The following is a 57,671-nucleotide window of genomic DNA, read 5'->3' on the forward strand; positions in this document are numbered from 1 at the left end:
ATGCGGCGCCCGCGGTGGCGGTGGCTGCCAGCGCGCCGATCCAGGCCAACGCGCCGGTGGTGAGCCGGCGGCCGCGTGATCGTCGGCCCGCCGAGGGTTCCGGGGCGGCGGCCCGGGCGACCCGGAACGCGGCCAGCGCGGCCTCCTCGCCCGCCAGCTCCCCCGGCCGGGCCGGGCCGGCGGCGGCGGCGAGCAGCCGCGCCAGCGGGTCGGCCGCCGACTGCGGGGCGAAGGACGCGCGGGACCGCTCGGCCGCAGCGAGGTCGAAAGCGACGGCGGTGTCGACGTGCGGGGCCATGTCGGAGGCGGACGACGTGTCCGGGCCGAAAGGCGCGTCGGGGTCGAGGGCAGCGTCGATGCGGGTGGCGTCGAGCAGCCGCTCGGTCTCGGCACGGCCGGCGTGCCGGTCCGGCCGGTACGGGTTCATCCGGAATCCCCTCACGTCAGCCGTCCGCCTGCTCGGCGTGTGACGTCCGCCGGGATCGGCCGGTCCGTCCGCGAGGTGGCGGGACCACCTCGGCGCCGACCGACGGTGCGACGCCGTCGGCGCCGTGCGGCGGCACGGCGGGCGCGGGCCGCGTCATCGGAGCGTCAGGCGCGGACACCGCGCCCTGTGCGTCGGCCGTCCGGGTCGGGACCGCACCGTTGGGCGGCGCTACGGTCACCGTCTCTCGATCCAGCAGGGTGGCCAGCCGCCGCAGCCCACGGTGGGCCGCGGTCCGGACGGCCCCGGCCCGACGCCCCAGGACCCGGCCGGCCGACTCGGCGTCCAACCCGATCACGGCCCGCAACAGCACCGCCTCGGCCTCGCGCGGCGGCAGCGTGGCGATCAGCGCCAGGGCCGCCTCGGTGCTGATCGTCTCGCCGGCCCGCTCAGCGGTGTCGACGTCGCCGGCCAACTCGGTGAGCGCCTGCACCGGGACCGGCAGCGACGGTCGTCGACGCAGCCGGCGCAGATGGTCCATGGCCCGGTTACGGGCGATGGTGACCGTCCAGGCGCGGAACTCACCGCCGGTGAAGTTGGGCAGGTCACGGGAGATTTGCAACCACGTCTCCGACGCCACGTCCTCGGCGTCCGCGCCGACGAGGGCGGTCAGGTAGCGCAGCAGACCCGGCTGCAGGCTGCGGTACAGGAAGCGGAAGGCGTCCTCGTCGCCGGCCTGCGCGGCGGTGACCGCCTCGGACAGCTCGCCGGTCATCCGCGGCTCACGGGTCGATCGGGACGGCGGCTCGGCCCGACGCGCCATGCCGGCGCTGTCCGCGCGCGCACCGTCGACCGCACCCGCACCGCCTCCCCCGAATCCGCTTCGCGCCCGCGTCCGGGCCGGCCGGGGGCGTCCGCCCCGGCGCGCTGGCTCTCGACTCTCGAGGCGCGACCGGCCGGGCGGCCCCGAGCCGGGCTAACGGTAGGAGGGGACCATCCGAGCGACAAGTCGGGATCGCGTCACGGAAGAGTGACAATTATCAAGCCGTCCGGACGGCGTGCCGCCGTAACAGCTGGGCACCAACGGACGCTCCCGGGGCCGGGAGACGGCCCCCGGCGGTGATCCGGCAATCGTACGCCGGGATGTGTCGCCTTTTGTCACGTGCCGTCATCATGCCGTCACAGATCTGGCCGTGTCCACTGAGGTCGGACCGGTCGGACCGGTGGGTACGACCGCCTGGCCGATCAGCCGCAGCGCGCCGTTGCCCGCCACTCTGGGTACGGTAATGCTGTGTTGTCATCGGAGGTCGTGCTCAGCGGGCGGTACCGCCTGGACGAACGTGTCGCCACCGGCGGCATGGGCGACGTCTGGCGTGCCTCGGACCTGGTCCTCGGCCGGCAGGTCGCGGTCAAGGTCCTGCTGCCGGCGCTGGTCTCCGACCCGGACTTCATCGCCCGTTTCCGGGCCGAGGCACGGATCATGGCCGCTCTGCGGCACCCCGGGATCGTGCAGGTGTACGACTGCGGCGAGGACGACCTGCCCGACGGCGGTCGGGCGGACTACCTGGTCATGGAGTTCGTCGAGGGCGAGCCGCTGTCCAAGCGGATCGAGGCGGCGGGTCGGCTCGACGTGGCCGAGACGATGTCGATCGTGGCTCAGGCGGCGCACGCGCTGAGCGCGGCACACCGCGGCGGCATCGTGCACCGCGACGTCAAGCCCAGCAACCTGCTGGTCCAGGAGGACGGCACTGTCGTCCTCGTCGACTTCGGCGTCGCCCGTTCCACAAATGTGACCAGCATCACCAGCACGAACGCGGTGCCCGGCACGGCTCTCTACATGGCGCCCGAGCAGGCCGCCGGTCGTCCGGTCAGCGGCGCCACCGACATCTACGCGCTCGGCGCGGTCGCCTACTGTTGCCTGACCGGCGGGCCACCGTTCACCGGGGACAACCCCCTCCAGGTCGCCGTCCGGCATCTCGACGACGAGCCGCCGGAGCTGCCGCACGAGATCCCCGAGGCGGTCCGCGCCCTGGTGTCGCGGGCCCTCGCCAAGGATCCGCTCGACCGTTTCACCAGCGGCTCGGCCATGGCCGAGGCCGCCCGCACGGCGGTCACCGGCGGCGAGCCGCCGACGGCGATGGCGGCGTCGGTCCCGCTGCGCGAGGCCGGACCGGGCACCCGCACCGACGTGCCGGTCGGCGCGGCGGTGGCGAGCGCGGCGGATGTCGCGCGTCAGCGACGTCGCGGGCCACTTGTCGGCGCGGCGGCCGCCATGCTGGTAGCCCTGATCGGTCTCGGGGCGGCGCTGGGTGCGGCACGCAACACCGGCGACGAGGAGCCGGCGGTCAACCTGCCGACGACCTCCGCGACGCAGGCGCCCAGCCAGCAGGCGGAGCTGCCGGCGGCGAACGAGCAGAGCACCGACGACCCGGAGCGCCCGAACCGGCCGAACGTCCCGGACGCCACCACGTCGGCGTCGGTCACCGCCACGCCGAGCACGCAGCCCTCGCAGTCGTCCAGCCCGCCGTCGGCGACGCCGAACGCGACCACCGCGCCGCCGCCCAGCGACCCGCCGAAGAGCGACCCGCCGAAGAGCGACCCGCCCCCCAGCAGCCCGCCCCCCAGCTCGGAGCCGTCGACCGGTCCGGACGACCCGGTGGGCAACTGACCAACCGCCTCACCAGCACCGATATCACCAAAACGGACTTACGCCGCCGATAACCACTCTAGGCTCTCCGCAGGTCATTTCCACCATCTGCCGCGGGAGCCCGGGTGAGCGCTGAGAAGCTGGTCGTGATCGGTCAGGGGTACGTCGGACTGCCGCTGGCCATGCGCGCCGTCGAGGCGGGCCTGGACGTCGTCGGCCTCGACGTCGACGCCGACCGGGTGAAGCGGCTCGCGTCCGGTGAGTCCTTCGTCGAGGACATCCCCACCGACCGGCTGGGCCGGGCGCTGGGCAGCGGTCGGTACCGCCCCAGCACGGAGTACACCGACGCCGAGGGTTTCGACATCTGCGTCATCACCGTGCCCACCCCGCTGCGCGACGGCACCCCGGACCTGAGCTTCGTCGAGCAGGCCGGCGTCGGCATCGGCCCGTACGTGCGGCCGGGCTGCACGGTGATCCTGGAGTCGACCACCTATCCCGGCACGACGGAGGAGCTGCTCCGACCGCTGCTGGAGTCGGCCAGCGGGCTGACCAGCCCCGGCGACTTCCACCTCGGCTACAGCCCCGAGCGGATCGACCCGGGCAACCCGACCTGGCGACTGGAGAACACCCCGAAGGTGGTTTCGGGTGTCGACCCGGCGTCGCTGGCCCAGGTGCAGGGGTTCTACCAGCGCCTGGTGGAGCGCACCGTAGCGGTGGACTCCACCAGGGTCGCCGAGCTGACCAAGCTGATCGAGAACACGTTCCGCCAGGTCAACATCGCGTTGATCAACGAGCTGACGATGCTCTCGCACCACCTGGACATCGACGTCTGGCAGGCGATCGACGCCGCCGAGACCAAGCCGTTCGGGTTCCTGCCGTTCCGGCCCGGCCCCGGCGTCGGCGGGCACTGCCTGCCGATCGACCCGTGCTACCTGTCCTGGCAGGTCAAACGGCGCCTCGGCCGGCAGTTCCGGTTCATCGAGCTGGCCAACGACGTCAACCACGAGATGCCCGAGCACGTCGCCCAGCGGATCATGGCGGGGCTGAACCGCTCCGGTCGGGCGGTGAGCGGCGCCCGGCTGCTGCTGCTGGGGCTCGCGTACAAGAAGAACACCGGCGACATGCGGGACTCCCCCGCCGTCGACGTGGCCCGCCGTCTCCAGGCCCTCGGCGCCGAGGTCCACGCGGTCGAGCCGTACGCGGAGGCCCACCAGATTCCCGCCGGGGTCACCATCGTCGGGCTCACCGAGCGGGAGGTGCGGGCCGCGGACGCGGTGGTGGTGGTCACCGACCACGACAGCTTCGACTACGACCTGGTGGTCCGGCACGCCCGCTACGTCTTCGACACCCGCAACCGGTGCGCCGGCGAGATGGTCGAGCGCCTCTAGACCCGGCACCGCTGGCCGGTCCCGCCGCCGGGGAAGACGGCGGGGCCGGCCGGCGGATGTCCGCTCGACGCCCGCGAGACGGGGCAGACCGGATCACGTGTCGGCGAGCGCCTCGACGACGGGCCGGGACAACGCCCGGCGGGCCGGGAGCACCGACGCGAGCAGGGCGGCCAGCACGGCCACGCCGAGGATCAACCCGAGCTGGCCGAGCGGCAGCACCACGTGGAAGTCCCCACCGAGGCGGTCCAGCAGCGCCATCGCGGAGGCGCTGACGCCGGTGCCGAGACCGACGCCGAGCACCGCGCCGACAAGTGCCATCAGGACCGCCTCCGCCGCCAGCATGGCCCGCATCCGGGCCCGGGTCAGCCCGACCGCCCGCAGCACGGCGTTCTCCCGGGTGCGTTCGACAACCGACAGGCTCAGCGTGTTCGCCACGCCGACCAGCGCGATCACCACGGCCAGGCCGAGCAGCGCGGTGACGAAGGCCAACAGCATGTCCACAGTGCCGGTGAGCATCTTCTTGTACGCGCCCTGGTCCATCAGGTTCACCGTCGGATAGCGGGCCAGGACGGCCTCGATCGCGTCGCGGGCCTCGTCGGCGCTCACGCCGGCGGCGGGGTCGATCTCGGCCAGGAAGCCCCGCTCGCGGGGGAAGAGCACGGCGAAGTCCGCGTCGTCCAGGTCGATGACGTGCCCCTTGGGCGCCGCGCCGGCGACCATGTCCGGCGCGTCGTCGGCGACCACCGCCGCCACCCGGAACGACCGGCCCGCGATGGTGACCGGGGACCCGACCTGCCAGCCGCGCGCCTGCGCCAGCTCCCGGTGCACCAGGACCTGCCCCGGCCCGAGTCGCCCGACGTCGCCGGCCAGCACGGCGGTCAGCGTCCGGCCGACCAGCGCCGGGTGGGCGGCGCGGACCTCGATGTCGCCGGTGACGGTGCTGCGCTGCTCGTGCACCACGCCCAACTCGGGGCGCGCGGCCAGCTCACCGGCGAGCGCGGCGGGCAGGTTCTGGCCGATGCCGCTCACCACGAAGTCCGTCCCGATCTCGGCGTCGACGCTGCGTTCGATGCCGTCCTTGGTGCTGCGCGCACCGACCACGAACGCCGACACGAGTCCGATTCCGATCACCAGCGCGGTCGCCGTGGCGGCGATCCGGCGCGGATTGCGCACGGCGTTGGCCACCGCGAGACCCACTGTCATCCCGAACAGCCGCCGGGCCGGCCAGCCGATCGCCCGGATCAGCGCCGGGACGAGCACCGGCCCGAACAGGACGATCCCGAAGAACGCCAACACGCCGCCGACGGCCACGAGCAGCACCTGACCGGCGCTGGCGGCGCCAGCGAGGGCCGCGACGCCGGCGCCGAGCACCACCGCACCGACGATCAGGCGCGGCCGACCGGCGCCCCGACCAGGCTGCACCGCGGCGTCGGTGAGCGCGGCCACCGGGGCGACACTGGTCCCCCGCCAGGCGGGCAGCAGGGCGGACGCCACGGTGAGCGCGGTGCCGAGCAGCAGGCTGGTCAGCACTGTCGAGCCGGCGACGGTCAGCCCACCGGAGAACGGCACGTCCAGCCGGGTCATCAGCAGCCGCATACCGGCCGCGAGAGCGATCCCGAGCAGCACCCCGAGCACGGACGCCACGAAGCCGACCAGCGCCGACTCCAGCAGGGCGGCCCGGAAGACCTGCCCCCGCGTCGCGCCCACCAGGCGCAGCAGCGCGGTGCGCCTGGTGCGTTGCGCCAGCACGATCGCGAAGGTGTTGGCGATCACGAAGCCGGCCACCACCACCGCGACCCCGACGAAGATGAGCAGCAGCATCATGAACTGGTTCAGGTCCCGGACCGCGTCGTCGACGGCCTCGTCGAGGATCTGCTGCCGGCCCTTCACGCTGGCGTCGGCGCCCCCGACGACGGCGCGCAGCCGGTCGGTCAGCACCGTCTCGGACGTTCCCGGTCGCGCCGCCACCATGATCCGGTCATAGCCGCGCGCGCCGCTGACCGCGAGCGCGTCCGGGCCGACCAGGCCGATGAACGGCCCGCCGACGTCGCGGACGCTGCCCGCCACGTCGACGGTACCGACCAGGGTGTACGGACGGGCCGCGCCGCCGGTGCCGCCGACCTGGACCGGGGCGCCGAGGGTGAAGCCCTCCTCGGCCGCGGTGGGCGCGTCGAGCACCACCTCGCCCGCGCGGTCGGGGAGGCGGCCGGACACCACGTCGTACGAGCGCAGAGCGGCCTCGGTGGGGATGCCGGCGAGCACGGCGTAGCCGAGCACCGGCCGGCCGTCGGTGCCGAGAAGCCCCGCGGTGCCGATCAGCTCCCCGGCCGCGGCGGCCACGCCGTCGACGGCGCGGACCCGGTCGATGACGCTCGCCGGCAGCGCCCTGTCGCCGCTCGGGTAGACGCCGAGGTCGGTGTGCCGGTCGAAGGTCCCGGCCCGCTCGTACGCGCCGGCGCGCATCCCGTCGACGAAGATCAGCGTGCCGGCGATGAACGCGACGCCGAGCACGACTGCCAGCGCGGAGAGCAGCATGCGCAGCGCCTCGGCGCGCAGCGAGCGCAGGGTCGATCGGATCATGTGCGGGCTCCCGGTGCAGGCGCGGATCGGACGCCTTCGACGCTATGGCCGGGCCGACCCGATCGATCTCCACCTGGACGCTCGAGGTGCGTACGACCGAGGTAGCGCTCGGCCCGCCGGCCGTACGACCCGGGTCGTACGACGGGTCACCGGCCGGGCGTGACCAGACCGCTCTCGTACGCCAGCACGACCGCCTGGACCCGGTCGCGCAGGTGCAGCTTCGCCAGGATGCGCCCGACGTGGGTCTTCACCGTGGCCTCGGCCACGTGCACCTTTGCGGCGATCTCGGCGTTGGACAGGCCCTGCGCGACCAGCAGCAGCACCTCCCGCTCCCGCTCGGTGAGCTGGGCCAGCCGTGGGTCGGCGGTCGGGCCCGCGCCGAGCTGGCCGGCGAAGCGGTCCAGCAGCCGCCGCGTGATCGACGGGGCGACCACCGAGTCGCCCCGCGCCACCACCCGGATCGCGTCCAGCAGTTCCTCCGGCGGGACGTTCTTGAGCAGGAAGCCGCTGGCGCCGGCCTGGAGCGCGGCGAACGCGTCCGCCTCGGTGTCGAAGGTGGTCAGCACGAGCACCCGGGGCGGGCCCGACGGCCGGTCGGCGCAGAGCCGGCGGGTCGCCTCCACCCCGTCCATGGTGGGCATCCGGATGTCCATCACCACCACGTCGGCCTCGGTGCGGGCCAGCACCCGCAGGGCGTCCGCGCCGTCGATGGCCTCCCCGACCACCTCCAGGTCGGGCTGGGAGCTGAGCACCATCCGGAATCCGGCGCGCACCAGCGCCTGGTCGTCCACGATCACCACCCGGACCGTCATGCCGCGATCACCTCCGCTGAGGGTTCCGACGGTAGCGGTAGCCGGACCTGGACCTGCCAACCCCCGGTCGGCTGGGCGCCGGCGGTGAGGCTGCCGTCGTACACCGCCACCCGCTCGCGCATGCCGAGCAGGCCGTGACCGCCCGACGGCGCCGGGCTGACCACCGGGCGGCCCCGGCCGTCGTCGACGACCCGGACCACGACGGCGTCGGCGGTGTACGCCAGGGTGACGTCGACGGCGGCCCCGACACCTGCGTGTTTGAGCGCGTTGGTCAGCGCCTCCTGCACCACGCGGTAGACGGTCAGTTCCAGGCCCGGAGGCAGGGCCGGCGGCTGACCGCTGGCGGTGTCGTGGATGCGCAGCCCGGCGTCGCGGAAGCGGGCCAGCAGGTCGGGCAGCTCGACCAGGGCCAGCCGGCGGTGCTCCGGGTCGGCGGCCACCACCGACCCGCCGGCGCCGGACGGGCCCGCGTCGCGCAGCACCCCGACCAGCCGGCGCATCTCCTCCAGCGCCGCACGGCCGGTGTCGGCGACCACCTTCACTGCCGTGCGGGCCTGCTCGGGATCACGGTCGAGCATGAACCGGGCCCCGTCCGCCTGGACGATCATCACCGCCATGCTGTGCGCCACCACGTCGTGCAACTCGCGGGCGATGCGGGTGCGCTCCTCAGCGACCGCCACCCGGGACTCGGCTTCCCGCTCGCGTTCCAGGGTGGCGGCCCGTTCCTCGAGGCTGAGCACGTACAGGCGGCGGGTCCGTACGTTCAGCGCGACGAGCCAGACCGCGCCGGTGACCAGCGCGTACCACAGCGCGGTCACCCACCAGTGGATGACGCCGGGGGTCTGCGCGGCGGCGAGCAGCACGCCCACGGCGGCGACCGCGCCGGCCAGCACGCCGTCGCGCAGGCGTTCGCCGTACTTCACGACGCTGTAGAGCGCGATGAGAACGGCGACGTCGAAGGCGAGCGGACCCCACTGGGCGATCACCTGGACCAGGGCGAGCGCCGCCACGACGACCGTCACCGCGCCCGGGTGGGTGCGGCGGAACAGCAGCGCCACCGCCATGGCCACGCCGACGCCGGTGGCGGCCCAACCGCCGGGCTGGGCCACCGCCGAGGCGAGGCCGACGAACGCCACCACGGCGGAGACGGCCACGTCGAAGGCGACGCCGCGCAGGGGGCGGCCGAACAGCGTGCGTCTCACGGTCACCCAGCGTACGTGTCGTGGCCGGTGGCGGGCGGCCGGTGGCTGGTCAGTGCGGGGTCAGCTCGCGCAGGCGGGTGATCTCGATGGCCTGCTCGGTGGCGAGCGAGGTGGCCAGCTCGTTGAGGGTCGCATCGACGCCTACCGACAGCAGGTCGGTGGCCATGGTGACGGCGCCCTGGTGGTGGTCGGTCATCATCGCGATGAAGAGGCGGTCGAACTCGACGCCCCGGGCGGCGGTCAGCCGGTTCATCGCCTCGGGTGACTGCATTCCCCGCATGCCGGCGTGGTCGTGGCCGGGCGCCGTCTCGGGCAGCCCGCGGGTGGCGAGCCAGCCGCGCAGGACCTTGATCTCCGGGCCCTGGCCGGCGCGGATCCGGTCGGCGTAGGCGCGGATCCGGGGGTCGGCCGCCCGCTCCTGGGCCAGCGCGCTCATCTCCAGCGCCTGCTGGTGGTGCGGGATCATCATCTGGACGTAGATGGTGTCCAGACCGTTGTAGCGGGGTGGGCTGTCGTCGCGCAGCTCGTGCGCGGACCGGGCGACCGCCGGCTCACCCGGACGGCCGGGCACGAGCACGGGCGGGGGTGGCGGACCGGTCGGGCTGGTCGTCGGAGACGGTGAGGCAGGACCGCGTTCGGCGGCCGGCCGGCCGGGGTCGCCGCCGGCACGGACCGCCAGCACCCCCAGCACCACAACGATGGCCGCCGCTATGACGACGGCCAGTAACCGGCCACGTCGGACAGTCATGTCGCACCCCCCTCAGGTCGAGGTCGCAGCGATCCTATCCATTGACGAGTCGGCGTAGATGTGACCCAGCTCACATCGATGATCTCCGTGGCTCGGTAAGGTACCGACAACGTCATCCCCCCTTTCGAAGGGCGCCGCCGATGATCAAGTTGGCTACCGCACGGCTCCGACAACTCCGCATCGTCAGCCTGGCCGCGACAGGCCTGCTGCTGACCAGCGTCGCCGTGGCGACGCCGAGCAGCGCGCAGGAGGCAGCGCCGGCCGCGGCACCACCGGCCGCCGCCGCCAGCGACATCCCGGGTGTCGACGAGATCCGCAGCAGCCCCAACCTGCGGCAGATCGCCAACCTGCCGAAGCAGGCGCCGTTCGACACGACGGCCGCGCTCAACAGCGACATGGCGTTCCAGGGCAAGTACGCCTTCGCCGGCAACTACAACGGGTTCGTCGTCTACGACATCTCCCGGCCCAGCGCGCCCAAGATCACCGCGCAGGTCAACTGCCCGGGCTCGCAGAACGACATCTCCGTCTACGGCAACCTGCTCTTCGTCTCCACCGACTCGTCACGCAGCGACGACTCGTGCGCGAGCGTGGCGCAGCCGGCGTCGGTGAAGGAGTCGTGGGAGGGCATCAAGGTCTTCGACATCAGCGACAAGGCCAACCCGCGCTACATCAAGTCCGTCGAGACCGCCTGCGGCTCGCACACCCACACGCTGGTGCCGGGCAAGGACCGCAAGAACGTCTACCTGTACGTCTCGTCGTACAGCCCGCGGGCCGAGTTCCCCGACTGCCAGCCGCCGCACGACTCCATCTCCATCATCAAGGTGCCGGTGAAGAAGCCGACCCAGGCGGCAGTCATCTCGACGCCGAACCTCTTCCCGGACGGCGGTTTCCCGGGCAGCGAGACCGGCTCGGCGACCACCGGCTGCCACGACATCACCGCGTACCCGTCGAAGGACATCGCCGCCGGCGCCTGCATGGGTGACGGCGTCCTGCTCGACATCAAGAACCGCGAAGCGCCCCGGGTGATCACCCAGGTCCGCGACACGGTCAACTTCGCCTTCTGGCACTCGGCCACCTTCAACAACGCCGGCACCAAGGTCGTCTTCACCGACGAGCTGGGCGGCGGCGGGGCGGCCACCTGCAACGAGACTGTCGGCCCCAACCGCGGTGCGGACGCCGTCTACGACATCACCGGCCGCGGTGACGCCCGGAAGCTGGAGTTCCGCAGCTACTACAAGATCCCCCGGACGAACGCCGAGACCGAGAACTGCGTGGCGCACAACGGCTCGCTGATCCCGGTGCTCGGGCGGGACATCATGGTGCAGGCGTGGTACCAGGGCGGCATCTCCGTCTGGGACTTCACCGACTCGCGCCACCCCAAGGAGATCGCGTACTGGGAGCGGGGCCCGCTGTCCGACACCCAGGCCATCACGGGCGGCGCCTGGTCGACGTACTACTACAACGGCAACATCTACTCCAACGACATCCAGAAGGGCCTGGACGTCCTGGAGCTGAACGACTGGCGGACCTGGACGGCCAACCTGACCCGGTTCCCGGAGCTGAACGTGCAGACCCAGCCCGGTTACCTGAGCTGGTAGCACCAACCGCGCGAACCCGGGCCCGGCCTCCTTGTCAAGGGGCCGGGCCCGGCCACGTCACGACGTGGATCAGGCCCGGTCCGGCGGGCCGGCGCCCCGGTCGAGGGCAGCCCGGTGGGGCCCGTCACCTGGGCAGGGGTGGCCGGGCCGCTCCGGCGGGTGATGTGCCAACGTGCTCAGCTGTGAAGTCCGCCGCCGGCACGCCGCCGGCCCCGCCCGAGCCGACCGTGCGCTGGCGTCCCCACCCGCTCGACGTGGTGGCGGTCGTCCTCGCGGTGGCCGGCGCGGCCTGCGCGCTGAGCGGGCTGCTGCCCCGCGCCGAGACGACGGCGACCCTGCACCGCATCCTGCCGCTGCTGCTCTTCCTCGGCACCGTGATCGTGCTGGCCGAGCTGACCGCCGTGGCGGGGGTCTTCGACGTGCTGGCCAGCCGGCTGGCCATCGCCTCGCGGGGCCGCTGGGCGGCGCTGTTCCTGCTCTGCGGCGGCCTCGCCACGGTGACCACGCTCGTGCTCAACCTCGACACCACAGCCGTGCTGCTCACGCCGGTGCTGCTCGCGTTGGCCCGTGGCCTGCGCGTCCCGGCCGGGCCGCTCGCGGTCACCACGGTCTGGCTGGCGAACACCGCGAGCCTGCTGCTGCCGGTGTCCAACCTGACGAACCTGCTGGCCGCCGACCGGGTCGGCCTCACGCCACTGGCGTACGCCGAGCGGATGGCGCTGCCGCAGCTCGCCGCCGTGGCGGTCACGATGGTGCTGCTCTGGTACGGCTGGTGGCGGCGTGAACGGCCGGCCGGTGGTCGCTTCGTACCGCCGGCCCGGCACGTGCCGCCCGATGCGGTGCTGCACCGCACCGCGCTCGCCGGTTGCCTGCTCTTCGTCGCCGGCATCCTCGCCGGGGTGGAGATCGGGCTCGCCTCCAGCGTCGCGCTCGCGCTGGTGCTGGTGGGCTTCGTGATCCGCTCCCCGGCGACACTGCGCCCCGCGTTGGTGCCCGTACGCCTGCTGCTCTTCGTCGTCGGCCTGTTCCTGGTGGTGCAGACCCTCGGCCGGCACGGGCTGGACGACCTGGTGGCCGGCCTGGTCGGGGCCGACGGCGGGGCGGCCGGCGCGCTGCGTGCCGGCGGCACCGGGGCGCTGCTGGCCAACGCGGTGAACAACCTGCCGGCCTATTTGGCCGGCGAGTCGGTACTGCCGACCGCCGACCACACCCGCCTGCTGGCCCTGCTGATCGGCACGAACGTCGGCCCGCTGGCCGCGCCGTGGGCGTCGCTGGCCACCCTGCTGTGGTTCGAACGGTGCCGGGCTGCCGGTGTGACGGTGCCGGTGAAGCGGTTCGTGCTGACCAGCACCCTGCTCGCCGTCGTCGGCACGCTCGCGGCGGTCGGCGCGCTGCTGCTGGTCAGCTGAGGGCCGTCACCCGGCGGCCCGCTCCACCACGAACATGAAGCAGCCGTAGACCACGTTGCGGCTGTGCAGCTGGTGCACCTGCGGGTCGGCGAACAGCTCCGCGATCACCGCCTCCGGGTCCGTGCCGTCGTGCAGCCGGCCGCCGCAGATCCGTCCCTGCCGGTCGTACGCCCGCAGGACCTGGGGACGTCCCCGCCAGGCCGGCGGGTGGCCGCCGCCGTGGTCCGGGCCGGGGCAGGCGGAGGCGTGCGCGAAGACCGGCCCGATCTCCCGGTACGCGACGGCGACGATCGGCGGGGCGTAACCGAAGAGCAGCAGCGCCTCCCCGGCCTCGGCGTCGCGCAGGCAACAGCGCAGCGGCTCCCCGCCGTCGGCCGGGCGCCCTTCGACGCGATGGCCCGCGGCGTCGCGGCCGGTCCGACGGACGAGGTCCAGCGCCGCGGCCGGCACGGCGTGGACGCGGAAGGTGGCGGTGATCGTCATGCGTCCAGCCTGCCCCGGCCAGGGTGCGGGTGCTGGCGGTGATCGGACCTGGCGCTGGGACCCGACGCGGCGACGCGACGCCGAAGCGACAGTCAGGCGCGGTCGACGGCGAGCTGAAGCTCGGTGACGCCCTGCTCCGGGGAGTCCTGGCAATAGTCCAGGTACACCTCACGGGCGAATCCGACGGTGCGGTAGCCGTTCTCCTCGATCCACCGGGCGAGCACCTGGATGCTCTGCTCGACGTCGTCCATGGCGCCGTGGTGGACGATCGTCGCGGCCGTGCCCACCGCGGGCAAATCACGTACCGCCAGGTCGGACCCTGCCGACACGCCGCCGCCGACGGTCACCCCGGCGTGCACGACGACAGCGTCGCCGTCGTCATCGCCGGCGGGTTCGTACCAGGCGATGGCCGGGCCGGTCGGCGTGATCCCGGCCTCGGCCAGCCGGCGGAACAGCTCCGGGTAGAGCGGTTGGATCACCGGACCGATGTCCTGGGTCTCGTAGCTGGGCGCGACAGCGGTCACCTCCGCGACGCGCACCGGCGGGATTTCCTTGAGTACGACATCCTGGGCGGTCATCCGACCCTCCGATTCGATCATGCGGAGTCTCGCCTCGACGGCCGCGAGCCGGGCGGCGTCGGCGGCCAGTTGCGCCGTCAGCTGGCTGCGGCGCAACCGCAGCATGCCGCGCAGCTCGGCGGTGTCGACGGCGTCGTCCAGGATCGCCCGCACCTGTTCCAGGGTGAGACCCAGGTCCTTGAGGGCGAGCACCCGGTTGAGCCGGCGCAGCTGGTCCGCCCGGTAGGAGCGGTAGCCGGTGTGCGCGTCGACGCTGGCCGGGCGGAGCAGGCCGATGCTGTCGTAGTGGCGCAGCATCCGCACCGACACGCGGCCGAGGCGGGCGAAGTCTCCGATGCTGAACATGGTCCCCTCACGCTCGTCCCTGACACGGTGTCAGAGTCAAGCGTCGGGTGGGTGCTCAGCCGACGGGTGAGCGGCGGGGCGGGCGGGGCCCGACCAGCCGGCGGACCATCGGCGCGGCGTTCCACCTCGCCGCCCCGACCAGGTCGCGGGCGTGTTCCAGGACTGTGTAGTCGGGCCGGTTCATCCCGTCGGCGATGGCCCGGTCCAGGTCGTTGCCACAGCGGCTGAGCACCGTGTCGAAGTCACGGCGGACCGGTTCCAGCAGGTCGTAGCCGAACGTCCGGTGCATCCGCGCGAACAGCGGCTTGTAGAGCCGGACCCGCTCGTGCAGCCCCGAGGAGTACGACATGGGGTTCTTCGGCCGCCGCAGGACGTACTCGGGCAGCACGTCGGCGAACGCCCGACGCACGATCCACTTCTCCTGGCCGTCGCGCACCTTCAGATCCATCGGCAGACGCATCGCCAACTCCACCACGCTGAGGTCGAGGAACGGCACCCGCGCCTCCACCCCGTGCCCCATGGCGGTCCGGTCGACCCGCTGCAACTCGGTACGGCACAGGTTGCGGATGCGGTGCAGGAACAGCCGACGCGACGCGATCGGGTCGACCTGGCGGTACATGGGGTACCCGCCGAACAGCTCGTCGGAGCCGTCGCCGGTGAGCACCACCTTCACGCCGAGGTCCCGCAGCCGCCGGAAGATCGGCACCGAGACGACGGCGTTGATGATGTCGCCGTACTCGGTCAGCTCGGAGATCCGGATGGCCTCGCGTACGTCGGCCAGCCGGATGTCGCGCGGGCGCAGCTCGACGACCACGTGCGGCACGTCGAGGTCGGCGGCGAGCCGCCGGGCGTACGCCACGTCGGGGCTGTCCGGCACGCCGACAGTCACCGCCACGCAGTCCGGGTGGATGTCGCGTACCTGCCGCAGCGTCAACGAGCTGTCCAGCCCGCCGGAGAGCACCACCCCGACGGTCAGGTCGGTCTCCACCCGCATCCGGATGGCGTCGGTCAGGGCGGCCCGGACGAGCAGGGTGGCCTCGTCCGGGTCGTCGATGACCGGCAGACCCTCGCCGATGGTGAGCAGGTCGACGTACGGGCGCAGCCTTACGGGCCCGTCCGGTGCCGCCCAGCCGTGGTGTCCGGGCGGCACCTCGGCGACCGGGGCGTGGTGCCCGACGAGCGCCTTCACCTCGGAGGCGAGGTGCAGGCAGCCGGGGAGCCGGGACCAGTACAGCGGTTTCACCCCGAGCGGGTCGCGGGCCAGGTACGCCCGGCCGCTGGCGCGTTCGACGACCGCGAACGCGTACTCGCCGCGCAGCCGGGTCACCGCCGCCTCGCCCCACTGTTGGAACGCGGCCAGCAGCACCTCGGTGTCGCTGTCGGTGCGGAACACCTGCCCGAGCCGGGTGAGCTGCGCGCGCAGCTCCCGGTGGTTGAAGATCTCGCCGTTGAAGCAGAGCAGCCAACGTTCGTCGGTCGACGTCCAGGGCTGCACGGCCCGGTCGCGGTCGACGACGCGCAGTCGGCGGGTGCCGGCGAGCAGTCCGCGCTCCGAGCGGGTCTCGGTGACCTCGCCGCGGGGGGCGAGGACGGCGAGCATCCGCCGGAAGGTCGCGGGGTCGGCCTCGGGGCCGAGGCTCAACGCGATGCCGCACATGGGCTCAGACCCCCATCTCGGCCTCGTACGCCCGGCGCAGACGACGCCGGGCGGAGGGCGCGAGGCACAGGTGCCAGGCCTGCCCCTCGTCGATGACGTTCAGCTCGCCGGCGTCCTGGCGGGCCAACAGCAGCTCCGCGAGGGTGTCGCGGGCGCCGAACCGCTCGAACCAGGCCAGCTCGACGTCGGCCGAGTAGCCGAGGCAGTGCCCGCTGGGCAGCATGGCGGCGTAGCCCAGGCGACGCAGCCGGTACTGGTGCTCGGTGCTGCGCACGAGGCTGGTCACCCACAGCGGCGGGGTGGCCGGCGGCGCGGCGGCGGCGAACTCCCGGCCGAGTTCGTTGAGCAGGGCCACCACCTCCCGGCGGGCACGCCGGAACAGCAGTCCGGCGGTGTGCGGGCTCGCGTGGGGCCGCAGTCGCCGGCGCAGTCCGCGCGCGACGCGGCCCAGGACGGTGGCGGGTTGCTCCTGGTACCGGAAGCGCAGCAGGTCCCGGCGGCGCAGCCATTCCAGGTCGACGAGGTCGGCGCTGCCGTTGACCTGGTCGTCGGTGACGAAGATCGGGGCGTCCTGCCACCACAGCACGTCGATGCGCGAGAGCAGGTAGATCCGCACCAGCGCGGTGAGGTCCCGCGCCGAGGTGCGTTCGTTCGGCTGGTAGCGGGCCATCTCCAGCAGCAACGTCTCGCGCGCGCCGAGCAGACCCTGCGGGGTGGCGTCGAGCACGGCCGCCAGGGCCGGCTCGCGCAGTCGCTCGTCGATGAGCACCTGACGGGCGCGGGTGCTGGTGGCGTCGGCCAGGGCGCCCACCTCGACCAGCAGGTCGGCCACGGCCGCCCGGTAGGCGGCGAGGTCGGGCGCGGCGGTGGGCAGCCGGCGGGCGGCGGCGCCGGTTGGCCGGCGGCGGGCGGGGGCGGTGGGCGACGCGGGCGGTCCGGGCTGCTGCCCCGGACTACGGCTGGGCACTCGCATGACGGGGTCCCTTCTCCGGTCACGGCGCGGGATGAATCGCCCTGAAACACACCGTAATAGTCCGGACCAGGCAGCTACCGAACAATCCTCCGATCTACCCCCGAACGGACGCGACCACCACCGGCAGGCGGGCGGGGACCCTCAGTCGCCGTCCGCCGGAACCAGGTCCTGCACCTCGGCGTACGACGGCAGTCCCGCCGCGCTGCCCCCTTCAGCGCGGATGGCGTCGGCGGCGGCGACCGCAGCGCCCAGCGCGGCCCGGAACAGCAGGGAGCCGGTGCTGACCCGGGCCACCCCGGCCCGACCAAGCTCGCTCAGCCCAGGGCCGCCCGGCTGGTACAGCGCGTTCACCGGCGCGTCGAGCCGCTCGGTGAGCAGGCGCAGCGTCGCCACGTCGACGGTGCCGGGCACGAAGATGCCGTCCGCGCCGGCCGCCCGGTAGGCGTGGGCGCGGCGCAGGGCCTGCGGCAGCGGGTCGGGCACGTTCAGCCACCACGTGTCGGTGCGCGCGTTCACGAACAGGTCCGGCACCGCCGCCTTGACCGCCGCGATCTTCTCCGCGACGCACTCGGGGTCGGCGAGGGTGCCGTCACAGCGCCCGTCCTCCAGGTTGATCCCGACCACACCGAGGCCGGCCAACTCCGCCACGTACCCGGCGACCTGGGCCGGGTCGTCGCTGAACCCGGCCTCCACGTCGACGGTGAGCAGCACCGGCAACCGGGCGAGCCGGCGGGCCAGGGCCAGGGTCTCGGAGGCGGTGGACGCCGCGCCGTCGGGAAGGCCCGCGGTCGCGGCGACCCCGAGGCTTGTGGTGCCGACCGCCCGATGGCCACGCGCGGCGAGCGCCGCCGCCGAGGCGTGGTCCCAGGCGTTGGGCAACAGCAGGGGACGGCCGGTGTGGTGCAGGGCACGGAACGCGGCACGGCGCTCGATCATCGGACGCTCACCTCCACTGTGGTCGGGACGCGCAGGGTCGGGTGCGGCTCGTGGCGCAGCGGACTCGGGGTGCGCCGGCAGCGTTCCCGCAGCACGTCGAGCACCCCGCCGGCCAGCGCGAGAGCATGCCGGTCACCGGGGCAGCCGCGCTCCCCCGCGCCGAAGGTGAGCAGACCGGCGCCCGGTCGGCCGGGGCGGAACGCCTCCGGCTCGCCGAACGCCAGCGGGTCGCGGTTGGCCGCGTCGAAGCGCAGCAGCACCGGGCTGCCGGCGGGCAGGTCCCGTCCGCCCAGTCGTACCGCGTCGACCGTGACCCGTCGGGTGGCCCGGACCGGCGGGTCCAGGCGCAGCACCTCGGCCAGCAGGTCGGCGGTCCCCGCCGTGGTCGCGACGGCCGGGCTCAGCAGGTGGTGGGCGGCGGCGCCGATCAGGCCCGCGGTCGCGTCGCACGCCTGGACCAGCAGACCGATCAGGTTGGCCCGCACCTCCGGCGGGGCCGGCGGGCAGAGCGCCAGCAGCGCCGCCACCGCCCGGTCGGCCCGCGCGGCCAGCGCCGGGTCGACCCCCGGGTGGTACGCCGCGGCGACGACCGCGACCGCCGTCCCGGCGGCTGCCGGATCGACGAGACCGAGTCGGCCGGCCAGGACCCGCAGTGGCACCGGTCGGGCCAGGTCACGCATCACGTCCAGCTGGCCGCCGGCCCGGTCGAGCACTGCGACGGTCAGCCGGGCCGCCTCGTTGCGCAGCTCGTCCGGGTCCAGCCCGGCCAGCGCGGTCACCCCGATCGCGCGGCGCTCGGCGTGCCGTCGGGGAGGGCTGAACCTGCTCACCGAGGCGCGCAGCCAGGCGAGCGTGCCGGGCGGACCGCTGTCGACGGCGGGCACCCGCAACGCCGGGTCGGTCAGCGCCGCTCGAACGTCGGCGTGCCGGGTCACGCACCACCCGCCGCCCGGCTCGAAGGTGGGCGGGCCGCACGCCGGCGTTCCCGCGGCGGGCGCGATGTCCGGCCAGATGTCGATCACCGCTCGACCGTAGGACCCGAACCGTTCGCTCCCCACCGAACAGTTCCGCACGCACCGCACCTGATGGTGCCCGATCCAGGATGCCGTGCCGGCGGGCGGCGGGCGGCGGGCGGCGGGCGGCGGCCCAGGGTTCCGTGCGGTTCCCTGTAGAGCTGCCCCAGATATGGGCCACTACCCGCCCGGCGGGACAGTCGTCATGCCGGTCGAGTCAGCGGATCATGCGCAATCGCCAGCAAGACAGACCCCTCCCCTCGCTCCCGCTCGCCAGCGGCACGCCAGGCCGCATGCGAAGGACCACACACGCATCAAGACACCTCGCCAATGCAGATCTTGGACAGTTTCCGTTAAGAGAGAACGGAAACTGTCCAAGATCTGCGGCACCGACAACCCGACGACGCCGTCCGTCCCCGGGCGGCGGGCCGTCCGGGGAGCACGCAAGGACGGCGGCCCGTCCAGGGACCGGCAAGGACGGCGCGTCCGGGGATTCCCCAAAGGCGGCGTGACCGCGCGGCCATCGTCACCCGGCACGGCCGTTGTCACGAGCAAGGCCGTCGTCACAAGACAGCCATCATCACCAGGACAGCCGTTGCCGACCGGCACGGCCGTTGCCACCAGGACGGACGGCGTCAACACGACAGCCCTTGCCAATCGGGACGGACATCGGCACCTGCACAGCCGTTGCCAACCGGCACGGACATCGACACCAGGACGGACGTTGCCGCCGGCGTCACCGGCGCGGCAGTGAACACTGTCGCGCGCCGCGGGGGTGCCGCCCCATATCTGGGGCAGTTCTACAGGGCTTGCGGAGGGTGGGGCCGGCTCCGGATGGGGGCACGGACAACGGCGCGAGCCTTCCCCGACGACGCGGTGCGGGTCTCTGTGGGCGCCGCCGCGCGGAGTCGACGTGGCCGGTGATCGAACGCCCCACACCCCAAACGCCCCACACCTCAAACGCACCGCACCTCAAACGCACCGCACCGTCGAACGTCCTTCACCGCAAACGCCCTGCACCGCCGACCGCCGGCACCGCCAGCACCGCCAGCACCGCCGGCACCCCACACCGCCGGCACCCCACACCGCCGAACGCCTGCACCGCCGAACGCCTGCACCGCCGAACGCCCCGCACCGCCCCGAACGACGTGTGCCCCTGCCCGTGGGACGGGTAGGGGCACACGTGTGCGGTGTCGCGTCAGCGGGCCGTACCGGCGCGGCGCTTGTTGTAGACGTCGAACGCGACGGCGACGAGCAGGACGAGCCCCTTCACCACCGACTGCGTCGACTGGTCGATGCCCATGAGCTGCATGCCGTTGCTCATCACCGCCATGATCAGACCACCGACCATGGCACCGACCACGGTGCCCACGCCACCGGTGACGGCCGCGCCACCGATGAATGCCGCGGCGATCGCGTCCAGCTCGAACATGTTGCCGGCCGCGGGCTGCGCGCCGTTGGACCGCGACGAGTAGATGACGCCCGCCACCGCCGCGAGGAAGCCCATGTTGACGAACATCCAGAAGTTGACGGTGCGGACCTTCACACCCGACAGCGCCGCGGCCGAGAGGTTGCCGCCGATCGCGTAGACCTGGCGGCCGAAGACCGTACGCCGGGTGAGCAGGCCGTAGACCAGCACCAGCACGGCCAGGATGATCAGTACGATCGGGAGCCCTCGGGCGTGCGCCAACTGCCAGGCGAAGTACATGAGGACCGCGCCCACCAGGACGACCCGTGCGACGAACAGCGGGAACGACTCGACCGGCTGCTGGTAGCGGATGCGCGCCAGGCGGGTGCGGAAGCCGCTCACCGCGTACCCGGCCACGGCGAGGGCGCCGATGAGCAGCGTGAACGCGTCGAAGCCCTGACCGCCGAGCAGCCCGTTGAGGAAGCCCGCCGCGACCTTCTGGTATTCGGCCGGGAAGGGCGACAGCGAGATGTTGTCGAGCACCTGCAGCGTGAGGCCCCGGAAGAGCAGCATGCCGGCCAGGGTCACGATGAAGGCCGGGATGCCGGCGTACGCCACCCAGAACCCGTGCCAGGCGCCGACCGCGATACCGACGGCCAGTGCCGCCGCGATGCCCACCCACCAGGGGTGACCCTGCTGGATCACCAGGACGGCGGAGACCGCGCCGGTCAGCGCGACCACCGAGCCCACCGACAGGTCGATGTGCCCGCCGATGATGAGGATGACCATCCCGATCGCGAGCACCAGGATGTACGAGTACTGCAGGACGATGTTGGTGATGTTGCCGGGACTCAGCAGCACCCCGTCGGTCAGGAGTGCGAAGAGCGCGACGATGACGACCAGGGCGACGTAGATCCCGCTCTGCCGAAGGTTGTTCAACACCAGCGCCCGCAGGTCGCTCGTCCCACTGTGCAGGGCGGCGGCGGGTGTGCTGTCCGGGGGCGTCGGGCGCTCCGTCGAAGGGGTTTTGATGCTGGTCATCCGACGAGCTCCTTGTCCTTGGTCATCAGCTCCATGAGGCTTTCCTGGGTCGCCTCGCCGACCGGCTTCTCGCCGGTGATCCGGCCAGCGGCGAGGGTGTAGATGCGGTCGCACATGCCGAGCAGCTCCGGCAGCTCGGACGAGATCACGATCACGGCCTTACCCGCGGCCACCAGCCGGTTGATGATCGTGTAGATCTCGTACTTGGCACCGACGTCGATACCCCGGGTGGGCTCGTCCAGGATCAGCACATCCGGGTCGGTGAACAGCCACTTCGACAGCACGACCTTCTGCTGGTTGCCTCCGGAGAGCTTGCCGACCACCGCCATGACGCTGGGCGTCCGGATGTTCATCTCCTTGCGGCTGGCCTCGGCAACCTTGATCTCCTCGTTGCCGTTCACCCAGCCCAGGCGGGCCAGCCGGTCCAGGGCCGCGGCCGAGACGTTGCGCCGGACGTCGTCGATGAGGTTGAGGCCGTAGCGCTTGCGGTCCTCGGTGACGTAGGCGATGCCGTTGTCGATGGCCTCCGCGACGGTACGGGCGTTGACCTCCCGCCCGCGTACGAAGAGCTTGCCGTGGATGTCGCGGCCGTAGGAGCGGCCGAAGACGCTCATCGCCAGCTCCGTCCGGCCGGCGCCCATCAGCCCCGCGATGCCGACGACCTCACCGGCGCGCACCGACAGGCTGACGCCCTCGACGACCATCCGTTCCTGGGTCGGGTGCCGCACCGACCAGTCCTCGATCCGCAGCACCTCCTCCCCTGGCGACGAGACGCGATCGGGGTAGAAGCTCTCGATGTCGCGTCCGACCATGCCCCGGATGATGCGCTGCTGACTCACGTCGTCGGCGCGCATGTCCAGGGTCTCCACCGTGCGGCCGTCGCGGATGACAGTGGTCGAGTCGGCGATCGCGGTGATCTCGTTGAGCTTGTGCGAGATCATGATGCAGGTGATGCCCTGCTCTTTCAGCTGCCGCAACAGGCCGAGCAGGTGTGCCGAGTCGACGTCGTTGAGGGCAGCCGTCGGCTCGTCGAGGATGAGCAGGCGCACCTTCTTCGACAGCGCCTTGGCGATCTCCACCAGCTGCTGTTTGCCGACGCCGAGCTGGATGACCGGGGTGACCGGGTTCTCGTGCAGCCCGACCGACGCCAGCAGTTCGGCCGCCTCGGCGTTGGCCTTGTTCCAGTCGATGAGCCCGCCACGGCCACGCCGCTCGTTGCCGAGGAAGAGATTCTCGGCGATCGACAGGTAGGGCACCAGGGCGAGTTCCTGGTGGATGATGACGATGCCGTTGGCCTCGCTGTCCCGGATGCCCCGGAACTGCATCGGCTTGCCGTCGAACAGGATCTCCCCGTCGTACGAGCCGGAGGGGTGAACGCCGGACAGCACCTTCATCAGGGTGGACTTGCCGGCGCCGTTCTCACCGCAGATGGCGTGGATCTCCCCCCGGCGTACGGCGAGGCTGACGTCCTCCAGTGCGGTCACCCCGGGGAACGTCTTCGTGATTCCACGCATCTCGAGGATGGTGTCGTCCATTGTCACTGTCCTCTGTCGGGTCTGGACGCGGTCCATCACGGCGTCGGGCTCGGCGGTTGTCCGCCGAGCCCGACGGGGTGACTTACTTCTTGGCCTGACCGGCGGCGACCTCTTCCGCCGTCCAGTAGCCGGAGTCGATCAGCGTCGCCTTGATGTCGTCCTTGTAGACGGTCGCGATCGGCAGCAGGTAGGCCGGAACGACCTTGACGCCGTTGTTGTACGTCTGCGTGTCGTTCGCCTGCGGCTGCTTCTTCTGCAGGAACGCCTCGGCGGCGTTCACGGCCTGGTCGGCGAGCAGGCGGGTGTCCTTGAAGACGGTCGAGTTCTGCACGCCGTCGTTGATCAGCTTGATCGAGGCGATCTCCGCGTCCTGACCGGTCACGACGGGCAGCTTCTTGGCGCCGCTGCCGTAGCCGGCGTTCTGCAGGGCGGTGATGATGCCCCGGGAGATGCCGTCGTACGGCGACAGCACGCCGTCGACCTTCGAGCCGTCGTTGTAGCTGGAGGTCAGCAGGTTCTCCATCCGCTTCTGCGCGGTCTCCTGCTGCCACCGCAGGGTCGCCACCTGCTCGGGGGTGGTCTGCTTGGACTTCACCTTCAGCGTGCCGGCGTCGACGTACGGCTTCAGCGTGTCCATCGCACCGCCGAAGAAGTACTGCGTGTTGTTGTCGTCGAGCGAGCCGGCGAAGAGCTCGATGTTGAACGGCCCCTTGGCGGTGCCCTTCGAGCCGTCCTTGTTCAGCAGGCCGAGACCGACCAGCAGCGCGGTGCCCTGGGCGACGCCAACCTTGTAGTTGTCGAAGCTGACGTAGAAGTCGACGTCCTTGCTGCCACGGATCAGCCGGTCGTAGGAGATGACCGGGATCTTCGCGGCCGCGGCGGCCTGCAGCTGGCTGCTGAGGGCGGTGCCGTCGATCGCCGCGATGACCAGGACGTCGGCGCCCTGGGTGATCATCTGGTCGACCTGCTGCGACTGGGTGGGGATGTCGTCGCCCGCGTACTGCAGGTCGACCTTGTAGCCCTTCGCCTCCAGCTTGGACTTCACCGCGTTGCCGTCGGCGATCCACCGCTCGGAGGTCTGCGTCGGCATCGAGACACCGATCGTCAGGTCCCCCGGCTTCTTGTCGCTGGTGTCGCCGCCGCTGCCGGCACCTCCACCACTGCACGCCGCCAGGCTCAGCGCCAGCGCCGCACTACCGAGAGCAACCAGGAATTTCCTGCTCACGGGCTTCTCCTCTCCCGATTCCCCCCGCTGACCGCCGGGGCCACCTGTCATCTTTCGGGTAGTGTTAGCGCTCACATCGGGCACGTCAACACTTGATCCGAAATACCGGTGTCACGGTCTCGTAACGGAGGCGTCGCCGTCGACGTCACCTCCCGTAACCCGGGCCGCGATCGATCGACGGCCGCAAGTACGTGCTCCGGAACGGTCTGCGCGTGGACCGCTCGCCGAGCACGCGCCGGCAGGACCGACGACGAGGCCGGCTGGTGGACCGTCCGCCGAGCACACGACGGCAGGACCGACGAGGCCGCCGGTTGGTGATCGACGCACGCCGGCAGCGACGGCGAAGCGGTGAGCCGCGCGGCGGCCTCCGAGGCGTACGACACCGGGCGCCCCCTCAGTGGCGGGGCGGGGCGACGCTGTCGCGGGCGACGAGGGCCGGGGCGATGGTCTGCCGCAGGGCACCCCCACCGATGCCCGACTCGATCTGGGTCAGCAACATCTGCAGGCTCGCCCGGGCCACCGCGTCGAAGTCCGGTCGTACGGTCGTCAGCGGCGGAATGAAGTACGCGGCCTCCGGCACGTCGTCGAAACCCACGACGCTGATCTCGGCCGGCACCCGCCGCCCGAACTCGTGCAGGGCCCGCAGCACGCCCAGAGCGAGGTGGTCGTTGGCCGTGAAGATCGCGGTCACCTCCGGCATCCGGGCGAGCATCTGCCCGCACCGGTAGCCCGACGACGCTGACCAGTCCCCGTGCATCAGGGGCGGTGGGTCGATCCCCGCGGCCAAGAGCGCCGCCCGCCAGCCCTCGATCCGGCCGGCGCTGTCGAACCAGTCGGACGGCCCCGAGACGTGCCACACGGTGCGGTGCCCGGCGTCGAGGAGATGCTGGGTCGCCGCCCGCGCGCCAGCCACCTGGTCGACGGTCACCAACGGCACCGGCCGGTGCGGATCGCCGTCGACGGTGACCAGTGGAACGTCCTTGGGCAGCCGTTCCAGGGCCTCGCCGGCCGACTCGACGGGCGCGATGACGACGATGCCGGCCACCCGGTGCGCCAGGTGCCGTTCGACAGCGGCGGAGATGGAGCGGTGGTCGAGGTTACGGACGCTGCCCACGCTGACCGCGAAGCCCTCCTCCGCGGCCGTCTGCTCCAGGGCGGCCAGCAGCGACGCCGGGCCGTAGAGGGTCGTGTTCTGTGCCACCACGCCGATGACCTGGGACCGGCCGGTCACCAGTGCGCGCGCGGCGCCGTTCGGGCGGTAGCCGAGTTCGGCGATCGCCGCCCGTACCCGCAAGCGGGTCTGCTCACGCACGTTGGGGTGCCCGTTGAGCACCCGAGACACCGTCTGGTGGGAGACACCGGCCAGACGAGCGACGTCTGTCATCGCGGGACCGTGCACGGCCATTTCACTCCCCCCGCCTGCAACCCGACCCGCGGCCCGTCGACGTTGACTGGAGCGGCCCGGCCCGATCCCCCTCGCTCAGCCACCACGCCGGTGCTGAATCGCAGGTGACCAGCGCTGGATCGCCGACAGTCTACGCCAGGCACCGCCTCGAACACGGAACGGCTGAGCGCGAACGACACGGCGTGTGCCAGGTCGGGCGGCCAGCGCCACGCGCCGCGCCTGCCGGACGCCCCGACCCGGGCCGGCCACAGCGGACCGCCGCCCCGCTCCGCGCTCCTGGACAGAGCGCGGAACAGGGCGGCGGCGGGCCGGAGCCGGGGACGTGGACACCTTCCGCGGTGGGAGGGGTGGTCCGTGCGCGTCACCCGTGGATTACTGGTTGTGTGACCGGCGTCACGGTGTCGTCAGGTCGAATCGGCGCACGGTGACCGCGCCACCGAGCGCCTGGGTGGCGTGGTTGAAGATGGCGAACCGGTAGCCCATGAAGAACTGCCAGTTGTTCGCCAGGGTCAGGGCGTTGCCGAAGGACGTGAAGTTGACCCCGTCGGTGCTGTACGAGAAGCGGGCCTGCCGGCCGGACCCGGGTCTGATGTCGGCGTTGGCCCGCAACCAGATCCGGCCACCGGAGACTGCGGTGCTCGCCACCTCGCTGCCGGTGCTTGTGGTGTTCCAGCTGTCGTCCATCGTCAGCCCGTTCTGCATGACCAGGCGGGTGGACCCGTTGTCCCGTCGGACCCCGATCCAGGCCGACGAGTTGCGCAGCACCGCCAGGCCGGTGCGATCACCGTCGCGCATGGTGGAGTAGTCCAGCTCGATGGTGGCGGTCGAGGTGGGTCCCTGGATCCGGTGGGTCAGCGTGTTGCGCGCCTTGTACAGGTCGCCGGTCACGGTGGCGGTCTGCAGGGTCAGCCCGTTGTTGACCGACCACTTGCTGTTGTCGGGGTTGTGGTTCCACTCCCACTGCGGGCCGAGGGTGGTGCCGGCGAACGTGTCGGTGCCGGTGAGTGGCTTCACCGCCCGGGGCGCGGCGGGCAGGTTCGGCTTCGGGTACGAGCTGCCCCACGTGCCGTTGACGGTCTGCAGGACCGGCCAGCCGTCGCCGGTCCAGGTGATCGGCGCCATGGCGGGCATCCGGCCACCGGGGTACGCGTCGACGAACGCCATGTAGTACCAGTCGCCGTTCTGCGTCTGCACCAGTCCGCCCTGGTGCGGCACGCCGCCACCGGAGATCGGGCCGGGCAGGTTGAGCAGCACCTGACGCTGCTCGTAGGGGCCGAACGGGCCGTTTGTCGACTTCAGCACGTACTGGCCGTTGGCCGGCCGGGTGAGCCAGATGTAGTAGGCGCCGTTGCGCTTGTAGAAGCGCGCGCCCTCCAGCGTCCCGATGCTCGACGGCGTGCTGTAGACCTGCTGGCTGCGGACCTGCGTCTTCCCGTCGGCGGACAGCTGCGCGACGCTGATGTTGGTGTTGCCGTACGCGACGTACATGGTGTCGTTGTCGTCGATCAGCATGCCGGCGTCGTAGTAGCAGTTGGGGATGGTGGTGAGCTTGCTCCACGTCGAGTCGACGGCGGACGCGGTGTAGATGTGGGTCTGCGCGAAGTCGATGCACCCGGCCCAGTAGAACGTCTTGTTGCTCGGCCGGTAGTTCAACGTCGAGGCCCAGATCCCGTCGACGTACGCGTTACCACCGCTCATGTCGTACTTCGAGCCGAAGTCCAACCGGGGTACGGAGTGCCCGGCGTACTCCCAGTTCACCAGGTCGTACGAGCGCAGCACGGGAGCGCCCGGCGAGTAGTGCATGGTGGAGGCCGACATGTAGTAGACGTTGTCGACCCGGATGATGTCGACGTCGGCGAAGTCCTGCCAGACCACCGGGTTCGAGTAGGTGCCGTTCGACGGGGGCGGCGTGGTGGGCGGCGGCGTGGTCGGGTTGCCCCCGCCGTCGACGCGCACGAGCTGCCACTGCTGGTTGGTGCCGTTCCAGTCGTCGTACTGCACGATGTTGCCACCATCGGCGGTCGACGCGCCCTGCACCTCCATCGCCTTGTTGCTGTTGCGGTTGATCAACCGCACATAGCCGCTGTCCGAGTCGGCCAACCGGAACTGCTGGTTGGTGCCGTTGTTGTCGGACCACTGCACGATCGCCCCGCCGTTGGCCGTCGAACGGCCGGACACATCCAGCACCTTGCCCGACAACCGCGACTTGACCCGGTAGTAACCACCCCCGGAGTCCACGAACTGCCACTGCTGCTGGTTCCCGTTGTTACGCGTCCACTGCGTGATCCGCGCACCGTCGTTCGTGGCCAGGTTGTACACGTCCACAGCCTTACCGCTGTTGCGGTTCACCAACACGTACCACGCGCTGGTGTCCACAGTCGCCGCTGACGCGGGCGCTGCGGCCACCGCCGCGGCCGCGCCACCGACCACAAGTGTCATCGCGGCGACCGCGAGTCTCGACAGCCACCCGCGCCGACGTGGCGCACCCGGGGGAACCCGACCGATGGAAAGCATGATCCTCCTCTGCTGACGCGAACCGTGCGGTCTGGGTCGGCGTCCGCGGCACCGGGCGGGGCACCGAGCTGACCACGCCCGGCCATGTGATCGCTAACACCGATCGTCCGACCGTCGCGGCGACGAGGTGCCGAAACCGCGGGGTAGGACGCGCGCGCGGCCGGACCAGCCAACGACATCGACCATCTTGGCTATAGACTGTGAGCGATAACATGCTGTTCGTCAAGTCGTAACACAACCGCCTCGCGGCCCCGCCGGCGCACACGCGAACGGGTGGCCCACCCCGCCCGCAGGCAGGGATGGACCACCCGTTTGTCGTGAACGCTCCAAACGCCTCGATCAGAAGCCGCGGGCCAGCCGGTAGTACGCCTGGTTCCAGCGGATCTCGTCGGCGAAGCGGCGCGGCTCGGTGTCGGCGTCGATGACGACGAGCTCGGTCCGGCTCATCTCGGCCAGGTCATGCAGCTCCTCGGTGCCCACCGCCTGCGACAGCACGGTGTGGTGGGGGGCGCCGGCGGTGATCCACGCCTCGGCCGAGACCGGCAGGTCCGGTCGCGGCCGCCAGACGGCGCGGGCGACCGGCAGCCGGCGCAGCGGCTGCGGCGGCGTCACGACGTCGATCTCGTTGGCCACGAGCCGGAACCGCTCCCCCATGTCGGCCAGCCCCAGCACCACCGCCGGGCCGGGCGCGGCGTCGAACACGAGCCGCACCGGGTCCTCCCGCCCGCCGATGCTCAGCGGGTGGATCTCCACGTCGGGCACGTCGGACGCGATGGTGGGGCAGACCTCGAGCATGTGGGCGCCCAGCACCAGCTCCCGACCCGGAGTCAGGTCGTAGGTGTAGTCCTCCATGAAGGACGTGCCGCCCTCGACCCCCACCGACATCGCCTTGAGGGTGTGCAGCAGGACTGACGTCTTCCAGTCGCCCTCGCCGCCGAAGCCGTAGCCGTCGGCCATCAGCCGCTGCACGGCGATGCCGGGCAGCTGACGCAGACCACCGAGGTCCTCGAAGTTCGTGGTGAACGCCCGGAACCCGCCGGCGTCCAGGAACGCGCGCATGCCGAGTTCCAGACGGGCCGCGTAGCGCAGCGAGTCGTGCCGCTCACCCCCGGGAAGCAGCTCGGCGCCGACGCGGTAGCTGTCGCCGTACTCCTTGACCAGCTCGTCGACGTCGGCGTCGGCGACCTCACCGACCACCTGGACCAGGTCGTTGACGCCGTAGGTGTTGACCGACACCCCGAAGCGCAGCTCCGCCTCGACCTTGTCGCCCTCGGTCACCGCGACGTCGCGCATGTTGTCGCCGAAGCGGGCCAGCCGCAGCGACCGCATCGCCGACCAGCCGAGCGCCGCGCGGGCCCAGGCCCCGACCCGGCTGGTCACCCGCGGGTCGCTCACGTGCCCGGCGACGGTCTTGCGGGCCACCCCGAGCCGGGTCTGGATGTACCCGAACTCACGGTCGCCGTGGGCGGCCTGGTTCAGGTTCATGAAGTCCATGTCGATGTCGTCCCACGGCAGCAGGACGTTCGCCTGGGTGTGCAGGTGCAGCAGCGGCGTCTGCAGGGCGTCCAGACCGGAGATCCACATCTTCGCCGGTGAGAACGTGTGCATCCACGCGATGACCCCGATGGCCCCCTGGGCGGCGGCGTCCCGGCAGACCCGCAGGATCTCACCGCTGTTGGTCAGGACGGGCTTCCAGACCACCCTGGCGGGAATCTGCGGCGAGTCGTCGAGCGCGGCCGCGATCTGGCGAGACTGCTCGGCGACCTGCCGGAGCGTCTCCTCGCCGTACATGCCTTGGCTGCCGGTGAGGAACCAGATCTCGGGTTGGGTTTGTGGTGCCATGGGGTTGCCTTCCACGAGAGGAACTGTCACTTGTAACGGATTCCGATGAGGCGCTGCAGGAGGATGAACGCGAAGAGCAGACCGCCGATCACGATCTTGGTCCACCAGGAGTTGAGACTCCCGTCGAACGTGATGAGGGTCTGGATCACACCCAGCACCAGCACGCCCAGCACCGTGCCGAAGACGTAACCCGAGCCACCGGTGAGCACGGTGCCTCCGATCACGACGGCGGCGATGACGTCCAACTCCATGCCGACGGCGATCAGCGGGGCGCCCGAGAGGGTGTAGAAGGACAGCAGGATGCCGCCGATCGCGGAGCACAGGCCGCTGATCGTGTAGACGGCGATCCGGGTCCGCCCCAACGGCAGGCCCATCAGCAGCGCCGACTGCGGGTTGCCGCCGATCGCGTAGACGTTGCGCCCCAACCGGGTGTAGGCCAGCACGTACGCCGCGACGAGCACCACGGCGAAGGCGATCAACACGCTGATCGAGACGAAGTTGCCCCGGGGATCCCCGATCCGCTCCTGCGACATCCTGGTCCAGAACCCGTCGGTGATCGGGATGGACGAGCCGGAGATGAACGTGCACATGCCGCGGGCGAAGAACATCCCGGCGAGCGTGACGATGAACGGCTGGATGTCGAAGAAGTGGATGGCGCACCCCATCAACAGGCCGAGCGTCGGGCCGATGAGCAGGGCGATGACGAGCACGAGCGCCGCGGGCAGGCCCTTCTGCAACAGGTCCGCCGACACCATCGCCGTCATGGCGACGACGGAGCCCACCGACAGGTCGATGCCACCGGTGAGGATCACGAAGGTCATCCCCACCGCGACGACGAGCAGGAAGCCGTTGTCGATGAAGACGTTGAAGATGACCTGCACGTTCGAGAACGCCGTGTACTGGGACACGCCGATGCCGTACATCACCAGGAGCAGGGCGAGCGTGGCCAGCACCGGCACCTGCCGCCGAGGCAGCCGGAACCGGGTACGGCGGGGGACGGTGAGCGATCCGGTGGTCATGCCGGCACCTGCTCCTTCGGCTTGTCGGCGACGGGGCGCGGCGGCGGGGCGCTTCTTCTGCGCCGGCTGAACTTGGCACGGAACGCCGGCGCCTGGATGAGGCAGACGGCGATGACGACCACCGCTTTGAACAGCAGCGACGTCTGCGGCGAGATGTTCATGGCGTACACCGTGGTGGTCAGGGTCTGGATGATCAGCGCCCCGAGGATCGTGCCGCTCAGGAAGAACCGGCCGCCGGCGAGGGACGTGCCACCGATGACGACCGCGAGGATGGCGTCCAACTCCACCCAGAGGCCGACGGCGTTGCCGTCGGCGCTGGAGACGTTTGCCGTCATCATGAAGCCGGCGATCGCCGCGCAGACGGCGCTGACGACGTACGCGAGGAAGATGACCCGGCCGGAGCGGATGCCGGCGAGGCGGCTCGCCTCCGCGTTGCCGCCCACCGACTCGATGATCATGCCGAGTGCGGTACGGCGGGTGAACGCGGCGACGAGCAGCGCCGCGGCGAGGGCGATGAAGATGGCCAGCGGCAGGGTCAGCAGGTGACCCAGCCCGATCCCCCGGAACGGCCCCGAGTTGATGGTGATGATCTGCCCCTGGGTGATCAGCTGGGCGAGGCCCCGGCCGGCCACCATCAGGATCAGGGTGGCGATGATCGGTTGGATTCCGATCACGGCCACCAGCACCCCGTTCCAGACGCCGAGCACGAGCGCGACCCCCAACGCCATCGCGAGGGCGGTCAGCACCACTGTGAGACTGTTCTGGTCGGGCTGCTTGCTGATGTACATGCAGGCCATCGCGCCGCTGATCGCGCACACCGAGCCGACCGACAGGTCGATGCCGCCGGTCGAGATGACCAGGGTCATGCCCAGCGCGACGAGGATCAGCGGGGCGCTCAACCGCAGGATGTCGATCGGCGAGCCGTACAGGTGCCCGTCCTTGAGCTCGATGGACAGGAACCCGGGCCGGTAGATCGTGTTCGCGGCGAGCATGACGACCAGCACGGCGATGGGCCAGAACAGCCGGTGACCGATCATCGTCCGATAGCGGCCCATGGTGTCGTTCATCGGTCCACCTCCTCCCGGTGAGATCCACTCGCGATCGTCTGCATGATGCGCTCGGCGTCGAGGCCCTCGTCGTTGGCGAGCTGCGCGACCATCTGCCGGTCGCGCATGACCGCCACCTTGTGGCTGAGGCGCAGCACCTCCTCCAGCTCGGCGGAGATGAACAGCACCGCCATTCCGCCGTCGGACAACTGCGTCACGAGCCGCTGGATCTCGGTCTTCGCGCCGATGTCGATGCCCCGGGTCGGCTCGTCCAGGATCAGCAGCCGTGGCTCGGTGATCAGCCACCGGGCCAGGAGCACCTTCTGCTGGTTGCCGCCGGAGAGGTTGCGGACCGGCACCTCCGGGTCCGCCGGACGGATGTTGAGGGCCTTGACGTACTTGTCGACCAGCTCGTCCTGCCGGCGCCGCGGGATGGGCCGCAGCCAGCCACGGGCGGCCTGCATGGCGAGGATGATGTTCTCGCGGACCGACAGCTCGGGAACGATGCCCTCGGCTCGGCGGTTCTCCGAGCAGAAGCCGACGCCCTGGTCGATGGCCTGCGCGGGGGTACGCAGGCTGCTCGACGTGCCGTCGATCGCGACCTGCCCGCCGTCGGCCCGGTCGGCGCCGAAGAACAGCCGCGCCACCTCGGTACGCCCGGAGCCCAGCAGACCGGCCAGGCCCACCACCTCGCCGGCGTGGATGGTCAGGCTGAACGGCGCGACCGCGCCCGCCCGGCCGAGGTTCGACACCGCCACCAGCGGGGTGCCCTCCTCCAGCTCGGCCAGGTCCCGCCGGGAGTGCTCCTCGATGCCTTCGAGGACGTCGAGTTCCTTGCCGATCATCTTCTCGACGAGGCTGAGCTGGGGCAGCTCGGCGGTCGGGTACTCGCCGACGAGGCCGCCGTTGCGCAGCACGGTGATGCGGTCGGCGATCTCGTAGACCTGGTCGAGGAAGTGGGTCACGAACAGGATCGCGATGCCCTCGTCGCGCAGTTGCCGCATGATGCGGAACAGTTGCGCGACCTCACCCGCGTCGAGGCTGGACGTCGGCTCGTCCAGGATCAGCACCCGGGCCTGGATGTCGATCGCACGGGCGATCGCGACCATCTGCTGGATCGCGAGGGAGTACGAGCCCAGCGGCGCGCTGACGTCGAGGTCGAGGTCGAGGCGGGCCAGGAGCGCGCGGGCGCGTCGGCGGACCTCACCCCAGCGGACGGCGCCGAGAAGCCGCGGCTCGCGGCCGATGAAGATGTTCTCCGCCACCGAGAGGTTGGTGCAGAGATTGACCTCCTGGTAGACGGTGCTCACGCCGGCCGCCGTCGCCTGCATCGGGCCGGTGAAGGACACCGGCTCACCGTGGAGGGTGATCGCGCCCTCGTCGGTGTCGTAGACGCCGGTCAGCACCTTGATGAGGGTCGACTTGCCGGCGCCGTTCTCGCCCATCAGGGCGTGCACCTCGCCGGGGAAGAGCCGGAAGTTGACGTCGTGGAGTGCGCGCACCCCGGGAAAGGACTTGCTGATCCCGGTCATCGTCAGGACCGGACGGCTATCCGTCATCCCATCAGACCTCTTCTGGGGGTTGTCGACGCGGAAGGGCCGCTGCGCTCCCACCGCGCCCGCCCGGCCGCCCCTGCGGGAGGCTCGGGCGGGCGTGGCGCGGGTCATCGCGGGTCATGCCCGGTCCGTTCGGGTTTGTAAGGCGACGCGGCGGGGCCGCCACGCGAGCGCGGCGACCCCCCTGCGTCGATCAGTACTTGCGGGTGGGCAGAGCCTCCTTGGCCTGCTCCTGCGTGAAGGTGGTCTCCTCGGTCTCGATCCGAGGCGGCACCGTCTCGCCCGCCTTGACCTTCTTGGCCAGGTCCATCAGCTGTGGGCCGAGCAGCGGGCTGCACTCCGCGATGAAGTTGAACTTCCCGTCGGCGAGGGCCTGCATGCCGTCCTTGACGGCGTCGACAGTGATGATGGTGATGTCCTTGCCGGGCACCTTGCCGGCCGCGGTGATGGCCTCGAGCGCGCCCAGACCCATGTCGTCGTTGTGCGCGAACAGCACGTCGATCTTCGGGTTGGCCTTGAGGAACTGCTCCATGACCTGCTTGCCGCCCGCCCGGGTGAAGTCACCCGGCTGGGAAGCGATGATCTTCAGGTTCGGGTTGGCGGCGATCGCCTCGCCGAAGCCCTTCTTGCGGTCGTTGGCCGGAGCGGCACCGGTGTTGCCCTGCAGCTCGACGATGTTCACCGGGCCGGTCGCGCCCTTCTTCTGCTCGACCAGCCACTCACCGGCGAGCCGGCCCTCCTTGACGAAGTCCGAGCCGAGGAACGTCTTGTACAGGCTCTTGTCGGCCGAGTCGACCGAGCGGTCGGTCAGGATGACCGGAATGCCGGCGTCCTTGGCCTCCTTGAGCACGGTGTCCCACCCGGACTCCACAACCGGCGAGAAGGCGATGACGTCGACCTTCTGCTGGATGTAGTTGCGGATCGCCTTGATCTGGTTTTCCTGCTTCTGCTGCGCGTCGTCGAACTTCAGCTCGATGCCGGCCGCGGCGGCAGACTCCTTGATCGAGGTGGTGTTCGCGGTACGCCACCCGCTCTCCGCACCGACCTGGGAGAAGCCCATCGTGATCTTGCCGTCGTCCTTGGACCCGCCGCCGCCGGTGTCGCTGTTGCCGCAGGCCGCCACGCCGCCGACGAGCAGCACGCTGGCGAGGACCGCGATAGCGCGCTGCGTTCGCATCTTTCTCATCAGTTCTCCTTGGCTGGGTGTGGTGGGACCGCGTGAGCCGCCGAGGAGCAGAGGGTGGCGTACGCGGGTGGTGCGTGCTGGTGCGTCGGTGGAGCAGACCGGCGGGCCCGGTGGCCGTTGGAGACGGTCAGGGGCCTGCCGGTGCGACTGGTTGTTGGCCGTAGACGTTCTGGTAGCGGTGGTAGAGAGCGTCGATGTCGGCCTGCGCGATCGGCACCGGCTGCCCGAGGGTCCGCGCCAGGTACGCGGTGCGGGCCACGTCCTCGCACATGACCGCGGCCTTGACCGCTGCCCGGGCGTCCCGACCGATGGAGAAGACGCCGTGGTTGCGCATCAGCACCGCGGGAGAGCGGTGCCCGGCGAGGGTGGCGACGATGCCCTTGCCGATGTCGTCGCCACCGATCAGCGCGAACGGGCCCAGCGGGATCTCCCCGCCGAACTCGTCGGCCTGCGCCGTGAGGTGGCAGGGGATCGCCTCACCGCAGGCGGCCCAGGCGCTGGCGTACGAGCTGTGCGTGTGCACGACCCCGCCGACCTCGGGCATGGCGCGGTAGACGTAGGCGTGGGCGGCCGTGTCGCTGGACGGGGCGAGGTCCCCCTCGACGAGGACACCGTCGAGGTCGCAGACGACCATGGTGTCGGCCGTGAGGTCGTCGTAGCCCACGCCGCTCGGCTTGATCACCATGAGGTCCTGGCCGGGGACCCGTGCCGAGACGTTGCCGGACGTCCAGGCGACCAGGTTGTAGCGCGTCAGCTCGCTGTGCAGACGGGCGACGACCTCGCGCAGCTCGCCGATCTGCCGACTCACCTCTGCGTTCATGCGACGACCTCCAGCGGCGCCTCGTGCGTGGCCGCGACGGCCTCGACCGCCGCGTTGCGGATCGCCCGCAGGCGGAGCATGACGTCGTTGCCACCCCGGCCGAAGTGGTCGTGCAGGGCCCGGTACTCGGCGTACAGGGCGTCGTAGGCGCGCGCCCGGTCGGGATCCGGCGTGTAGACGGCCTCGTGCACGCGCCCCATCGCCTGCGACGCCTCGTGGATCGACGGGTACGCCCCGGCGGCGACGGCGGCGTGGATCGCCGACCCGAGCGCCGGCCCCTGCGCGGACGCGATGATGTTCAGCGGTCGCCTGGTCACGTCGGCGTAGATCTGCATCAGGAGCTTGTTGTTGGTGAGACCGCCGGCGATCACCAGGTCGTTCACCGGAACTCCGGCCTCGACGAACGCGTCGATGATCATTCGGGTGCCGTACGCCGTGGACTCCAGCAGCGCGCGGTAGATGTCCTGTGGCCGGGTGGCCAGGGTCATCCCGACGATCATCCCGCTGAGGTCGTGGTTGACCAGCAGCGAGCGGTTGCCGTTCCACCAGTCCAGTGCGACCAGGCCGTGTGCGCCGACCGGCTGGCTGGCGGCAAGCTCGGTGAGGCGTTCGTGCGAGTCGAGGCCGGCGGGTGCGCCGTGCTCGACGAACCAGCCGAAGATGTCGCCGACGCCGCTCTGCCCGGCCTCGTAGCCCCAGGCGCCGGGGCTGATGCCGCCGTCCACGACACCGCACATGCCGGCCACCTCGGCGACCTCCGCGCCGTTGACGACGTGGCAGGTCGAGGTGCCCATGATGGCGACCAGCCGACCGGGCTCCACGGCCTGCGCGGACGCCGCGGTGACGTGCGCGTCGACGTTGCCGACGGCCACCGCGATCCCCTCCGGCAGACCGGTCCAGGCCGAGGCGCGGGCGGTGAGCGTGCCGGCGCGGGCGCCGAGGGGCAGCAGCGGGCCGTCGAGCTTGGCCACGAAGTCGCCGAAGTCGGGGTTGAGCGCGGTCAGGAAGCTCTCGGACGGGTACTGCCCGTCCTGCAGGATGCCCTTGTAGCCAGCGGTGCAGACGTTACGGGTCTCGGTGCCGCTGAGCTGCCAGACGATCCAGTCGGCGGCCTCGATGAACCGCTCGGCCCGGTGGTAGATCTCCGGGTCCTCCTCCAGGATCTGCAGACCCTTGGCGTACTGCCACTCGGCGGAGATCTTGCCGCCGTACCTGCCGATCCACGGCTCGGCCCGCTCGTGGGCCAGCGCGTTGATCCGGTCGGCGTGCGGCTGCGCGGCGTGGTGCTTCCACAGCTTGACCCAGGAGTGCGGCCGGTCGCGCAGCTCGGGAACCTCGCAGAGCGGGGTGCCGTGGGCGTCGGTCGGCAGCACGGTGCAGGCGGTGAAGTCGATGCCGATGCCCACCACCGCTGCGGGGTCCACCCCTGCGGCGGACACCGCCGCCGGGACGGCGTAGCGCAGCACGTCGCGGTAGTCGTCCGGGTTCTGCAGCGCCCAGTCCGGGGGCAGTTGTCGACCTCCGGGCAGCGTCTCGCTGATGACCGCGTCGCCGTACTCGTGGACCGCGGTCCCCAACTCGGCACCGTCAGAAACCCGGACCACGAGGGCCCGCCCGGAGAGAGTGCCGAAATCGACACCCACGACGTAGCTTTCGGCAGCTCCGTCCACACGCTCCATGTTCACCTCCACCGTTAACGGGGATAGTGTTAACGCTCACATCCAGCGCCGTCAAGACATCTAGCTGCAACAGCTCCGTAACGGAACGCGGAGGCCGCGCCCAGCCGGGCGGGTAGCTACCGGATTGGTGCAAAGGCCGCGATTCCGTCTTCAGGCCGGTCGGCGCAGCCCTGCAAGAGCGACGTCTGGACGGCAGCCGGCCGAAACCTCCTCGCCCGGAGCGCGACCCGACGCCGCATCGGCCGACAGTCGGCCCGGCGCCTCCCCCACCCGCCAGGACGACAGCGACGCCCCTTACCACCGCGCCCCGCCGGGACGCTCCGATCGCGACGGTGGCGTGACCATCGGCGATGTCAGCGATAACATCGCGGCGGCCGCCGCCCTCGCATGATCAGATCTATGATCCGCGCGGCGGCCGCCGCCGAGCCCCTGAGCGCGCGATCCGGTCGCCGAGGTGCACCTCTCGCGCCCGGTCCGGGACTCGTGTTATCGATAACATTCGACGTTTCGCGACCGCCGTCCGCACGATCTCGACCCAGCTCCGGGGTCGGCGATGTCGCGGTATCCGGTCGGCCGGACACCGCGACATCGCTGAACCGGGTCGATCATGCGCCCCGGCCCGGCCCCGCAGGGCCGGACCGGGGCGGGTCGGGCGGATCGGGCGCGCGAGCCCGTCGGGTCAGGCGGTCCGGCCGCGGTTGTAGAGCGCCTTGGCCCAGAGGAAGGAGGCCACCGTGATGACGGCGCACCAGGCAACCGCGAGGATCCCGTTGCTGCCGATTCCGCTGCCGAGCAGGAGGCCCCGAAGCGTCTCCATGACCGGAGTGAAGGGTTGGTAGTCGGCGAAGAGGCGCACCGCCGTCGGCATCGAGTCGGTGGGGACGAACCCGCTGCCGAGGAACGGCAGGAGCATCAGCGGCATGGGCACGTTGCTGGCCGCCTCGACGCTCTTCGTCGCCAGTCCGAGGGCGACAGTCAGCCAGGTGACCGCGAAAGTGATCATGGTGAGGACGCCGATCGCGGCGAGCCACTCGACGGCACCGGCGGTGGGACGGAACCCGACGAGCAGTGCGACACCGGTGACGGCCGCGAGGCTGAGCATCGTCTGGAGCACACTGCCCACGACGTGGCCGGTGAGGACCGACGGTCGGAAGATCGCCATCGTCCGGAAGCGGGCGATGATGCCCTCGGCCATGTCCATGGCGACGGAGATGGCGGTGCCCTGCGCCGCGCTGGCCACCGTGATGAGCAGGATGCCCGGGGTGACGTAGTTGGCGTAGTCGGCGCGGCCGCCCAAGGGCCCGAGGCCGGCGCCGAGCGTGCCGCCGAAGACGTAGACGAAGAGCAGCAGAAGGATGACGGGTAGCCCGATGAGCATGAGGGTCAGCGAGGGATAGCGCCGCATGTGCAGGAGGTTGCGCCGCAGCATGGTGTTCGAGTCGCGCAGGGCGAGGTTGAGGGTGCTCATCGCGCGGAAGCCCTTTCGTGGCCGGACCGCCCGGCCCGGGTGTCGGGTCGGCCGGTGAGGGCGAGGAAGACGTCGTCGAGGTCGGGGGTGTGCACGGAGAGGCCGGCCACGGTGATCGCGTCGCGGTCGAGGTGGTCGAGGACCGACCGCAACGAGCCGACCCCGCCGTCGCTCGGCACCTGGAGGGTGAGCGCGGCGTCGTCCCGGGTGGCCGCCGCGAACGTACGGGCCGCCGAGTCGAGCCCTTCCTGGTCGGCGAAGGACAACACGACGTGGCCGCCCGGGATGAGTCGCTTGAGTTCGTGCGGGGTGCCCTCGGCGATCAGCCGGCCGTGGTCGAGGAACGCGACACGGTCGGCGAGCTGATCGGCCTCCTCCAGGTACTGGGTCGTCAGCAGGATGGTGACGCCCTCGGCGGCGAGGGCCCGGATGATGTGCCACATGGCGCGGCGGCTGCGCGGGTCGAGGCCGGTCGTCGGCTCGTCGAGGAAGATGACGCGGGGGTCGCCGACCAGGGTCATCGCGAGGTCGAGCCGACGCCGCATACCACCGGAGTACGTCGAGGCCGGCTTGTCCGCCACCTCGGCCAGATCGAACCGCGCGAGCAGGTCGGCGATCCGCCGGCGCCCCTCTGCCCGGTCCAGGTGGCACAGGTCGGCCATCAGGTTCAGGTTCTCCCGACCGGTGAGCAGGTTGTCCACTGCGGAGAACTGGCCGGTCACGCCGATCAGCTCACGGACGGCGTCGGGCTCCCGGGTCACGTCGTGCCCGAGGACGCGGGCGTGGCCGCCGTCCGCCCGCAGCAGGGTGGAGAGGATCTGCACGGTGGTGGTCTTGCCGGCGCCGTTCGGGCCGAGCAGCGCGTAGATCGTTCCCTCGGTGATCATCAGGTCGATGCCGTCGAGCACGACCTTGTCACCGTAGGACTTGCGGAGTTCGGTGGTGACGATCGCGGGTTTCCTGCTGCTGGTCATGGTCTCCTCATTTGTGGTGGGGGGTCGCGGAGGATCAGGCACGGCGGATCGTGATGTCGCCGTAGGAGGTGTTCGCGCGGATCTCGACCGTCTCGTCGGTCTCGGCCGGGCTGTCGGTCGACTCGAGCGCGTTGTGCACGCGCCCGTGCCGGGAGCTGACGTCGAGCCAGGCGGCGGTGCCCCGCCGGACACCGACCTCGATCGCGCCGTACGAGGTGTGCGACTCGATCGACCCGCGGACGACCTCGCCGAGCCGGACGTTGCCGTACGCGGTGCGTGCCGTCACCGAGGCCGTCGACGCGTCCACGGCGATGTCCCCGTACGCGGTGTTGACGCGGACGTCACCGCCGCTGCGGCCGATCCAGCAGTCGCCGGAGGAGTTCTTGATCTCCGCGGTGCCGTCGACCGCGCCGAGGCGCACCTTTCCGGAGGAGGCCTTCACCCGGGCGGAACCGGTGACCCGCTCCACCGCGACCTCGCCGTGGCTGCTGTCGATCTCCAGCGGCCCGGTCTCCTCGAGTCGGATGCCGCTGCCGGTCTTGATGCGGCACTCGCCGAGCCGCCCCTCACCGCGAAACGCGGCCCACGCCGACTCGGCATGCAGCCGTGACCCGCTCGGCACCTCGATGAGGACGTCGACCGAGGGCCCGGAGCCGAAGCCGTACCGGCGCCAGCTCTTCGGCACCCGGATCCGCAGGAGCCCGGCGGCGTACTCGACGGTGGTCTGCTCCGCGGCGCTCACGTCGGCCTTGCTCGACGGGTCGCGGGGGCGCACCTGCACCACCGTGTCGGTGCGGTCGGTCGCGGCGATCCAGGCGTCCCCGACGGGCAGCTCGACCTGGACGGAAATCGGTTCTGGTGTCTCGAAAACAGGCATGGTGGTCTCCCGGAAGGTGGGTGGTGCAGGCGAACGGAGGTGGCGGAGGGGGCGCGGCGGTCAGCGCGCCCAGCCGGTGACGTGCTGGCCGGGCCGGGGTGGCTCCAACCGGCGCGGTGGCTGGCGATCCGTGCCGCCGGCCGCGACGGCAGCGGCGACGGCTCGCACCAGCCAGGCGTTGACGGACAGTCCGGCCCGGCTGGCGGCCCCGTCGACGCTGGCCTTGAGATGGTCGGGGAGGCGGAGGTTGATCCGGGACGTGCCGCCCTCGTCGCCCTCGGGCGGGAGCAGCGGCGCCGGCGCCGGGGACGGTTCGCTGACGGCATCCGCGCTGTCCGCCGGCGGGCTCGCTGGCGTCACCACGAAATTGGGCTCCCGCCCCCGCAGCCGGACGTGCACCGACCCGGGGGCGAGATCGCGGGTGATCTCGTCGGCCGCGTCGGACAGCGCCTCGAGCAGCGTGAGGTGGGTCGCCGCCTCCAGTTGAGTGAAGAGCCGCTCGGCCAGCATCCGACCCTCCGGGTCGACGCCCTCGGCGGCCACAGCGAACTCGTTGCGCAGGTTCTCGACGTACGGCCTCAGGTCCATGGCACCATCATGGCACCATTTTGGCTCAGAGTGCAACAGTGATGGCTCAGATTGCTGCCACGATGGTCATCGTCGATCGCCGGCGAGACGCTCAGACCCCCCGAACGCGCGCCGGACCAGCCGGTTCGCGACCTCCTGCGTCAGCCCGGTGGCGACCAGCAGGTCGCTGACGGTCGTCCGGACCTGCGCCACCACGACGGCACCGGAGAAACCGACGCCCTCCCGGTAGGCGTCACCGGCGACGCAGACCGCCCACAGGGCCTGCTCCCGCGCCTGGGTGGGTTCCTTACCGGCGGCGAACTGCCGCTTGAGCACGCGTACCGCCTCGGCGAGGTCGGCGACGGCCTCCGGCAGCGCTCCCGGGATCGGCTCGCCGTCGTCGATCACGGTCACCGCGCGGCGGATCAGCGTGCCGGCGTTGCGCATCGCCCGGTCGATCGGTTCGGCGGCCTGTGCGTACCGGCCCACCGGCCCGTGCCGCTCATGCCAGTGCACCGGCGACAGGGTGCTGGCCTCCCGGGCACCCTGGGTCGCCTCGATGAGCGCCCGCAGCTCGTCCTTGTTCTCCCGCAGCTTCGTGCGGGCGGCCAGCGCACGGGCGATGTCGCGGTCGGCCAGCGCGCCGGCGGTGGCGTCGAGCTGGGCACTGAGCAGGTCCAACGCCGGGCGCGCGGCACGGTTGAGCACCCGCAGCGGGCTCAACGGCAAAAGGACGGCGGTGACCAGCAGCGCCACCGCTCCCCCGACGAGAGCGTCCACGAAGCGGGGGATCTCCAGGTCCCGCACGGACGGGCTCAACGTGGCGATGAGCACCGCCGTCGCCCCGGCCTGGATCACCACCGCCGCGCTCCCGGCGAGGAACAACGCGATGAGGATCGCCAGCACGACGATCAGGGCGAGTTGCCACCACCCGGTGCCGGTCACCGTGAGCAGCAGGTCGCCGACCAGCACCCCCACGGTGACGCCGATGATCAATTCGACGGTGCGACGCAGCCGTTGCCCGACCGACGCGGCAAGGGTCGAGACCGCCGAGATCGGCGCGAACACCGGCTGCGAGACGTGCAGCACCTGATGCGCCACCACCCAGGACAGCGCCGCGGCCAGACCGGCCTGCAGAGCGAGGCCGCCGATGCCCCGAACCCGCCGCGAGCGGTCCCGCAGCGTGCCCCAGAGACGGGCGCGGAGCCGGGCGACGGTCGTCGCCGCAGCGGCGTTCGCTTGCGCGCCGGCACGCGCCGCGGCACCCCTGTCCGCAGCGGGCCGACCGGCAGCGACCATGGCGGCGGCTACCCCGCCGCACCCCGATCAATCCTGGCCGTCGGGCGCGGTCACGCGCGAACGCGCCGCGCCCGACGGCGGTCGCGCTCAGCGCGAGGAGAGCGCCTTCTCGGCGTACGCCCAGAGCCGGTCCGCGGCGACCGGGTCGACCGCGTGGTCCGCGACCCCTCCGGTGGCGTCCGGGCCACCGGGCACCACCTCCGCCTCCTGGTTGTCGACGAAGTACCGGCCGCCGACGCCGTCCAGCAGCGGTGAGGCGGCGAGCAGGACGCTGGTCGCCGCTCCCTGGGCGGGCGTCTTGTAGTAGTCCGGCACGACGAGGTTGCCCGCCTCGTCCATCGCGCCGAACGCGCGCATCATGTCGTCGTCGAGGTGACGTTGCAGGTTGGTGTGGATGTACCCGGGGTTGAGGGCGTTGGCAGTGATCCCGTCCTTGGCCCACCGGCGGGTGATGCCGACCGCGAGCAGGACGTCCGCGGTCTTGGACTGCCCGTACGCCGACCACGGGTCGTACGGGCGCCGCTCGAACTGGGGGTCCTCGACGTCGAACGGGGCGCCCAGGTGCGCACCGGAGCTGACCACCACGACCCGGGCCGCCCCGGCGGCACGCAGGTTGTCGTGCAGACCGACCGCGAGCGCGAAGTGACCCAGGTAGTTGGTCGCGAGCTGGAGTTCCCAGCCCTGCGCGGAGAGCTGCCGGGTCGCGAGCGCCATGATTCCGGCGTTGGCTACCAGCGCGTCGAGCGGGCCCCGCCAGCCCGCGACGAAGGCGTCGACCGACGCCAGATCGGCGAGGTCGAGCGCTGCCGACCGGACGACGCCCCGGGTGGCGTCGGTGGCGAACTCCTCGACGAGCCCGGCGGCCCGCCGCGGGTCACGGACCGCGACGGTGACCTCGACGCCGGCGCCGGCCAGGGCGCGAACCGTCTCGACACCGAGACCGGAGGCGCCGCCGGTGACGATCATCCGGCGCCCGGTGAGGTCCACGCCGTCGAGGATTTCGGCGGCGGTGGTACGGGCGGTGAACGACGTGATGAGGCGTGGGTTCGCTGTCATGTCAGCCAGACTAGGAACCTGGCACTGGACTGCCTATAGTCTAGGATCCGCGATACTTTAGTGATCGTCCAGGACGGTGCTGATGGATCCCCTTGAGGACGTACTGGCGTTGCTTGGTGCGACAAGCCACGTCTCCGCCGGCCTCGTCGCCGGAGGGCGCTGGGCGGTCCGGTTCGACCCACCGGCCGGCGCCAAGTTCAACGCCGTCCGGCGCGGCCACTGCTTCCTGCTCGTCGACGGCCAGCCGGAGCCGATCGGCCTCGCCGAGGGCGACTGCTACCTGCTGACCCGGCCGGTGGCCTACACGCTCTTCAGTGACCCCGACGCACCGGTCCAGCCGGCGTACCCGATCTTCGCAGCCGCTGGCGACGGCGTGGCGCACGCGGGCGACGGCGACGACATGTTCCTCATCGGCGGCGCGTTCTCCCTGGGCGACCGGGGTCGAAGTCTCCTACTGGACAGCCTTCCGCCGATCATCCACGTGCCCGCCGGCACCCCTGCGGCGGCCACCATCAGGTGGGCGCTCGACGAGATCGACAGCGAGTTGCGGCAGGCTCGGCTCGGCTCGCGGCTCGTCGCCGAACACCTGGCGCTCGTCCTGCTGATCCAGGTCCTGCGGCTGCACCTGGCCCGCGATCCGCAGCACACGTCCGGCTGGCTGGCCGGGCTCGCCGACCCGGTGGTCGCCCCCGCGCTGCGGGCCATGCACGGGCGACCCGCGCAGTCGTGGACGGTGGACGAGATCGCCCGCGTCGCCGCCGTCTCCCGCTCCACGCTCGCCGCCCGCTTCCGGCAGGTCGTCGGCGTCGGCCCGTTGGAGTACCTCACGCGCTGGCGGATCGAACTCGCGGCGGACCGGATCCGCCGCGGCTCGGACACCGTCGCCGCCATCGCCCTGGCCGTCGGGTACGGCTCGGAGAGCGCCCTCAGCGTGGCCTTCAAGCGTGTCACCGGCGTCTCGCCACGGACCTACCGCAGGCAGGTGGCCGGGAGCACCCCGACCGGGTAGGCGACCCGACAGCGCCGGCAGCGCCGCGAGCGGCCCACGCGCCGCCGACGTCGCCGGTGCGATTGGGCGCGTCCGGGCGGGGTAGACCCCGGTCTGCCACGCGGGTGGTGGGGCCCGCCCGCGGCTGGATCGCCGGCACCGGGCGGCCGGACGCCTCGGGGGGCGATGGCGGATGGATCAGCGCGGGTGAGCGAGCCCGACACCTTGGGCGACATCGTGGAGCTGCGGGTGCACGGCGTCTCCGGCGCGAGCACCGAGCAGGTTCTCGGCCTGGAGGGGACGGTGCAGGTCGCCGGCGACCGCATGGGCGGCTTCGTCCGCGTCCGCCCCCACTGGTCGACGCCCGAGGCGCGAGGGGTGACGCTGGAGGCGTACCGCTGGGGTGATCTGCCCTCCGGGACGGTGGCCCGCTCCCTGGCGCTGGTGCTCCTGCTGCCGTTCCTGCTGGTCAACGTGGCGATCTGGATGCGCCCGGCGAACCCCCGCTCGGAGGCGATGGTCAAGTCCCTGTGCCGGGTGCTGGCGCTGACGCTCACCGCGTTGTACGTGCTCGCCATCGCCGGCGTCGCCCTCGACCTCGTCGCGTGGCACTGCCTGAACTCGCCCCGCTGCCTGGCCGGTCGCAGCTGGTTGTCCTGGTCCAGCGGCCAGCCCGTCGGGCGACGCCTGGCGGTGTTCGCGCTTTTGCCGGCTGTCGCGATCGCAGTGGTCTGGCGTCTCAGCAACCGCCCCGGGCGGTCGTTCGAGGCGTTTCGCGGGCCCGACGAGGAGTTCTCCGGGCATCGGCTCAGCACCGTCGGCACGTGGGCGTCCGAACCGCTGGTCGGACGGCTCCGGTCCATTCACGTCGCCGCCGCGTTCGGGACACTGAGCCTGGTCCTGCTCGCCGCCCGCGCCGCAAAAGGCGCGTCGATCGCCACTGTCGCGTTGGCGGTGACCACCGGCGTGCTCCTGGCGGCCTGCGTGGTGCTGCTCTGCACGCCACAGGTGATCGACAGGTCCCCCACCAACCGGCGGCTCGACGCGATCACCACAGCCCTCCGGACGACCGCGATCATCCTGACCGTCGTGGTCGTGGCCCATGCGCTGACCAGCCCCGCCGCCTGGAGCGAGGTGGATGCCCTGCCCGGCTACGACGCCACCCTGATCTGGCTGTTCTCCGCCCAGACGGCACTGCTGGCCGCGCTCGGTGTCGTCCTGCTCTGGCGGCGCCGGGGCAGCCCCCTGTTCGGGCTGGGAGCGCTGGTCATCGCGGCCACGGCGATCAGCGCGGCGGTGGCGTACTCCGCCGAGCTCGTCTACCGGGTGGCGGACTACCTCGACCGCGACCTGCCGACCGGGGAGGGCATCGCGACCGGCCCGCCCCGGGCGTACACCTGGGCGACCTTCGGTTTTCTCCGCACCGTGGTGGTCACGGCGCTCGTCGCCGGCCTGGTCGTCCTGGTCTCCCGCCCCCGCCGCCGCCGCGCGGCGGCGGCGATCGTCGCGCGCGACTACCCGGACGCGCCGGCGGAGGCCGGGCCGCGGCTGCGCCAGGTCCGCGACGCGCTCGCCCGAGCCAGATTCACCGAACGCCTGGTGCTGCTGGCCGTGGTCTTCGGGTGCCTCGCCGGGATCGGCTCCGCCACCACGACCCTCGATCTGCTGGATCTGTTTCCGGGCGACGTCGTCGAGCGGTACGCGCGGTTGCCGTCCGACGCGATCACCTTCGGCATCGCATTCGCCAGCTGGGCGAAGGCGGCGGCCATCGTCGGCCTGATCCTCGGCGGAGTCTTCGCCTACCGCACCGCGGGGTTCCGGCGGCACGTCGGCGTCATCTGGGACCTCGGGACCTTCTGGCCCCGGGCCGCCCACCCGTTCGCGCCGCCCTGCTACGCCGAGCGGGCCGTGCCGGAGCTGACCCGACGCATCACCTACCTGGTCGAGCGCGGCAACGCCGTGCTGCTCTCCGGGCACAGCCACGGCTCGGTCCTGCTCGCCGCGGCAGTCCTCCAGTTGCCGCCCGGGATCGGCAACCGGATCGCGCTGCTCACGTACGGGTCACCGCTGCGCCGGCTGTACGCGCGGCTCTTTCCCGCGTACATCGACGACGCGGTGCTGCGCGAGATCGGCAACCGGGTCGGCTGGCGGTGGGTGAACCTGTGGCGCGACACCGACCCGATCGGCGGGCGCGTCTTCCCCGACCGGGGGTCACCGGCGTCCGAGGGTGACCCGGCCGCCGCGGTGGACCGGCGGGAGCGCGATCCCAGCGACGTGGTGACCCCGCCGGGCGACAGCGTTCCTCCACCGATCAAGGGGCACTGGCCGTCCGAGGCCGACAAGCGGTACGTCGAGGCGGTACGGGAGTTGGCGCAGCGCCTGCGGCACGCACCGCGCGAGTGACGCAAGCGGGTTATCGGGCCTCCTGGGCACGCCAGTCGTCCAGGCGTGTCCCGGGGATGCGGGCGCCGTCGGCGGGGACGAGTGAGCGCTCGCTGAGCGTCGCGCCGAAGTACCGGGCCGCGGGGTCGCTCACCACGGTGCGGGAGTCGTGGCGGGCGGCGAGGACCGACCGGCCCAGCTCGTCGAGGCGGAACTGCTCGGGGCCGGCGATCTCGACAGTGCCGTTCAGCGGTGCGCCGACCGCGACAGCGGTCACCTCCGTCGCGACGTCGTCCGCCGCCATCGGCTGGATGAGCACCGGCGCCAGCCGTACCGTGTCACCGTCCGTGGCGGCGTCGACGATGCCCTGGACGAACTCGAAGAACTGGGTCGCGTGGATCACCGAGTACGGCAGCCCGGACGCGGCGACCAGCTTCTCCTGTGCGACCTTCGCCCGCATGTACCCACCCTCGGGGAGCCGGTCGGATCCCACGATGGAGAGCACCACGTAGTGCCGCACCCCGGCCGTCGCGGCGGCGGCGAGGAGGTTGCGCGTCGAGGTCTCGAAGAACTCCCGCACGGCGGTGTCCTCGAACGACGGGGAGTTCGACACGTCGACGACGACATCGGCACCGTCGAGCGCTTCGGCCACCCCCTCGCCGGTCAGCGTGTTCACGCCGGTCTTCGGTGACGCGGCCACCGCCTCGTGGCCCTGCCCAGCGAGGTTCCGGACGACCTTGGAGCCGATCAGGCCACTCCCGCCGATGACGACGATCTTCATGATCGGACCACTTCCCGTCTGGGGCGACGTGCGGAATCGCAGGACAGAATCAGCCTACGGAGCGCGCCTCACCGGCGCGGTTGACATCGCCGCTCATGATTGTGGTCGCTGCCCGCGATCCCGGAGGTAGACGTGGCCGCTGTGTCCCACCCGGTGTTCGCCCGGGTCTACGAGCGGCTCAGCGTCGCCATGGACCGCGCCGGCACCGCCGCGTTCCGCCGCGACCTGGTGGCCGGCCTGACCGGCCGGGTGCTCGAGGTCGGCGCCGGCAACGGCCGCATGTTCACCCACTACCCCCCGACCGTGACCGAGGTCGTCGCGGTCGAGCCGGAACGCCGCCTGCGTGCCGCCGCCGTCCGGGCCGCCCCGGCCGCGCCCGTGCCGATCACGGTCGTCGACGGCGTGGCCGAGGCGTTGCCCGCCGCCGACGGCGAATTCGACGCGGTGGTTGTCGCGTTGGTGCTGTGCACCGTTCCCGACCAGGCCGCCGCGCTCGCCGAGATCCACCGCGTGCTGCGCCCCGCCGGGCAGCTGCGCTTCTTCGAGCACGTCGCCGCCGAGGAGTCCGGTCGCCTCCGTCGGGTCCAGCGATTCTCCGACGCCACGCTCTGGCCGAAACTGTTCGCCGGCTGCCACACCGGTCGCGACACCACGACCGCCATCGAGGCGGCCGGGTTCGCCGTTGACGGGCTGCGTCGCTTCCGGTTCCCGGCCGGCAGTTCCAGCCCTTCCTCGCCGTGCGTTCTGGGCCGGGCGACCCGGCGGGAACAGCACCCGGCCTGAGCGCCGCTCACCGGGTCGGCAGGCCCGCCAGCCAGTCGTCCAGGGCCGCCGGGCTCGCGAACAGCAGCACCGGCGGCCCGGTCGGATCGGCCTGCCAGGCCCGCATCCGCCGCCGCGCCCGGCCGAACGCGCCGACGTGCCAGAGCAGGATCGAGTCGCGGGACAGCACACTGCCGAGGGATTCGCGGTTCCCGTTGCAGATCACCTCGCCCGTGCCCAGGCGGCGCAGCGTGCGGCGCAGCAACCGCCCGAACGAGCGCCACCGGGGGTAGTCCAGGGCCACCACCAGGTCGGCGCGCGCCAGCGGCACGTCCCGCCATCCGTGGTACGCGCCGTCGAGGATCCAGCTGTCCCGGCGGCAGATCTCCTCGATCCGGCTGCGCTGCTGGGCGACGGGCACCTCGACCCACCCCGGCAGCCACAGCAGGTCGTCCACCGGATACCACGGCACCCCGAGACGCTGCGCCAGGCGCGCGGCGAGAGTGGACTTGCCCGCGCCGTACACCCCGTAGATCAGGATGCGACGCGGTGCGGTCATCGCGGCAGCGTACGCGGCGGTGTCCAGCGGGCTTCACCAGCTGCTGGCCAGACGGGCCGGCCCGTCTGCCGCGAGGCCCGCCGATAATCGCTTGCCGCCCGTGGCGGGCGCCGCCAGAGTGGTGCCCATGACGTACTGACGGACACCACCCGAGCACCGCGCCGAGGCCGCTTTGCGCCGCCCGGTGCCGTACCGCCGTCCGTCCCCTTGCGATTCAGCGAGAAGTGAGCGTCGTTGTCTGAGCACCACTCCCCTCGGGAGTCTTCGTCCCCGTCCGCCCCGGCCACCGTCACCGTGTTCGCGTCGCCCGCGAGTTGGATCGAGTCCGCCGCGCTCGACCAGTGCCGGCAGGTGGCTGCCCTCGACGGCATGGTCCACGTTGCCGGCATGCCGGACCTGCACCCGGGCAAGGGCGCCCCCATCGGCGCGGCCATGGCATCGACAGTCCTCTACCCGTTCCTGGTGGGCTCGGACATCGGTTGCGGCATCGCGGTGTTCCCCATTCGACTCCGACGCGTCGTACCCGAGCGACTGGCCGCCCGGTTCCCCGACCTCGACCACGCGCTGGACCCCGAGCGGGACGCCGACGACCTGGCCTGGGCCGTCGTCGCGGGCGAGGTTCCCGCCGGTCACCGGGACGGTCTCGGTACGGTCGGTCGCGGCAACCACTTCGTCGAGCTGGCTCGCGTCGACACCGTCTTCGCACCCGAGCACGCGCACCGACTCGGGCTGGCCACCGGTGACCTCGTCCTCGTCGTGCACAGCGGCTCGCGGGGCCTGGGTGAGCGGATCCTGCGCACGCACACCGAGACGCACGGGGCCGGCCCCGCACCCGACCCGGCCGCGTACCTGGCCCGACACGACGAGGCGGTGCGCTGGGGCTCGCTCAACCGGCGGCTGCTGGCCGCCCGGGTGGCGTACGCCCTGGGCGCCGAGCCGACCGAGCCGGTCGTCGACCAGTGCCACAACCTGGTCGAGGTGCGCGACGGCGTCTACCTGCACCGCAAGGGAGCGGCGCCCGGTGACGGCCGCGACGTGCTCGTCGCCGGTACGCGGGGCACCGCGTCGTACCTGGTGGCCGCCCACGCCGGGGCGGACGCCAACCACTCGGTGGCGCACGGCGCGGGTCGGAAGATGTCCCGCGCCGACGCGCTGCGCCGGGGCCGGGCCAAGCACACGGTCGAGGAGCTGCGGCGTACCCCGGTGGGTTCGCTTGTGGTGTGTGGCGACCGTCAGTTGCTCTTCGAGGAGGCGCCCACGGCGTACAAGCGGATCGAGCAGGTGATCGGCGATCTCGTCGAGCACCGACTCGCCACCCCGGTGGCCACCACGATCCCCCTGGTCACCTACAAGACGCCGGATGTCGGGGCCGGGCCGAGGTCGGACCGGCGCGACAAGCGTCGCGGGCGGGGTCGGTCGTGAGCGCGCACCTGCTGCTGTCCGCCGGCCGTGGCCCGCGGGAGTGCGCGTGGGCGCTGGCCCATTTGTTGCGCCGCCTGGAGGGTGAGGCCACCCGGCGGGGCGTGACGGTCCAGCGGGTCGACGCGGTGTCCGGTGACCGGCCCGGCACGTACCGGTCGGTGCTGATCCGGCTGTCCGGCGCTGACGTCGAGGCGTTCGCCGCCTCCTGGACGGGGACGCTGTGCTGGCAGGCGCCCAGCCCCTACCGGAGCGGCGCGGGTCGCAAGAACTGGTACGTGACAGCCCAACCGCCGCCGAGCGACGCGCCGACGACGACGTTCACCGAGGCCGACGTCGACATCGTCGGGTGCCGCACCGGCGGTCCCGGCGGCCAGCACCGGAACAAGGCCAGCACCGCGGTACGCGCCACCCACCGACCCTCGGGCCTGGTCGTGGTGGTGGACGACGAACGGCAGTTCAGTCTGAACCGGCGCATCGCCCTCGATCTGCTGCGCCAGCGCGTCGAGCGCGGCGACGAGGCGGCCCGGCGCGCGGTCACGACCGCTCGTTGGCGCATCCACGACGACCTCGTGCGGGGCGACCCGACCCGCGTCGAACGCCCGTAGGCCGGCGGCTCAGACCTCCAGGACCGCGTCGGCGAAGGCCCGGGGCGCCTCCTGGGGCAGGTTGTGCCCGATCCCGCCGCCGACGGTCCGGTGCTCGTACCGGCCGGTGAACTGCTTGCCGTAGACACCCGGGTCCAGGTGGGGAGCGCCGTTGGCGTCACCCTCCAGCGTGATGCTGGGCACCGTGATCTTCGGCTTGCCGGCGAGGCGCTTCTCGACCTCGTCGTACTGCGGTTCGCCGTCGGCCAGGGCCAGCCGCCACCGGTAGTTGTGGATCACCACGTCGACGTGGTCGGGGTTGTCGAACGCGGCCGCGCTGCGCTCGAAGGTCGCGTCGTCGAACGTCCACCGCGGTGACGCGGTCTGCCAGATCAGTCGGGCGAAGTCGCGGCGGTTGCGGTCGTACCCCTGCCGGCCGCGCTCGGTGGCGAAGTAGTACTGGTACCACCAGGAGAACTCGGCCCTGGGCGGCAGCGGCGTCCGGCCCGACTCCTGGCCGTCGATCAGGTAGCCGCTGACCGACACCAGACCGGAACAGCGCTCCGGCCACAACGCGGCCACGACATCTGCCGTACGCGCGCCCCAGTCGAACCCGGCCAGCTTCGCGCTGTCGATGCCCAGGGCGTCCATGAGGGCGATGAGGTCGAGCCCCATCGCGGCCGGCTCGCCGTTGCGGACGGCGTCGTCGGATCGGAAGCGGGTGGTGCCGTAACCCCGCAGGTACGGCACGACGACCCGGTGGCCGGCATCGGTGAGCAGCGGTACGACGTCGACGAAGCTGTGGATGTCGTACGGCCAGCCGTGCAGGAGGATCACCGGGGCCCCGTCGGCCGGGCCGGCGTCCACGTATCCGACGTTCAGGACCCCGGCGTCGACCTGTCGCACGTCATCGAACAGGGCCATTGGAACCGGTCCCCTTCCTCGGCTGATTCCCGCTGTCGAAACGCGGCTCCGGACCAGCGGCCCAGCCCCGAAATCGTAGGAATCCGCGAGCCGACCGACAGCGAGTTGCGCAAGAACGGCAGGGCCGGCACGCGGATCACTAGAATGCGGGCGCGAACACGACACGCTCCGTGTGGTCGCCACGCTGGTCGTAGGGTGGTGACATGGCTGAGCGATCCCTGACCCTGATGGCGGTGCACGCGCACCCCGACGACGAGGCGACGAGCACCGGTGGCGTCCTCGCCCGGTACGCGGCCGAAGGTGTCACCACGGTCCTCGTGACCTGCACCGACGGGCGATGCGGCGACGGCCCCGGCGGGGTCAAACCCGGTGAGCCCGGCCACGACCCGGCCGACGTCGTGGCGATGCGTCAGGCCGAGCTGGAGGCCAGCGCGGCCACGTTGAAGGTCACGCACCTGGAGACGCTCGGCTACGCCGACTCCGGGATGATGGGCTGGACGACGAACGACCAGCCCGGCTCCTTCTGGACGACGCCGGTGGCCGAGGCCGCGGAGCGGCTCGCCGACCTGATCCGCCGCTACCAGCCGGACGTCATCGTGACCTACGACGAGAACGGCTTCTACGGCCACCCCGACCACATCCAGGCGCACCGCATCACCATGGCCGCCGTCGCGCAGACCGACGTCCCCGCGAAGGTCTACTGGACCACCGTGCCGCGGACGGCGTTCGCGGAGTTCGGCCGGATCATGAAGGATCTCGGCATCGAGTGGGACGACCCGGACCCGTCGTCGGGTCAGCCTGAGCTGGGGCTGCCCGACGACGAGATCACCACCTGGGTCGACACCCGGAGCTACGGCGCGCAGAAGTTCGAGGCCCTGGCCGCGCACGCCAGCCAGACCGAGAACATCTTCTTCCTTCAACTGGGCCAGGAGCGGTTCACCGAGCTGATGGGCACCGAGACCTTCGTCCGCGTACGGGACACCACCGACGCGCCGGTGCCCGAGGACGACCTCTTCGCCGGCCTGCGCTGACGCGTACCCACACCCGGCGGCGGGGCCCGCTACCGTTGCCGGGTGCGGGTGGTGGTGGCGGAAGACCTGATGTTGTTGCGGGACGGGCTGATCCGACTGTTGGAGGCCCACGGCTTCGAGGTGGTCGCCGCCGTGGGCACCGGACCGGATCTGCTGACCGAACTCGTCACGCGGCGCCCCGACGTGGCAGTCGTCGACGTGCGGCTGCCGCCGTCGTACACCGATGAGGGTCTGCGGGCCGCGCTCGCGGCGCGGGCCGAGGTGCCGGGACTGCCGGTGCTGGTGCTCTCGGCGTACGTGGAGCGGCTGTACGCGCGGGAACTGCTCGCCGACGGCCATGGCGGGATCGGCTACCTGCTCAAGGACCGGGTGTCCGACCTCGACGAGTTCGTCGCCGCGATCCGCCGGGTCGCCGCGGGCGGCACCGCGCTCGACCCCACAGTGGTGGCGAAGCTGCTCGACAGCCGGGCGCGGGTGCTGCCCCTGGACCGGTTGACCCCCCGCGAGCGGGAGGTGCTCGGCCAGATGGCGCAGGGCCGGTCCAACGCCGCCATCGGCGCCGCCCTGTTCATCACGGAGAAGGCCGTCGCCAAGCACACCAACAGCATCTTCGCCAAGCTCGGGTTGCAGTCGTCCGAGGACGACAACCGGCGCGTCCTGGCCGTCCTCGCCTACCTCGACGCATAGGGGTACTGGTACCACCACGGGAGGGGTTCCAGGCTCCTCGAAACGCGTCGCGCCAGCGGCGAGCCTGAGACCATGACCGCAACCATTGGCACGACGGCCCTTCAACCGGGCCCCGTCCCCCGCTCCGACCGCGCCCTCGCCCCCGACCTCGCACGCGGGGCCATGCTGCTGTTCATCGCGCTCGCGAACGCCGCGAACGCCGCGTTCGCCGGCCAGCCCGGCCTGGACGGCACGCCGCACGGCGCGCAACGCGTCGTCAACGCCGTGCTGGCGATGTTCGTCGACAGCCGCGCCTACCCGGTCTTCGCCGTCATGTTCGGGTACGGCCTCGTGCAGATCGCCCGACGACAGGGCGAGAACGGACGGCGGATCCTGCTGCGGCGCAACGCCGCCCTGATCGTCTTCGGCCTCTGTCACGCGACGCTGCTGTACTTCGGGGACTTCCTCGGCGCGTACGGCATCGTCGGTATCGTCGCCACCCTGTTGTTGCTGCGCCGCGGCGACCGTTTCCACCGCGTCGTGCTGTGGCTCTGGGGCATCCAGACCGCGTACGCAGTGGTCCTGGCGGTGACCGCGCTCGTCGGCGCGCGCGGCGGCGACGCCGTCCTGGCCAACACGCCGAACCCGTCGCTCGCCGCCTCGTCGTACGGGCAGTCCATCCTCGACCGTCTCGCCGAGTGGCCGGTCCACACCGCCACCGTGCTCCCGTTCATCGTCATCGTGTGGCTGGGCATCTGGGCGGCCCGCCACCGCATCCTGGAGAACCCCGCCGCGCACCGCGTGCTGCTGCGCCGCGTCGCCGCCGGCTGCCTCGGCATCTCCGTCGTCGGCGCGCTCCCGTACGCGCTCATCGCCGCTGGTGCCGTGCACGTCGACGCCGCTACGGTCGAGGCCATGGCACTCGTCCACGCCGTGAGCGGCGAGTACGGCGGGCCCGGCTACGTGGCGTTGTTCGGCCTGCTGGCGCTGCGACTCGACCGCGCCCGCCGCGGCCCTGCCCTGCTCGCCCCGGTGATCGCGCTCGGGCAACGGTCGCTGAGCGGGTACCTGTTGCAGTCCGCGGTGTGGCTGGCGGTGTTCGCGCCGTGGGCGATGCACCTGGAGGGCACGTACGCCGCCGCCGGCGTCGCGGTCGTCACCTGGCTGGTCTCGCTGGCCGCCGCCTGGGCTCTGAGCGTCACCGGTCGCCGGGGGCCGGCGGAGACACTGCTGCGACGCATCACCTACCGCACCACCCGCCGATGACCGCCACCATCCGCAGGACCGTGGCCGGGGCGCTCTGCGTCGCGGCCACGGTCGCCTGGCTGGTCACCGGCCGGGGCGTGTTCTGGCCCCGGTGGGTGTACTTCGGGGTGGGCATGGTCCTGCTCGGCCGGCTCCTGCTGCGGCGGGCACTGCGGGTGCCGCCGGGCCGGCGTCTCTGGCTCGCCCTCGACGCCGCCGCCTGCACCCTGATCGGGTGCGCCGACCTCAGCGTCTGGGTGCTCACCGGCGGCGGCTACTTCTGGCCGGCCTGGACGCTGCTCGGCCTGGTGACGATCGTCGGGCTGCACGCCTGGGTGGTCAGTCGCCCTCCCGGCGCCCGCGAGCGGGAGCTCACCGAGCGGGTCGCCACCCTGACCCGTTCCCGCCGCAGCGCCGTGGACCAGCAGGCCGCCGAGTTGAAGCGGATCGAGCGCGACCTGCACGACGGGGCCCAGGCCCGTCTGGTGTCCCTGTCGCTGGCCCTCGGCTTGGCCGGGGACCTGCTGCGCCGTGACGTCGACGGCGCCGCGCAGCTGCTGGCGGAGGCCCGCGCCACGGCGACCGCAGCCCTCGACGACCTTCGCACCGTCACCCAGAGCATCCATCCGGCGGTGCTCGCCGACCGTGGCCTCGGTGACGCCGTCCGCGCCCTCGCGCTCGACCTCGCCGTGCCCGTCACCGTCACCGGCGACCCACCCGCGCAGCTCGGGCCGGCGGTGCAGACCGCGGCGTACTTCGCGGTGGCCGAAGCCCTGGCCAACGTGGCGAAACACAGCGCCGCCACCGCGGCGTCGGTGACCTTCGACCAGGGCGGCGACATGCTACGGATCCACGTCGACGACAACGGGTCCGGTGGCGCGGACCCGGGCCGCGGCACCGGCCTGCGCGGCATCGTGGGTCGCCTCGACGCCATCGACGCCCGCCTGTCGGTGGACAGCCCGGTGGGCGGCCCGACCCGGGTCACCGTCACGATCCCGATCGAGCCGGCCTGACCCGCGTACGCGCCCCACGCGCCCGAGCGGTACGCCTCAGGACGTCGCGGTCGACTGCCCGCTGCGGCTGTCCGGCCGTACGCCCTGGTCCGGGCGGTCGGTCAGCACCCGGGGGCCGGCCTCGGTGACCGCGACGGTGTGCTCGGAGTGGGCCGAGCGCGAGCCGTCCGCGGAGCGGATCGTCCAGCCGTCCTGATCAAATTTGATCTTGCCGGTGCTGCGGCAGAACCACGGCTCGATCGCGAGCGTCAGGCCGGGCTTGAGCTTCATGCCCCGCCCGGGTCGCCCGTTGTTGGGCACGTGCGGGGCCTCGTGCATGGTGCGGCCGATGCCGTGCCCACCGAACTCGTCGTTGACCTGGTAGCCGTAGCGGTGGGCGACCTGGCCGATGGCGGCGGAGATGTCGCCGAGTTGGTTGCCCGGCCGCGCGGCGTCGATGCCGGCCGCCAGCGCGACCTCGGTGGCCTCGATCAGCTTCAAATCCTCCGGGTCGGGGGTGCCGACGACGAAGGACAGCGCGGAGTCGGCAGCCCAGCCGTCGATCCCGACCGCCATGTCGATGCTCAGCAGGTCACCGTCGCGCAGGACGTAGTCGTGCGGCAGACCGTGCAGCACGGCGTCGTTGACCGAGAGGCACAGGACGTTGCGGAACGGGCCGCGACCGAACGACGGCGTGTAGTCCCAGTAGCAGGAGTCGGCGCCCCGCTCCCTGATCCGGCGGCGCGCGTGGTGCTCCAGGTCCAGCAGGTTGACCCCTGTCCCGGCCACGGCGCGCAGCTCGGCCAGCAGCTCGCCGACGAACTGGCCGGTCACGGCCATTCGATCGACTTCCGCAGCGGTTTTCAGCTCGATCACGATCAACCCTTCTCTCTCCGGTGCGGTATATTTATACCACGCTGGCCGGGGCTGCCGGCGGGTCGACATTGCCGGTCCGTGCGGGCGCATCTATCCTGCTCACATGGTCCGCCCACCCCTCACCCCGGAACAGATCGCCGCGGGGCAACGCCTCGGAGCGGCTCTCCGGGTCGCACGGGGCAGCCGCAGCCTCGTCGAGGTGGCCCTGGCGGCCGGCATCTCACCGGAGACGCTGCGCAAGATCGAGGTTGGCCGGCTCCCGGCGCCCGCGTTCGGCACAGTGGTCTGCCTCAGCGAGGTCCTCGGCGTCGCACTCAGCGACCTGGCCGAGGTGTGGCTGGCCGACCTGCGCGTCCGCGAGGCGTCCTGAGGCTCGGTCGACGGCCACCGGGCAGCCGCCTGTGGTTCGACCGGTCCGCGTCCAGTCGGATATCCGCGACCGCCTGACGACCAACCGATCCATCCTGCCCACCTGGTTCCCCCCGCACCCTGTGCCAGATCGGTGCGGAGCAGCGCTTCGAGTCGTAGCCTTCAGGCCATGATCTTCATTACCGCCAAGTTCCGGGTGCTGCCCGAGCATGCCGACCAGTGGCCGCAGATCGCCGCCGCGTTCACCGACGCGACCCGCGCCGAGCCGGGCTGCCTGTGGTTCGACTGGTCCCGCAGCCTGGACGACCCGACCGAATACGTCCTGGTCGAGGCCTTCCGCGACGACGAGGCAGGCGCGGCGCACGTCCAGTCGGCCCACTTCCGGGCCGCGCAGGAGACGCTGCCGCCGCACCTGGCCGAGACGCCGCGCATCGTCAACGCCACGGTCCCGCAGCAGGACTGGTCGCTGCTCGGCGAGATGGCCGTACCCGAGGCCCACTGACCGCCTGCCGACGCCGGCCGGGGCCACTCCCGCCGGATCCGCTCGGCTCTCCTCGCCCGACCCGGGCCGGTTGCTCCACTGGGGACTGTCGGATATCCGCGATCGCCAACGCCGGCCCGGGCGGAGGATGTCGCACATCGATCTCGTCACTAAGGTCCACCGTGACAAGCGCCTGCCGGGGAAGGCGGTGATCGATGCGTTGCGTCACCTGTGGGGCCGACACCGATGCGGCGCTCCCCACCTGCCAACGGTGCGGTTCGGCCCTGCCCGGCGCCGCC

Annotated in this window: 47 protein-coding genes and 2 pseudogenes; 15 read left to right on the forward strand and 34 right to left on the reverse strand. The window is 71.9% G+C overall.

What is annotated here, in order from left to right; genetic code table 11:
• Positions 1 to 427, reverse strand: a pseudogene (locus tag B0E54_RS08975) (hypothetical protein); the annotation flags it as partial.
• A 249-nt stretch (positions 428 to 676) separates the two neighbouring features.
• Positions 677 to 1,199: pseudogene (locus B0E54_RS08980) on the reverse strand (RNA polymerase sigma factor); the annotation flags it as partial.
• A gap of 516 nt (positions 1,200 to 1,715) precedes the next feature.
• Here B0E54_RS08980 and B0E54_RS08985 point away from each other — a divergent pair.
• Both B0E54_RS08985 and B0E54_RS08990 read left to right on the forward strand, forming a co-directional pair.
• Complete coding sequence (locus tag B0E54_RS08985; protein WP_234582822.1) at positions 1,716 to 3,092, forward strand: serine/threonine-protein kinase; 1,377 nt, start codon at positions 1,716 to 1,718, stop codon at positions 3,090 to 3,092.
• A 104-nt stretch (positions 3,093 to 3,196) separates the two neighbouring features.
• Positions 3,197 to 4,459, forward strand: coding sequence for a nucleotide sugar dehydrogenase (locus B0E54_RS08990; protein ID WP_234582823.1), 1,263 nt, complete (start codon positions 3,197 to 3,199; stop codon positions 4,457 to 4,459).
• Positions 4,460 to 4,552: 93 nt separating this feature from the next.
• Here B0E54_RS08990 and B0E54_RS08995 read toward each other — a convergent pair whose 3' ends face one another.
• From B0E54_RS08995 to B0E54_RS09010, 4 genes are all read right to left on the reverse strand, one after another.
• Positions 4,553 to 7,039, reverse strand: coding sequence for an ABC transporter permease (locus tag B0E54_RS08995; RefSeq protein ID WP_234582824.1), 2,487 nt, complete (start codon positions 7,037 to 7,039; stop codon positions 4,553 to 4,555).
• 146 nt (positions 7,040 to 7,185) lie between these two features.
• Positions 7,186 to 7,851, reverse strand: a complete 666-nt coding sequence (locus B0E54_RS09000; protein ID WP_234582825.1) for a response regulator transcription factor — start codon at positions 7,849 to 7,851, stop codon at positions 7,186 to 7,188.
• Positions 7,848 to 9,059, reverse strand: a complete 1,212-nt coding sequence (locus B0E54_RS09005; protein ID WP_234582826.1) for a sensor histidine kinase — start codon at positions 9,057 to 9,059, stop codon at positions 7,848 to 7,850. Before B0E54_RS09005 ends, B0E54_RS09000 begins: the two co-directional genes overlap by 4 nt.
• A gap of 43 nt (positions 9,060 to 9,102) precedes the next feature.
• A complete protein-coding gene (locus B0E54_RS09010) occupies positions 9,103 to 9,801 on the reverse strand; it encodes a DUF305 domain-containing protein (RefSeq protein ID WP_234582828.1) in 699 nt (232 codons plus the stop codon).
• A gap of 140 nt (positions 9,802 to 9,941) precedes the next feature.
• Here B0E54_RS09010 and B0E54_RS09015 point away from each other — a divergent pair, with 140 nt between their 5' ends.
• Together B0E54_RS09015 and B0E54_RS09020 are read left to right on the forward strand one after the other, a co-directional pair.
• Positions 9,942 to 11,399, forward strand: coding sequence for an LVIVD repeat-containing protein (locus B0E54_RS09015; RefSeq protein ID WP_234582829.1), 1,458 nt, complete (start codon positions 9,942 to 9,944; stop codon positions 11,397 to 11,399).
• Positions 11,400 to 11,581: 182 nt separating this feature from the next.
• Positions 11,582 to 12,808, forward strand: a complete 1,227-nt coding sequence (locus B0E54_RS09020) for an SLC13 family permease (protein ID WP_234582830.1) — start codon at positions 11,582 to 11,584, stop codon at positions 12,806 to 12,808.
• Between the two features lie 6 nt (positions 12,809 to 12,814).
• Here the strand turns inward: B0E54_RS09020 and B0E54_RS09025 are convergent, their stop codons facing one another.
• The 24 genes from B0E54_RS09025 to B0E54_RS09140 form a co-directional block, all read right to left on the reverse strand.
• The gene (locus tag B0E54_RS09025) at positions 12,815 to 13,291 is read right to left on the reverse strand and encodes a DUF1203 domain-containing protein (protein WP_234582831.1); all 477 of its coding nucleotides are present in this window, start codon (positions 13,289 to 13,291) and stop codon (positions 12,815 to 12,817) included.
• Positions 13,292 to 13,383: 92 nt separating this feature from the next.
• Positions 13,384 to 14,214 (reverse strand): MerR family transcriptional regulator, encoded by an 831-nt coding sequence (locus tag B0E54_RS09030; RefSeq protein WP_234582832.1) that lies wholly within the window; start codon positions 14,212 to 14,214, stop codon positions 13,384 to 13,386.
• A 55-nt stretch (positions 14,215 to 14,269) separates the two neighbouring features.
• Positions 14,270 to 15,871: an asparagine synthetase B gene (locus B0E54_RS09035; RefSeq protein ID WP_234582833.1), complete on the reverse strand. Its 1,602-nt coding sequence runs from the start codon at positions 15,869 to 15,871 to the stop codon at positions 14,270 to 14,272.
• A gap of 4 nt (positions 15,872 to 15,875) precedes the next feature.
• On the reverse strand, positions 15,876 to 16,844 hold the full coding sequence (locus B0E54_RS09040; protein ID WP_234582834.1) for a hypothetical protein: 969 nt from the start codon (positions 16,842 to 16,844) through the stop codon (positions 15,876 to 15,878).
• A gap of 141 nt (positions 16,845 to 16,985) precedes the next feature.
• Entirely contained in the window at positions 16,986 to 17,780 is a 795-nt protein-coding gene (locus tag B0E54_RS09045) for an isocitrate lyase/phosphoenolpyruvate mutase family protein (RefSeq protein WP_234582836.1), read from the reverse strand.
• A complete protein-coding gene (locus tag B0E54_RS09050) occupies positions 17,777 to 18,802 on the reverse strand; it encodes a cytochrome P450 (protein WP_234582838.1) in 1,026 nt (341 codons plus the stop codon). The genes B0E54_RS09045 and B0E54_RS09050 overlap by 4 nt, the downstream gene beginning before the upstream one ends.
• A 1,189-nt stretch (positions 18,803 to 19,991) precedes the next feature.
• Entirely contained in the window at positions 19,992 to 21,242 is a 1,251-nt protein-coding gene (mmsB, locus tag B0E54_RS09055) for a multiple monosaccharide ABC transporter permease (RefSeq protein ID WP_234582840.1), read from the reverse strand.
• Positions 21,239 to 22,777 (reverse strand): multiple monosaccharide ABC transporter ATP-binding protein, encoded by a 1,539-nt coding sequence (mmsA, locus tag B0E54_RS09060; RefSeq protein WP_234582842.1) that lies wholly within the window; start codon positions 22,775 to 22,777, stop codon positions 21,239 to 21,241. The genes mmsB and mmsA overlap by 4 nt, the downstream gene beginning before the upstream one ends.
• Before the next feature lie 82 nt (positions 22,778 to 22,859).
• On the reverse strand, positions 22,860 to 24,002 hold the full coding sequence (gene chvE, locus B0E54_RS09065; protein ID WP_234582843.1) for a multiple monosaccharide ABC transporter substrate-binding protein: 1,143 nt from the start codon (positions 24,000 to 24,002) through the stop codon (positions 22,860 to 22,862).
• Positions 24,003 to 24,396: 394 nt separating this feature from the next.
• Positions 24,397 to 25,386: a LacI family DNA-binding transcriptional regulator gene (locus B0E54_RS09070; protein WP_234582844.1), complete on the reverse strand. Its 990-nt coding sequence runs from the start codon at positions 25,384 to 25,386 to the stop codon at positions 24,397 to 24,399.
• Between the two features lie 414 nt (positions 25,387 to 25,800).
• Entirely contained in the window at positions 25,801 to 27,921 is a 2,121-nt protein-coding gene (locus B0E54_RS09075) for a family 43 glycosylhydrolase (RefSeq protein ID WP_234582845.1), read from the reverse strand.
• 339 nt (positions 27,922 to 28,260) lie between these two features.
• Entirely contained in the window at positions 28,261 to 29,763 is a 1,503-nt protein-coding gene (gene araA, locus B0E54_RS09080) for an L-arabinose isomerase (RefSeq protein WP_234582846.1), read from the reverse strand.
• 26 nt (positions 29,764 to 29,789) lie between these two features.
• Entirely contained in the window at positions 29,790 to 30,782 is a 993-nt protein-coding gene (gene yjfF / locus B0E54_RS09085; protein ID WP_234582847.1) for a galactofuranose ABC transporter, permease protein YjfF, read from the reverse strand.
• Positions 30,779 to 31,849 carry an ABC transporter permease gene (locus tag B0E54_RS09090; protein ID WP_234582848.1) on the reverse strand — a complete coding sequence of 357 codons (1,071 nt, stop codon included), beginning with the start codon at positions 31,847 to 31,849 and terminating at the stop codon, positions 30,779 to 30,781. Before B0E54_RS09090 ends, yjfF begins: the two co-directional genes overlap by 4 nt.
• On the reverse strand, positions 31,846 to 33,387 hold the full coding sequence (locus B0E54_RS09095; protein ID WP_234582849.1) for a sugar ABC transporter ATP-binding protein: 1,542 nt from the start codon (positions 33,385 to 33,387) through the stop codon (positions 31,846 to 31,848). The genes B0E54_RS09090 and B0E54_RS09095 overlap by 4 nt, the downstream gene beginning before the upstream one ends.
• Positions 33,388 to 33,577: 190 nt before the next feature.
• Complete coding sequence (locus tag B0E54_RS09100; RefSeq protein ID WP_234582850.1) at positions 33,578 to 34,570, reverse strand: ABC transporter substrate-binding protein; 993 nt, start codon at positions 34,568 to 34,570, stop codon at positions 33,578 to 33,580.
• A gap of 127 nt (positions 34,571 to 34,697) precedes the next feature.
• Positions 34,698 to 35,390, reverse strand: coding sequence for an L-ribulose-5-phosphate 4-epimerase (locus B0E54_RS09105; RefSeq protein ID WP_234582851.1), 693 nt, complete (start codon positions 35,388 to 35,390; stop codon positions 34,698 to 34,700).
• The gene (araB, locus tag B0E54_RS09110; RefSeq protein ID WP_234582852.1) at positions 35,387 to 37,069 is read right to left on the reverse strand and encodes a ribulokinase; all 1,683 of its coding nucleotides are present in this window, start codon (positions 37,067 to 37,069) and stop codon (positions 35,387 to 35,389) included. The genes B0E54_RS09105 and araB overlap by 4 nt, the downstream gene beginning before the upstream one ends.
• A 679-nt stretch (positions 37,070 to 37,748) precedes the next feature.
• Positions 37,749 to 38,537, reverse strand: a complete 789-nt coding sequence (locus B0E54_RS09115; protein WP_234582854.1) for an ABC transporter permease — start codon at positions 38,535 to 38,537, stop codon at positions 37,749 to 37,751.
• Positions 38,534 to 39,511, reverse strand: coding sequence for an ATP-binding cassette domain-containing protein (locus B0E54_RS09120; RefSeq protein WP_234582856.1), 978 nt, complete (start codon positions 39,509 to 39,511; stop codon positions 38,534 to 38,536). Before B0E54_RS09120 ends, B0E54_RS09115 begins: the two co-directional genes overlap by 4 nt.
• 34 nt (positions 39,512 to 39,545) lie before the next feature.
• A complete protein-coding gene (locus B0E54_RS09125; RefSeq protein WP_234582857.1) occupies positions 39,546 to 40,388 on the reverse strand; it encodes a DUF4097 family beta strand repeat-containing protein in 843 nt (280 codons plus the stop codon).
• Positions 40,389 to 40,448: 60 nt separating this feature from the next.
• Positions 40,449 to 40,976, reverse strand: a complete 528-nt coding sequence (locus B0E54_RS09130; protein WP_234582859.1) for a hypothetical protein — start codon at positions 40,974 to 40,976, stop codon at positions 40,449 to 40,451.
• A 66-nt stretch (positions 40,977 to 41,042) separates the two neighbouring features.
• Positions 41,043 to 42,254, reverse strand: a complete 1,212-nt coding sequence (locus B0E54_RS09135) for an aromatic acid exporter family protein (RefSeq protein WP_234582860.1) — start codon at positions 42,252 to 42,254, stop codon at positions 41,043 to 41,045.
• An 87-nt stretch (positions 42,255 to 42,341) separates the two neighbouring features.
• Positions 42,342 to 43,310: an SDR family NAD(P)-dependent oxidoreductase gene (locus B0E54_RS09140; protein WP_234582861.1), complete on the reverse strand. Its 969-nt coding sequence runs from the start codon at positions 43,308 to 43,310 to the stop codon at positions 42,342 to 42,344.
• Between the two features lie 82 nt (positions 43,311 to 43,392).
• On the opposite strand from B0E54_RS09140, the gene B0E54_RS09145 reads away from it, so the two are divergent.
• Both B0E54_RS09145 and B0E54_RS09150 read left to right on the forward strand, forming a co-directional pair.
• The gene (locus B0E54_RS09145) at positions 43,393 to 44,319 is read left to right on the forward strand and encodes an AraC family transcriptional regulator (protein ID WP_234582862.1); all 927 of its coding nucleotides are present in this window, start codon (positions 43,393 to 43,395) and stop codon (positions 44,317 to 44,319) included.
• A 186-nt stretch (positions 44,320 to 44,505) separates the two neighbouring features.
• Entirely contained in the window at positions 44,506 to 46,701 is a 2,196-nt protein-coding gene (locus B0E54_RS09150; RefSeq protein ID WP_234582863.1) for a hypothetical protein, read from the forward strand.
• A 10-nt stretch (positions 46,702 to 46,711) separates the two neighbouring features.
• On the opposite strand, the gene B0E54_RS09155 is transcribed toward B0E54_RS09150, so the two are convergent.
• On the reverse strand, positions 46,712 to 47,461 hold the full coding sequence (locus B0E54_RS09155; RefSeq protein WP_234582864.1) for an SDR family oxidoreductase: 750 nt from the start codon (positions 47,459 to 47,461) through the stop codon (positions 46,712 to 46,714).
• Between the two features lie 132 nt (positions 47,462 to 47,593).
• On the opposite strand from B0E54_RS09155, the gene B0E54_RS09160 reads away from it, so the two are divergent.
• On the forward strand, positions 47,594 to 48,244 hold the full coding sequence (locus B0E54_RS09160) for a class I SAM-dependent methyltransferase (RefSeq protein ID WP_234582865.1): 651 nt from the start codon (positions 47,594 to 47,596) through the stop codon (positions 48,242 to 48,244).
• Between the two features lie 7 nt (positions 48,245 to 48,251).
• Here the strand turns inward: B0E54_RS09160 and B0E54_RS09165 are convergent, their stop codons facing one another.
• Positions 48,252 to 48,782 (reverse strand): adenylate kinase, encoded by a 531-nt coding sequence (locus B0E54_RS09165; protein ID WP_234582866.1) that lies wholly within the window; start codon positions 48,780 to 48,782, stop codon positions 48,252 to 48,254.
• A 234-nt stretch (positions 48,783 to 49,016) separates the two neighbouring features.
• On the opposite strand from B0E54_RS09165, the gene B0E54_RS09170 reads away from it, so the two are divergent.
• Both B0E54_RS09170 and prfH read left to right on the forward strand, forming a co-directional pair.
• Positions 49,017 to 50,204, forward strand: a complete 1,188-nt coding sequence (locus tag B0E54_RS09170) for an RNA ligase RtcB family protein (protein ID WP_234582867.1) — start codon at positions 49,017 to 49,019, stop codon at positions 50,202 to 50,204.
• Positions 50,201 to 50,809: a peptide chain release factor H gene (gene prfH, locus B0E54_RS09175; protein WP_234582868.1), complete on the forward strand. Its 609-nt coding sequence runs from the start codon at positions 50,201 to 50,203 to the stop codon at positions 50,807 to 50,809. Before B0E54_RS09170 ends, prfH begins: the two co-directional genes overlap by 4 nt.
• Before the next feature lie 9 nt (positions 50,810 to 50,818).
• Here the strand turns inward: prfH and B0E54_RS09180 are convergent, their stop codons facing one another.
• The gene (locus B0E54_RS09180) at positions 50,819 to 51,712 is read right to left on the reverse strand and encodes an alpha/beta fold hydrolase (RefSeq protein WP_234582869.1); all 894 of its coding nucleotides are present in this window, start codon (positions 51,710 to 51,712) and stop codon (positions 50,819 to 50,821) included.
• 203 nt (positions 51,713 to 51,915) lie between these two features.
• Between B0E54_RS09180 and B0E54_RS09185 the strand changes: the two genes are divergently transcribed.
• From B0E54_RS09185 to B0E54_RS09200, 4 genes are all read left to right on the forward strand, one after another.
• Positions 51,916 to 52,743: a PIG-L family deacetylase gene (locus B0E54_RS09185; protein ID WP_234582873.1), complete on the forward strand. Its 828-nt coding sequence runs from the start codon at positions 51,916 to 51,918 to the stop codon at positions 52,741 to 52,743.
• A gap of 42 nt (positions 52,744 to 52,785) precedes the next feature.
• Positions 52,786 to 53,430: a response regulator transcription factor gene (locus tag B0E54_RS09190; RefSeq protein ID WP_234582874.1), complete on the forward strand. Its 645-nt coding sequence runs from the start codon at positions 52,786 to 52,788 to the stop codon at positions 53,428 to 53,430.
• Between the two features lie 72 nt (positions 53,431 to 53,502).
• Positions 53,503 to 54,675 carry a DUF418 domain-containing protein gene (locus tag B0E54_RS09195; RefSeq protein WP_234582875.1) on the forward strand — a complete coding sequence of 391 codons (1,173 nt, stop codon included), beginning with the start codon at positions 53,503 to 53,505 and terminating at the stop codon, positions 54,673 to 54,675.
• The gene (locus tag B0E54_RS09200) at positions 54,672 to 55,667 is read left to right on the forward strand and encodes a sensor histidine kinase (protein WP_234582876.1); all 996 of its coding nucleotides are present in this window, start codon (positions 54,672 to 54,674) and stop codon (positions 55,665 to 55,667) included. Before B0E54_RS09195 ends, B0E54_RS09200 begins: the two co-directional genes overlap by 4 nt.
• A gap of 36 nt (positions 55,668 to 55,703) precedes the next feature.
• Here B0E54_RS09200 and map read toward each other — a convergent pair whose 3' ends face one another.
• Positions 55,704 to 56,522: a type I methionyl aminopeptidase gene (gene map / locus B0E54_RS09205; RefSeq protein WP_234582877.1), complete on the reverse strand. Its 819-nt coding sequence runs from the start codon at positions 56,520 to 56,522 to the stop codon at positions 55,704 to 55,706.
• Positions 56,523 to 56,625: 103 nt separating this feature from the next.
• On the opposite strand from map, the gene B0E54_RS09210 reads away from it, so the two are divergent.
• Complete coding sequence (locus B0E54_RS09210) at positions 56,626 to 56,892, forward strand: helix-turn-helix domain-containing protein (protein ID WP_234582878.1); 267 nt, start codon at positions 56,626 to 56,628, stop codon at positions 56,890 to 56,892.
• Between the two features lie 168 nt (positions 56,893 to 57,060).
• Positions 57,061 to 57,393, forward strand: a complete 333-nt coding sequence (locus B0E54_RS09215; protein WP_234582879.1) for a putative quinol monooxygenase — start codon at positions 57,061 to 57,063, stop codon at positions 57,391 to 57,393.
• Positions 57,394 to 57,671 lie beyond the last annotated feature (278 nt).

The sequence above is a fragment of the Micromonospora sp. MH99 genome, from assembly GCF_021442385.1.
Taxonomy (GTDB): Bacteria; Actinomycetota; Actinomycetes; order Mycobacteriales; family Micromonosporaceae; genus Micromonospora.

Bases quoted from the DNA above. Each gene is read 5' to 3' on its own strand.
- B0E54_RS08995 (WP_234582824.1), bottom strand. From the start codon at position 7,039: ATGATCCGATCGACCCTGCGCTCGCTGCGCGCCGAGGCGCTGCGCATG.
- B0E54_RS09000 (WP_234582825.1), bottom strand. From the start codon at position 7,851: ATGACGGTCCGGGTGGTGATCGTGGACGACCAGGCGCTGGTGCGCGCC.
- B0E54_RS09010 (WP_234582828.1), bottom strand. From the start codon at position 9,801: ATGACTGTCCGACGTGGCCGGTTACTGGCCGTCGTCATAGCGGCGGCC.
- B0E54_RS09015 (WP_234582829.1), top strand. From the start codon at position 9,942: ATGATCAAGTTGGCTACCGCACGGCTCCGACAACTCCGCATCGTCAGC.
- B0E54_RS09025 (WP_234582831.1), bottom strand. From the start codon at position 13,291: ATGACGATCACCGCCACCTTCCGCGTCCACGCCGTGCCGGCCGCGGCG.
- B0E54_RS09030 (WP_234582832.1), bottom strand. From the start codon at position 14,214: ATGTTCAGCATCGGAGACTTCGCCCGCCTCGGCCGCGTGTCGGTGCGG.
- B0E54_RS09035 (WP_234582833.1), bottom strand. From the start codon at position 15,871: ATGTGCGGCATCGCGTTGAGCCTCGGCCCCGAGGCCGACCCCGCGACC.
- B0E54_RS09040 (WP_234582834.1), bottom strand. From the start codon at position 16,844: ATGCGAGTGCCCAGCCGTAGTCCGGGGCAGCAGCCCGGACCGCCCGCG.
- B0E54_RS09045 (WP_234582836.1), bottom strand. From the start codon at position 17,780: ATGATCGAGCGCCGTGCCGCGTTCCGTGCCCTGCACCACACCGGCCGT.
- mmsB (WP_234582840.1), bottom strand. From the start codon at position 21,242: ATGACCAGCATCAAAACCCCTTCGACGGAGCGCCCGACGCCCCCGGAC.
- mmsA (WP_234582842.1), bottom strand. From the start codon at position 22,777: ATGGACGACACCATCCTCGAGATGCGTGGAATCACGAAGACGTTCCCC.
- B0E54_RS09070 (WP_234582844.1), bottom strand. From the start codon at position 25,386: ATGACAGACGTCGCTCGTCTGGCCGGTGTCTCCCACCAGACGGTGTCT.
- B0E54_RS09075 (WP_234582845.1), bottom strand. From the start codon at position 27,921: ATGCTTTCCATCGGTCGGGTTCCCCCGGGTGCGCCACGTCGGCGCGGG.
- araA (WP_234582846.1), bottom strand. From the start codon at position 29,763: ATGGCACCACAAACCCAACCCGAGATCTGGTTCCTCACCGGCAGCCAA.
- yjfF (WP_234582847.1), bottom strand. From the start codon at position 30,782: ATGACCACCGGATCGCTCACCGTCCCCCGCCGTACCCGGTTCCGGCTG.
- B0E54_RS09090 (WP_234582848.1), bottom strand. From the start codon at position 31,849: ATGAACGACACCATGGGCCGCTATCGGACGATGATCGGTCACCGGCTG.
- B0E54_RS09095 (WP_234582849.1), bottom strand. From the start codon at position 33,387: ATGACGGATAGCCGTCCGGTCCTGACGATGACCGGGATCAGCAAGTCC.
- B0E54_RS09100 (WP_234582850.1), bottom strand. From the start codon at position 34,570: ATGAGAAAGATGCGAACGCAGCGCGCTATCGCGGTCCTCGCCAGCGTG.
- B0E54_RS09105 (WP_234582851.1), bottom strand. From the start codon at position 35,390: ATGAACGCAGAGGTGAGTCGGCAGATCGGCGAGCTGCGCGAGGTCGTC.
- araB (WP_234582852.1), bottom strand. From the start codon at position 37,069: ATGGAGCGTGTGGACGGAGCTGCCGAAAGCTACGTCGTGGGTGTCGAT.
- B0E54_RS09115 (WP_234582854.1), bottom strand. From the start codon at position 38,537: ATGAGCACCCTCAACCTCGCCCTGCGCGACTCGAACACCATGCTGCGG.
- B0E54_RS09120 (WP_234582856.1), bottom strand. From the start codon at position 39,511: ATGACCAGCAGCAGGAAACCCGCGATCGTCACCACCGAACTCCGCAAG.
- B0E54_RS09125 (WP_234582857.1), bottom strand. From the start codon at position 40,388: ATGCCTGTTTTCGAGACACCAGAACCGATTTCCGTCCAGGTCGAGCTG.
- B0E54_RS09130 (WP_234582859.1), bottom strand. From the start codon at position 40,976: ATGGACCTGAGGCCGTACGTCGAGAACCTGCGCAACGAGTTCGCTGTG.
- B0E54_RS09135 (WP_234582860.1), bottom strand. From the start codon at position 42,254: ATGGTCGCTGCCGGTCGGCCCGCTGCGGACAGGGGTGCCGCGGCGCGT.
- B0E54_RS09140 (WP_234582861.1), bottom strand. From the start codon at position 43,310: ATGACAGCGAACCCACGCCTCATCACGTCGTTCACCGCCCGTACCACC.
- B0E54_RS09145 (WP_234582862.1), top strand. From the start codon at position 43,393: ATGGATCCCCTTGAGGACGTACTGGCGTTGCTTGGTGCGACAAGCCAC.
- B0E54_RS09155 (WP_234582864.1), bottom strand. From the start codon at position 47,461: ATGAAGATCGTCGTCATCGGCGGGAGTGGCCTGATCGGCTCCAAGGTC.
- B0E54_RS09165 (WP_234582866.1), bottom strand. From the start codon at position 48,782: ATGACCGCACCGCGTCGCATCCTGATCTACGGGGTGTACGGCGCGGGC.
- B0E54_RS09180 (WP_234582869.1), bottom strand. From the start codon at position 51,712: ATGGCCCTGTTCGATGACGTGCGACAGGTCGACGCCGGGGTCCTGAAC.
- B0E54_RS09185 (WP_234582873.1), top strand. From the start codon at position 51,916: ATGGCTGAGCGATCCCTGACCCTGATGGCGGTGCACGCGCACCCCGAC.
- B0E54_RS09195 (WP_234582875.1), top strand. From the start codon at position 53,503: ATGACCGCAACCATTGGCACGACGGCCCTTCAACCGGGCCCCGTCCCC.
- B0E54_RS09200 (WP_234582876.1), top strand. From the start codon at position 54,672: ATGACCGCCACCATCCGCAGGACCGTGGCCGGGGCGCTCTGCGTCGCG.
- B0E54_RS09210 (WP_234582878.1), top strand. From the start codon at position 56,626: ATGGTCCGCCCACCCCTCACCCCGGAACAGATCGCCGCGGGGCAACGC.
- B0E54_RS09215 (WP_234582879.1), top strand. From the start codon at position 57,061: ATGATCTTCATTACCGCCAAGTTCCGGGTGCTGCCCGAGCATGCCGAC.